General features: G+C 49.2%; 49 protein-coding genes and 1 rRNA gene (1 of these 50 cut by a window edge). 31 read left to right on the top strand and 19 right to left on the bottom strand.

Annotated features, from left to right (window positions below; translation table 11 throughout):
* Together VGN67_RS07700 and VGN67_RS07695 are read right to left on the bottom strand one after the other, a co-directional pair.
* Positions 1–91 (bottom strand): 16S ribosomal RNA (locus VGN67_RS07700); the annotation flags it as partial.
* Positions 92–995: 904 nt separating this feature from the next.
* The gene (locus VGN67_RS07695) at positions 996–2,096 is read right to left on the bottom strand and encodes a BamA/TamA family outer membrane protein (RefSeq protein ID WP_327486215.1); all 1,101 of its coding nucleotides are present in this window, start codon (positions 2,094–2,096) and stop codon (positions 996–998) included.
* 222 nt (positions 2,097–2,318) lie between these two features.
* On the opposite strand from VGN67_RS07695, the gene fumC reads away from it, so the two are divergent.
* The 11 genes from fumC (at position 2,319) to VGN67_RS07640 (ending at position 14,440) form a co-directional block, all read left to right on the top strand.
* Entirely contained in the window at positions 2,319–3,722 is a 1,404-nt protein-coding gene (gene fumC, locus VGN67_RS07690; RefSeq protein ID WP_327486214.1) for a class II fumarate hydratase, read from the top strand.
* 287 nt (positions 3,723–4,009) lie between these two features.
* Entirely contained in the window at positions 4,010–5,365 is a 1,356-nt protein-coding gene (locus VGN67_RS07685; RefSeq protein WP_327486213.1) for an amidohydrolase family protein, read from the top strand.
* A 60-nt stretch (positions 5,366–5,425) separates the two neighbouring features.
* On the top strand, positions 5,426–6,418 hold the full coding sequence (locus VGN67_RS07680) for a 2-keto-3-deoxygluconate permease (RefSeq protein ID WP_327486212.1): 993 nt from the start codon (positions 5,426–5,428) through the stop codon (positions 6,416–6,418).
* A 13-nt stretch (positions 6,419–6,431) separates the two neighbouring features.
* A complete protein-coding gene (locus VGN67_RS07675; RefSeq protein ID WP_327486211.1) occupies positions 6,432–7,727 on the top strand; it encodes a four-carbon acid sugar kinase family protein in 1,296 nt (431 codons plus the stop codon).
* Positions 7,714–8,718 carry a 4-hydroxythreonine-4-phosphate dehydrogenase PdxA gene (gene pdxA, locus VGN67_RS07670; RefSeq protein ID WP_327486210.1) on the top strand — a complete coding sequence of 335 codons (1,005 nt, stop codon included), beginning with the start codon at positions 7,714–7,716 and terminating at the stop codon, positions 8,716–8,718. Before VGN67_RS07675 ends, pdxA begins: the two co-directional genes overlap by 14 nt.
* A gap of 171 nt (positions 8,719–8,889) precedes the next feature.
* Positions 8,890–9,792 carry an NAD(P)-dependent oxidoreductase gene (locus VGN67_RS07665; protein WP_327486209.1) on the top strand — a complete coding sequence of 301 codons (903 nt, stop codon included), beginning with the start codon at positions 8,890–8,892 and terminating at the stop codon, positions 9,790–9,792.
* A gap of 377 nt (positions 9,793–10,169) precedes the next feature.
* Positions 10,170–11,189, top strand: coding sequence for an L-glyceraldehyde 3-phosphate reductase (gene mgrA, locus VGN67_RS07660; protein WP_327486208.1), 1,020 nt, complete (start codon positions 10,170–10,172; stop codon positions 11,187–11,189).
* 66 nt (positions 11,190–11,255) lie between these two features.
* Positions 11,256–12,491: a PQQ-dependent sugar dehydrogenase gene (locus tag VGN67_RS07655; RefSeq protein WP_327486207.1), complete on the top strand. Its 1,236-nt coding sequence runs from the start codon at positions 11,256–11,258 to the stop codon at positions 12,489–12,491.
* A gap of 221 nt (positions 12,492–12,712) precedes the next feature.
* Positions 12,713–13,048 carry a type II toxin-antitoxin system RelE/ParE family toxin gene (locus tag VGN67_RS07650; protein ID WP_327486206.1) on the top strand — a complete coding sequence of 112 codons (336 nt, stop codon included), beginning with the start codon at positions 12,713–12,715 and terminating at the stop codon, positions 13,046–13,048.
* Positions 13,049–13,050: 2 nt separating this feature from the next.
* A complete protein-coding gene (locus VGN67_RS07645) occupies positions 13,051–13,362 on the top strand; it encodes a helix-turn-helix transcriptional regulator (protein WP_327486205.1) in 312 nt (103 codons plus the stop codon).
* 241 nt (positions 13,363–13,603) lie between these two features.
* A complete protein-coding gene (locus tag VGN67_RS07640) occupies positions 13,604–14,440 on the top strand; it encodes an ATP/GTP-binding protein (protein WP_327486204.1) in 837 nt (278 codons plus the stop codon).
* Positions 14,441–14,501: 61 nt separating this feature from the next.
* Here VGN67_RS07640 and VGN67_RS07635 read toward each other — a convergent pair whose 3' ends face one another.
* Together VGN67_RS07635 and VGN67_RS07630 are read right to left on the bottom strand one after the other, a co-directional pair.
* Positions 14,502–15,242: a LytTR family DNA-binding domain-containing protein gene (locus VGN67_RS07635; protein ID WP_327486203.1), complete on the bottom strand. Its 741-nt coding sequence runs from the start codon at positions 15,240–15,242 to the stop codon at positions 14,502–14,504.
* Positions 15,239–16,288, bottom strand: a complete 1,050-nt coding sequence (locus tag VGN67_RS07630) for a sensor histidine kinase (protein ID WP_327486202.1) — start codon at positions 16,286–16,288, stop codon at positions 15,239–15,241. The genes VGN67_RS07635 and VGN67_RS07630 overlap by 4 nt, the downstream gene beginning before the upstream one ends.
* A 313-nt stretch (positions 16,289–16,601) precedes the next feature.
* Between VGN67_RS07630 and VGN67_RS07625 the strand changes: the two genes are divergently transcribed.
* On the top strand, positions 16,602–19,151 hold the full coding sequence (locus VGN67_RS07625) for a TonB-dependent receptor domain-containing protein (RefSeq protein ID WP_327486201.1): 2,550 nt from the start codon (positions 16,602–16,604) through the stop codon (positions 19,149–19,151).
* 69 nt (positions 19,152–19,220) lie between these two features.
* The gene (locus VGN67_RS07620) at positions 19,221–19,817 is read left to right on the top strand and encodes a YceI family protein (protein WP_327486200.1); all 597 of its coding nucleotides are present in this window, start codon (positions 19,221–19,223) and stop codon (positions 19,815–19,817) included.
* A gap of 217 nt (positions 19,818–20,034) precedes the next feature.
* On the opposite strand, the gene VGN67_RS07615 is transcribed toward VGN67_RS07620, so the two are convergent.
* Positions 20,035–21,750 carry a GMC family oxidoreductase gene (locus tag VGN67_RS07615; protein ID WP_327486199.1) on the bottom strand — a complete coding sequence of 572 codons (1,716 nt, stop codon included), beginning with the start codon at positions 21,748–21,750 and terminating at the stop codon, positions 20,035–20,037.
* Positions 21,751–21,837: 87 nt separating this feature from the next.
* Positions 21,838–22,371, bottom strand: coding sequence for a gluconate 2-dehydrogenase subunit 3 family protein (locus tag VGN67_RS07610; RefSeq protein WP_327486198.1), 534 nt, complete (start codon positions 22,369–22,371; stop codon positions 21,838–21,840).
* Between the two features lie 301 nt (positions 22,372–22,672).
* On the opposite strand from VGN67_RS07610, the gene msrA reads away from it, so the two are divergent.
* Together msrA and VGN67_RS07600 are read left to right on the top strand one after the other, a co-directional pair.
* Positions 22,673–23,341, top strand: a complete 669-nt coding sequence (gene msrA, locus VGN67_RS07605; protein ID WP_327486197.1) for a peptide-methionine (S)-S-oxide reductase MsrA — start codon at positions 22,673–22,675, stop codon at positions 23,339–23,341.
* Between the two features lie 182 nt (positions 23,342–23,523).
* Positions 23,524–24,819 (top strand): PQQ-dependent sugar dehydrogenase, encoded by a 1,296-nt coding sequence (locus tag VGN67_RS07600; RefSeq protein ID WP_327486196.1) that lies wholly within the window; start codon positions 23,524–23,526, stop codon positions 24,817–24,819.
* Between the two features lie 15 nt (positions 24,820–24,834).
* On the opposite strand, the gene VGN67_RS07595 is transcribed toward VGN67_RS07600, so the two are convergent.
* A complete protein-coding gene (locus tag VGN67_RS07595; protein ID WP_327486195.1) occupies positions 24,835–25,464 on the bottom strand; it encodes a hypothetical protein in 630 nt (209 codons plus the stop codon).
* Positions 25,465–25,602: 138 nt separating this feature from the next.
* Between VGN67_RS07595 and VGN67_RS07590 the strand changes: the two genes are divergently transcribed.
* Together VGN67_RS07590 and VGN67_RS07585 are read left to right on the top strand one after the other, a co-directional pair.
* Positions 25,603–25,800, top strand: a complete 198-nt coding sequence (locus tag VGN67_RS07590; RefSeq protein WP_327486194.1) for a DUF2188 domain-containing protein — start codon at positions 25,603–25,605, stop codon at positions 25,798–25,800.
* Between the two features lie 174 nt (positions 25,801–25,974).
* Positions 25,975–26,475 carry a DUF4494 domain-containing protein gene (locus VGN67_RS07585; RefSeq protein WP_327486193.1) on the top strand — a complete coding sequence of 167 codons (501 nt, stop codon included), beginning with the start codon at positions 25,975–25,977 and terminating at the stop codon, positions 26,473–26,475.
* A gap of 76 nt (positions 26,476–26,551) precedes the next feature.
* Here the strand turns inward: VGN67_RS07585 and VGN67_RS07580 are convergent, their stop codons facing one another.
* Both VGN67_RS07580 and VGN67_RS07575 read right to left on the bottom strand, forming a co-directional pair.
* Complete coding sequence (locus VGN67_RS07580; RefSeq protein WP_327486192.1) at positions 26,552–27,430, bottom strand: hypothetical protein; 879 nt, start codon at positions 27,428–27,430, stop codon at positions 26,552–26,554.
* Positions 27,431–27,470: 40 nt separating this feature from the next.
* Positions 27,471–30,419: a GEVED domain-containing protein gene (locus tag VGN67_RS07575; RefSeq protein WP_327486191.1), complete on the bottom strand. Its 2,949-nt coding sequence runs from the start codon at positions 30,417–30,419 to the stop codon at positions 27,471–27,473.
* Between the two features lie 161 nt (positions 30,420–30,580).
* Here VGN67_RS07575 and VGN67_RS07570 point away from each other — a divergent pair, with 161 nt between their 5' ends.
* On the top strand, positions 30,581–31,387 hold the full coding sequence (locus VGN67_RS07570) for a UDP-2,3-diacylglucosamine diphosphatase (protein WP_327486190.1): 807 nt from the start codon (positions 30,581–30,583) through the stop codon (positions 31,385–31,387).
* A 9-nt stretch (positions 31,388–31,396) separates the two neighbouring features.
* Here the strand turns inward: VGN67_RS07570 and VGN67_RS07565 are convergent, their stop codons facing one another.
* The 4 genes from VGN67_RS07565 to VGN67_RS07550 form a co-directional block, all read right to left on the bottom strand.
* Positions 31,397–32,125, bottom strand: coding sequence for a carboxypeptidase-like regulatory domain-containing protein (locus tag VGN67_RS07565; RefSeq protein WP_327486189.1), 729 nt, complete (start codon positions 32,123–32,125; stop codon positions 31,397–31,399).
* 147 nt (positions 32,126–32,272) lie between these two features.
* Positions 32,273–33,106 (bottom strand): phosphatidate cytidylyltransferase, encoded by an 834-nt coding sequence (locus tag VGN67_RS07560; protein WP_327486219.1) that lies wholly within the window; start codon positions 33,104–33,106, stop codon positions 32,273–32,275.
* A complete protein-coding gene (locus VGN67_RS07555) occupies positions 33,078–33,299 on the bottom strand; it encodes a DUF2007 domain-containing protein (RefSeq protein ID WP_327486188.1) in 222 nt (73 codons plus the stop codon). Before VGN67_RS07555 ends, VGN67_RS07560 begins: the two co-directional genes overlap by 29 nt.
* A gap of 47 nt (positions 33,300–33,346) precedes the next feature.
* The gene (locus VGN67_RS07550; protein WP_327486187.1) at positions 33,347–34,306 is read right to left on the bottom strand and encodes a type II CAAX endopeptidase family protein; all 960 of its coding nucleotides are present in this window, start codon (positions 34,304–34,306) and stop codon (positions 33,347–33,349) included.
* A 132-nt stretch (positions 34,307–34,438) separates the two neighbouring features.
* Between VGN67_RS07550 and dusB the strand changes: the two genes are divergently transcribed.
* The 7 genes from dusB to frr are packed head-to-tail and all read left to right on the top strand — an operon-like array spanning position 34,439 to position 40,145.
* Entirely contained in the window at positions 34,439–35,437 is a 999-nt protein-coding gene (gene dusB, locus VGN67_RS07545; RefSeq protein ID WP_327486186.1) for a tRNA dihydrouridine synthase DusB, read from the top strand.
* On the top strand, positions 35,434–36,438 hold the full coding sequence (locus tag VGN67_RS07540; RefSeq protein ID WP_327486185.1) for a DMT family transporter: 1,005 nt from the start codon (positions 35,434–35,436) through the stop codon (positions 36,436–36,438). The genes dusB and VGN67_RS07540 overlap by 4 nt, the downstream gene beginning before the upstream one ends.
* Positions 36,416–36,931 carry an acetyl-CoA carboxylase biotin carboxyl carrier protein subunit gene (locus tag VGN67_RS07535; protein ID WP_327486184.1) on the top strand — a complete coding sequence of 172 codons (516 nt, stop codon included), beginning with the start codon at positions 36,416–36,418 and terminating at the stop codon, positions 36,929–36,931. Before VGN67_RS07540 ends, VGN67_RS07535 begins: the two co-directional genes overlap by 23 nt.
* A gap of 60 nt (positions 36,932–36,991) precedes the next feature.
* A complete protein-coding gene (gene pyrH, locus VGN67_RS07530) occupies positions 36,992–37,717 on the top strand; it encodes a UMP kinase (protein WP_327486183.1) in 726 nt (241 codons plus the stop codon).
* A gap of 36 nt (positions 37,718–37,753) precedes the next feature.
* Entirely contained in the window at positions 37,754–39,097 is a 1,344-nt protein-coding gene (locus VGN67_RS07525; protein WP_327486182.1) for an AAA family ATPase, read from the top strand.
* Positions 39,094–39,576: a hypothetical protein gene (locus tag VGN67_RS07520; RefSeq protein WP_327486181.1), complete on the top strand. Its 483-nt coding sequence runs from the start codon at positions 39,094–39,096 to the stop codon at positions 39,574–39,576. The genes VGN67_RS07525 and VGN67_RS07520 overlap by 4 nt, the downstream gene beginning before the upstream one ends.
* An 8-nt stretch (positions 39,577–39,584) precedes the next feature.
* Positions 39,585–40,145 (top strand): ribosome recycling factor, encoded by a 561-nt coding sequence (frr, locus tag VGN67_RS07515; RefSeq protein WP_327486180.1) that lies wholly within the window; start codon positions 39,585–39,587, stop codon positions 40,143–40,145.
* A gap of 97 nt (positions 40,146–40,242) precedes the next feature.
* Here frr and VGN67_RS07510 read toward each other — a convergent pair whose 3' ends face one another.
* The 3 genes from VGN67_RS07510 to VGN67_RS07500 form a co-directional block, all read right to left on the bottom strand.
* The gene (locus tag VGN67_RS07510; protein WP_327486179.1) at positions 40,243–40,851 is read right to left on the bottom strand and encodes a DUF4136 domain-containing protein; all 609 of its coding nucleotides are present in this window, start codon (positions 40,849–40,851) and stop codon (positions 40,243–40,245) included.
* A 281-nt stretch (positions 40,852–41,132) separates the two neighbouring features.
* On the bottom strand, positions 41,133–42,122 hold the full coding sequence (locus VGN67_RS07505) for a UDP-glucuronic acid decarboxylase family protein (RefSeq protein WP_327486178.1): 990 nt from the start codon (positions 42,120–42,122) through the stop codon (positions 41,133–41,135).
* 32 nt (positions 42,123–42,154) lie between these two features.
* Positions 42,155–43,495 (bottom strand): UDP-glucose/GDP-mannose dehydrogenase family protein, encoded by a 1,341-nt coding sequence (locus VGN67_RS07500; RefSeq protein WP_327486177.1) that lies wholly within the window; start codon positions 43,493–43,495, stop codon positions 42,155–42,157.
* A gap of 300 nt (positions 43,496–43,795) precedes the next feature.
* On the opposite strand from VGN67_RS07500, the gene VGN67_RS07495 reads away from it, so the two are divergent.
* The 3 genes from VGN67_RS07495 to VGN67_RS07485 all read left to right on the top strand — a co-directional run bounded on the left by VGN67_RS07495 (position 43,796) and on the right by VGN67_RS07485 (position 46,534).
* Entirely contained in the window at positions 43,796–44,938 is a 1,143-nt protein-coding gene (locus VGN67_RS07495; protein ID WP_327486176.1) for an acyl-CoA dehydrogenase family protein, read from the top strand.
* A 180-nt stretch (positions 44,939–45,118) separates the two neighbouring features.
* A complete protein-coding gene (locus tag VGN67_RS07490; RefSeq protein ID WP_327486175.1) occupies positions 45,119–46,030 on the top strand; it encodes a stomatin-like protein in 912 nt (303 codons plus the stop codon).
* Positions 46,031–46,093: 63 nt separating this feature from the next.
* Entirely contained in the window at positions 46,094–46,534 is a 441-nt protein-coding gene (locus VGN67_RS07485; RefSeq protein ID WP_327486174.1) for an NfeD family protein, read from the top strand.
* 79 nt (positions 46,535–46,613) lie between these two features.
* On the opposite strand, the gene pafA is transcribed toward VGN67_RS07485, so the two are convergent.
* The gene (gene pafA, locus VGN67_RS07480; RefSeq protein WP_327486173.1) at positions 46,614–48,272 is read right to left on the bottom strand and encodes an alkaline phosphatase PafA; all 1,659 of its coding nucleotides are present in this window, start codon (positions 48,270–48,272) and stop codon (positions 46,614–46,616) included.
* 363 nt (positions 48,273–48,635) lie between these two features.
* On the opposite strand from pafA, the gene VGN67_RS07475 reads away from it, so the two are divergent.
* Positions 48,636–49,367: a fatty acid desaturase gene (locus tag VGN67_RS07475; RefSeq protein ID WP_327486172.1), complete on the top strand. Its 732-nt coding sequence runs from the start codon at positions 48,636–48,638 to the stop codon at positions 49,365–49,367.
* 49 nt (positions 49,368–49,416) lie between these two features.
* Here VGN67_RS07475 and VGN67_RS07470 read toward each other — a convergent pair whose 3' ends face one another.
* Entirely contained in the window at positions 49,417–50,391 is a 975-nt protein-coding gene (locus VGN67_RS07470) for a polyprenyl synthetase family protein (RefSeq protein WP_327486218.1), read from the bottom strand.
* Between the two features lie 311 nt (positions 50,392–50,702).
* On the opposite strand from VGN67_RS07470, the gene VGN67_RS07465 reads away from it, so the two are divergent.
* Positions 50,703–51,629 (top strand): patatin-like phospholipase family protein, encoded by a 927-nt coding sequence (locus VGN67_RS07465; RefSeq protein ID WP_327486171.1) that lies wholly within the window; start codon positions 50,703–50,705, stop codon positions 51,627–51,629.
* Positions 51,630–51,716: 87 nt separating this feature from the next.
* On the opposite strand, the gene VGN67_RS07460 is transcribed toward VGN67_RS07465, so the two are convergent.
* Positions 51,717–55,004 carry a TonB-dependent receptor gene (locus VGN67_RS07460; protein WP_327486170.1) on the bottom strand — a complete coding sequence of 1,096 codons (3,288 nt, stop codon included), beginning with the start codon at positions 55,002–55,004 and terminating at the stop codon, positions 51,717–51,719.
* A 363-nt stretch (positions 55,005–55,367) separates the two neighbouring features.
* Between VGN67_RS07460 and selD the strand changes: the two genes are divergently transcribed.
* Positions 55,368–56,362: the 5' portion of a selenide, water dikinase SelD gene (selD, locus tag VGN67_RS07455; RefSeq protein ID WP_327486169.1), read on the top strand. 49 nt of this gene lie beyond the right edge of the window; 995 of the gene's 1,044 nt are visible here — the first part of the coding sequence; it begins with the start codon at positions 55,368–55,370; its stop codon lies beyond the right edge, outside the window.

The following is a 56,362-nucleotide window of genomic DNA, read 5'->3' as shown; positions in this document are numbered from 1 at the left end:
TACGACGGTGACTGTTGCCAGCCCCCTCGCCTTGCATGTATTAAGCCTGCCGCTAGCGTTCATCCTGAGCCAGGATCAAACTCTCCATTGTAAATAATTATAAACAACTGCTGCAAGCTGATAAATCAGCTCCACAACAGTCAACTTTTTGTACTGTCAAACGCTGCTTGCTTTTTTTAATAAGCTCTTTTCTCACTAAGCCAAAGAACGTTGCTCGCCAAAGGGTCTCCCCTTTCTTGAACTTGTGGTCAGACCGTCTGTCTTACCCGCCTATTTTTTGTATTCTGTCTGCCCTTCTCTTGCAGGCTTTCCAGCTCTTGTTTCCGAATGGGAGTGCAAAAGTAGCCGCTGCTTTCTTTATTTCCAAACAAGCAGCCCAAAATATTTTCGGAGCTTTTTCTCTCCGCTGCCGGGGCGGTATCCTTTCTGCTGTTTGGATTTTTTCAGACGCCTCCTGCTCTCTCTTTGGGGGAAGTGGGACCTAAGAAAGGTCGCTTTACCTGATCGGGCGCTTAGTCTTAACGCCGGGGCTGCTCTTATTAGTTCCTCCCAAGGAAGAACTTTTCTGCTTCACTACCTGCTGGCGCCGGGGCCCTTGCCCGGCCGTCTGCCGGGGCTGCTTTTCCCGTGGTTGGGAAGGGCAAAGGTAGTAGATCAACTACCCTTTCTGCAAGGGTTTTGACAACTATTTTTTTAGCTTCTGGCTAAGCGGCTGAGAAGCTTCTACTTAATTTGCCAAGACCGAGCCTGAAAAACAACAGCAGGTCATCCGCCCCGGAGTGCCGGCCCCTAAAAATTTTTTAGCGGGGGCTTTTCTGTCATGGCAAAGGCCCCCGCTACTAAGAAGAAAGGGCCTTTGTTGTATACAGAAGAGTAACGTTACCAGCTCAGGATTTAGTTCGATGACCTACTGAAACTTCATGTAATATTTATCCTATATATTATAGGTACAGGAAGTGATGTATTGCATTCACAAGATGACGCTTTACATTGTTTTAGAAAGCTTCACCAATAGTGGCGTAAAAGTTGCCGGAACCATACGGCGACATACCGTAGTCTATCCTTATATTAAGGTGGTTTTTCTTCTGTGCCGTCAGGCGCAGGCCCACTCCATAGGTGTACTTAGGCTTGCCGAGCCGTACGAAGTCTTTTTCATCTCCCAGAAAGCCAACCGCCCCAAAACCTACCAGTCCTATAAACCGCCACACTTCCCAGCGGGCTTCGGCTTGTCCAATCAGGGCGTTTTTGTCGCGGAAGTAGCCTTCGTAGATTCCCCGCATTTTCTTTTGTCCTCCTAAAAACGATAACTGGCTGAAAGGGATCCGGTCACCAACGGTTGCGCTCGCTACGTAATTAGTAGCCAGAACTACCTTTTTACCGAGCGACTGATAATGGGAAAGGTCCAGGTACAGGCGGGTAAAATTCCGGTCGGCCCCAAAAATCCTGGAAGTAGGCAGTACATATACTTCTCCGAATATACCCCGGCGCGGATAGAACACCATGTCACGCGTATCCCGTAGCAGGGATACCCCCAGTCCCGAGGTACGACTAAAATCACTTCCCTCAATTTGACCGGAAGCCAGTTCGCCACCCGGTCGGGTGCCCGTTACGTTATAACCCTCGTACTGGTACCGCAGCCCCAGGTAGGTATTGCGGGCGACAAGCCGGGAAGCCAGCAGTCGGATGCGCGGGTACTGAACATCGAATATTTCTTCCGGCACCCGGTTTTCACCTATTCCAAAGTAAAAGTAGTTGTATTTATACCAGCCATTGTCCCCACTGAAATAGTACCGGTTGTTATCATAAAAGATAGTAAAGGGCAGAAAAATAAGTACCTGCTTCTTTTGCGTATACGTAACCCCGAAAGACAGTTGAGAAGGCTTGGCACCGACTGAATCCCGGGCGAAGGAAAAAGTAGAAGCTACTACGGCACCGGCCCCGAAGCCGGTTTCGGGAAGCCGGAATACAACCGGTACGGGTACTATAGTCTTATCGCGCAGGAATTTTGACCTTTCCTGTTTTAAGCTGTCCAGTTGGGCTCCCAAAACAGAAAGTGGAAGAGCCAGCATTACCAGGAGCCGGTAGAATTTAATCATTTATACAATCCATTTTTGGATACCTACGACAACTACCATCTGTTGGACCGCCGTGTTCAGATTTAAAACCATATTTAAGGATGCAAAAAAGGATGAAGTAACGGGTAGAACCAAATCTGCTTGGCTACAATAAACATTTATCCGGAAAAAATACCAAAACTCCCCCGCCTGCCCTAATTTTACCCACTCAATTTGAATTCTTCACATTTTACTTTACTACCAATGGAATACCGTATAGAAAAAGATACCATGGGTGAGGTACAGGTACCGGCTCATGTGTACTGGGGGGCCCAGACGCAGCGATCAATTCAGAACTTCCCGATTGCGCAGGATATTAATAAAATGCCGAAGGAGATTATCAAGGCATTTGCTTACCTGAAAAAGGCCGCCGCTATTACCAATTATGAAGCAGGTACGCTACCCAAGGAAAAGTCGGATCTGATTGGGCGGGTGTGTGACGAAATACTGGAAGGTAAACTCGACGACCAGTTTCCGCTGGTAGTATGGCAAACGGGCTCGGGTACCCAGTCAAATATGAATACCAATGAGGTAATTGCCTACCGGGGCCACGTACTTCAGGGCGGCGAACTGGGTGACAAGCAGAAGTTTCTGCACCCCAACGACGACGTAAACAAGTCGCAGTCGTCCAATGACACCTACCCGACGGCCATGCACATTGCGGCTTATAAAATACTGATGGAAGTAACTATTCCGGGTATTACCAAACTGCGCGATACCCTGAAAGCCAAAGCTCAGGAATTTAAAAATGTGGTAAAGATTGGCCGTACCCACTTTATGGACGCCACGCCACTTACCCTGGGACAGGAGTTTTCGGGCTACGTGTCGCAACTCGACCACGGCCTACGTGCTATTAATAACACGCTGGCGCACCTGTCGGAACTGGCGCTGGGTGGTACCGCGGTAGGTACAGGTATCAATACGCCCGAAGGGTACTCAGAAAACGTAGCCCGCCACATTGCAGACCTGACGGGGCTGCCTTTTGTAACGGCGGAGAATAAGTTTGAGGCCCTGGCCGCTCACGACGCTATTGTGGAAGCCCACGGGGCCTTGAAAACCGTAGCCGTAAGCCTGATGAAGATTGGTAATGATATCCGGATGCTGTCGTCGGGACCACGCTCGGGAATCGGAGAAATCTACATTCCCGACAATGAGCCCGGAAGTTCTATTATGCCCGGAAAAGTAAACCCCACCCAGAGTGAAGCCATGACCATGGTAGCGGCTCAGGTACTGGGTAACGATGTTGCCATTAATATCGGGGGTGCCAACGGCCACTTTGAACTGAATGTATTCAAGCCCCTGATGGCCTACAACTTCCTGCACTCGGCCCGCCTGATTGGGGATGTGTGCGTGTCGTTCAATGACCGCTGCGCTGTAGGTATTGAGCCTCTGCAGGACAATATCCGCAAGCACGTAAATAACTCGCTGATGCTGGTTACCGCCCTGAACACCAAAATAGGGTACTACAAAGCGGCCGAAATAGCCCAGACCGCCCACAAAAACGGCTCCACCCTGAAAGAAACCGCCGTGGCGCTGGGGTACCTGACACCCGAAGAGTTTGATGAGTGGGTAAAGCCGGAAGAAATGGTAGGGAGGATAGATATATAAAGCAGGAATGGAGGAAAGGGGTATTTCGACATTCTGAAATTGAAAACCGAAAAGTAAAGCCCCGAATCAACTGTTCACCTTTTGACAATGAATGGCCTCGCCTTTGGGCGGGGCTTTTTTGCTTTCCTGAATTTGAGTACCTTAGTTACGATTATTACCACTCTATTTTAACCACAGAGCCAATGAGTACTGCACAGAGTACCACGGAGCATTATAAAAACTCTTATTTCCTATGTGCCAAAACTCCTCCTGACTCTTTGGTAAAACTAAAATTTCTGTACGCCGCTATGAAAAAACTACTCTGCCTCTTACTACTCATCGTTACGCTCCCTTTACGGGCACAAACTGATCTGAAAGACCGGGAGCTGGTATTCCGGGAGGTTAACGTAGTACCCATGGACCAGGAACGGGTACTTGTTAATCAGAATGTGGTAGTTAAAAATGGAAAAATAACCGCCATTACACCCGCTGCTCAAACTACCTACAGCAAAGATGCCCTGGTAGTAGAAGCCAAAGGCAAGTACCTCATGCCCGGCCTGGCCGAAATGCACGCCCACGTACCCCCGGTCGATGACATGGACCCCATCAGAGAGGTACTTACACTTTTTATTTCCAATGGCGTGACCACCATCCGCGGTATGCTGGGGCACCCCCTCCACCTTGATGTCCGTGAAAAACTCAGGAAAGGCGAACTCCTCGGTCCCCGCCTTTATAGTACGGGGCCTTCCTTCAACGGCTACTCCGTAAAGATTCCTTCGCAGGGAGCCGACATGGTGCGGACCCAGAAGCAGGCGGGCTACGACTACCTGAAGCTACACCCCGGCCTGACCCGCGAAAACTTCGCCTCTGTCGCCAAAACCGCCAAGGAGGTAGGGATTCCTTTTGTGGGGCACGTGTCGTTTGACGTGGGAGTATGGCGGGCCATTGATGCCGGCTACTCCTCCATTGACCACCTCGACGGTTTCATAGAAGGTATGGTACCCGGTATCGAATCCATGGATGAGAAGCAGATAGGCCTTTTTGGGATGTACGTAGCCGATAAAGCCGATCGTAGCCAGATCCCAAAGCTGATGCAGGCGCTTAAAGAGAAGAAGGTATGGGTAGTACCTACGCAAGCCCTGGCCGAACGCTGGCTGTCGCCCATTGCACCAGAGGTACTTAACAACGCTCCCGAAATGGTATACATGAACCCCAAGACCCGTAGTAGCTGGGTCAAAACCAAGCAGGACCTACAGGCCAATCCGGCTTATAACAAGGATAAAATAAACAACTACCTCAAGCTCCGCCGCGACCTGATCAAGGCCTGCCAGCAGAACGGTGTGGGCCTGCTGCTCGGCTCCGACGGTCCGCAGGTGTTTAACGTACCCGGCTTCTCGGTACACCACGAACTACAGTACCTGGTCGACTCCGGCCTCACTCCTTACCAGGCCCTCCGGACGGGTACCGTCAATGTAGCCGAGTACCTGGGCCGCTCCAACGACATGGGTACCATCACGGTGGGTAAGGAAGCTGACCTGGTCCTATTGGAAGGAAACCCCTTACTGGATATCGGCCAGACCCGTCGCATAGAGGGGGTACTACTAAACAACCGCTGGCTGCCAAAGAGCTTCATTCAGGGTGAGTTGAAGAAGCAGGAGAAGTAGATGTTTCATAAGTGATATTTAAATGCGTTTTCTAAAAATAAAGAAAAGACGGAACGAATAATGAAGATTAAAGCAACCCTCGATCGCATTCCGGGCGGACTGATGGTCGTTCCATTGCTTTTAGCAGCTACAATAAATACTCTTGCTCCAAATCTGCTTCGCATTGGCGGATTTACAGAAGCACTTTTCGTCAATAGCGCAAGCGCTCTTATCGCATTATTCTTATTGTGTACCGGTGCGCAAATTAATGTAAAAATGTTTGGTGTATCCCTTGCCAAGGGAGCAACCTTACTTACGACAAAATGGGTGGTCGGTGCAGCGGTTGGACTTATTGCTTACATGTTTGTCAGTGATAGTGGCCTATGGCTTGGCATTGCGCCCATTGCGGTTATTGCTGCTATGACCAACAGCAACGGTGGGTTATATATGGCGCTGGTGGGCCAATATGGTAGTGAGGAAGACCGCGCGGCTTATTCTCTATTAGCTTTGAACGATGGACCGTTTTTGACAATGGTTGCTTTGGTCTTTTTCGGATCTATGGGATTTGTTGAAGGTTTGTTCTCTCCGATTGCTTTTATTGCCGTTCTGTTGCCAATTCTAGTCGGAATGATACTTGGAAACCTGGACGAAGACATGCGCTTATTCCTGGATAAGGGAAGTATGCTACTAATTCCGTTTTTTGCCTTTGCTCTTGGGATGAGTATTGACTTTAACGCGATCATTCAAGGTGGGCTGGGCGGAATTCTTTTAGGCTTAATGACCGTATTCATTACGGGAACGGCAGGGTACTTTATCTTTAAAGCCTTGAAATGGAATCCGATTGTTGGAGTTGCAGAAGGCTCAACGGCCGGCAATGCAGTAGCGACGCCAGCGGCAATTGCTGCAGCCAATGTAACCTTCGCCCCCATGGTGGATATTGCAACGGTGCAGGTGGCGGCTTCAACCGTAACGACGGCTATTTTACTGCCGTTATATATTGCGTTTTTAGTCAAACGCCTGGAACGACGAGGTTTTATGTTTGTTAACGGCAGCCTCTTGAAAAAAGAGGTTTAGAGGAGGTAAGAGCATGGCAATCAGGGTCGGCATTATTGCTGATGATTTTACCGGTGCAAACGATAGCGGGGTTCGGCTGGCGCAAAAAGGCCTTAAATCACGAGTGCTTCTAGCGGATCCCGCTGATCATGCTATTGCCGTGGATCCGGATATTGACGTGTGGATTGTAGATACCGATAGTCGGGCTATGGAGGCAAGAGATGCTTATCAGGTAGTGCATCAGGCCATTGAAAGGTTGAAAAAATTGGGTGTCACGTCCTTCTATAAAAAAATCGATTCCACGCTTCGCGGAAATGTAGCTACTGAATTGAAAGCCATGCAGGATGCGGCAGCGGTTGAAGTACTATTTATCACGCCTGCATTTCCAGATATGGGGCGGACTGTAGAGGGAGGAAAGTTATACGTCAACGGCATTCCGGTGACGGAAACCGAATTTGCAGAAGACCCAAAAACACCCGTCCTCCACAGCTATATCCCAGATTTACTCGCTTCTGAAAGCACCCAAACGGCTGTTTTAAGTCGTAACATTTTGCATGCAGCCAATCCGGAATGTTGGGTACTTGAACAAGTAAAGTCGGGCGTAAATTGGATTATTTGCGACGTAGTGAAAGTCGAAGATTTCGCAATGCTCGCACAAATTGGGACAAACTTAACTCTTTCCGTCGGATGGGCAGGTTCGGCGGGAATGATCAACTATTTGTATTCTGGTTTGGTCCGTGCCGAGCAAGCAGATTTCTGCTTGCAACCCATTGGCAAAATATTAGTGGTTTCCGGCAGTTTATCGGGTAAAACGCAAGAACAATTAGAAGTATTGCAAGCCAGACCGGCAACAAGAATGTTCCAAATAGATCCGGTAGAGTTGTTAAAAGATCCGGTACAGGCCGGGCGGGAAGTAGCAACTTTGGCCGATTCCGGCCAATGGGACAGCGCAGTTATTTATGTTAGTGGTTCACAAATAAACCGGGATAAAGTGAGTAATTGGGCCAGGGAAAACAACTCGCCGGTCCTTCAAACTGGCAAAAGAATTTCACAAGGCCTGGGACAGCTGGTGGCATCTGCTTTAAAGTTAGCAGCATTCGACGCCCTCCTCATGACGGGCGGCGACACTGCCAAGGCTATTTGCAACGTGCTGGGCATTTGGGACATGGAGCTCTGCTTTGAAGTGGAATCCGGGGTACCTTTGGGAATAGTACATTATAATAATAGAGATTTAGTAGCGATTACAAAAGCAGGGGGATTTGGAAACAAAAATTCTCTGGCCAATGCCGTCGATTATTTAATAGGAGCAGGATTGCATGGGAGCATATAAACCAGTTATTGGAATTACAATGGGAGACGCTGCCGGTGTCGGCCCTGAAATTATTTTAAAAAGCTTTGAACACGACCTTGTTCATGAAACGAGCCGGTCATTCGTCATTGGCGACGCGCTGATTTTGGAACGCGCGAAGGGATTTACCGGCAGTACGAAAGAGATTCGCCGCATCACAAATCCTGCTGAAGCAAATTTTGAAAAAGAAGCAATTGATTGCCTAAATTTAGATTTACTGTCGGCTGATCTTCCAATCGGCCAGGTATCAGCCGAAGCCGGCAATGCCGCATTCCAATACCTGGCGAAAGCTATCAGCCTGGCGAACGCAAAAGAAATAGACGCTATTTGCACAGCCCCCTTAAACAAAGAAGCGTTGCAAAAGGGCGGGCATATGTATCCGGGGCATACTGAAATTCTGGCAGAATTAACCGGCACGAAAGATTACTCGATGATGCTATCTGCGCCAGACTTGAAAGTTATTCATGTTACCACTCATGTCGGCATAATCGATGCAGTTAATATGATTAATCCGGAACGTGTTTTCCACGTTATCCAATTGGCGCATGATACGTTATCGAAAGCCGGCATTACAAATCCAAAGATAGCGGTCTGCGGTATTAATCCGCATGCTGGCGAAAACGGCCTGTTCGGCTACGGGGAGGAAGAAGAAAAGGTCATCCCTGCCGTAAAAAAAGCGGTGGCTCAAGGCATCGATGTTCAGGGGCCGCTTCCAGCTGATACATTGTTCTTCCGGGCCAGACGAGGTGATTTTGATATTGTTGTGGCGATGTACCATGACCAGGGACATGCCCCAATTAAGGTTCTGGGGTTGGAGTCAGGCGTTAATATTACCGTTGGCTTGCCAATCATCCGTACGAGCGTGGACCATGGTACAGCATTTGATATTGCCGGCACAGGCAAGGCAGACGAAATGAGTTTGGTTGAAGCATTGCGCCAGGCCGTTGAACTTGCCCCGAAGCATTCATTATAATCTTGAGAACCGTTTAGGACAAAGCTTCCTAAACGGTTTTTTTGTTAAGGAATATAGGATGCCATTATTCCTGCCTTTGTGACCATTAATTGTGTAAAGGACTGACATGGAATTGACAGCAAACAGTTTCTTTGCTGATAAAAATAAAATCTTTATCAAAAAGGACAATACATGACTAAAATGCGAATACTATTTACGGGGGGATCGGGAAAAGCAGGAAAGCACGTGATACCTTACCTGCTCGACCAGGGACATAGAGTGATGAATGTAGATCAGGTACCTTTGGACTACCCGGGGGTGGATAATCTGATCGCTGATATTACGGATTCCGGACAAATGTTTAACGCCATGAGTTCGTATGCCGGATTAGATGAGTTGGAACCGGGTAATGGCGTACCCCGATTTGATGCTGTAGTACATTTTGCGGCTGAGCCCCGGATCCTGATCAAACCGGATAATGAAACGTTTCGGGTCAACACTATAGGTACCTACAATGTGATTGAAGCGGCGGTTAAGCTTGGCATTAAAAAGATTATTATTGCGTCGTCGGAGACTACCTACGGTATCTGTTTTTCAGACGGCAAAACCGACCCTAAGGCGCTGCCTTTGGAGGAGGATTATGATGTTGATCCCATGGATAGCTATGGATTATCGAAGGTGGTGAATGAGCAAACGGCGCGCAGCTTCCAGCGACGGTCAGGCTTTGATATGTATGCCCTTCGTATCGGAAATGTGATTGAGCCGCACGAATACGCCGAGCTGTTTCCGCATTATTTCAAAAACCCCGAAGTGCGCCGCCGAAATGCGTTCTGCTATATTGATGCGCGTGACCTGGGACAGATTGTGGATCTGTGTCTGAAAAAAGATGGCCTTGGCTTTCAGATCTTCAATGCCGGAAACGATCACAACGGTGCCATTATCCCCAGCAAGGAATTGGCTGAACAGTTTTTCCCGGGTGTACCTATTACCCGTGACCTGGAAGAACACGAAGCCTTATTTTCAAATCGTAAAATCCGTGAAGTTCTGGGATTCCAAGAACAACATAACTGGCGGAAGTACCTGAAAATAGACTAATTACTGGTTTGGCAGGCCTGATAAATTGTAGACTTAACTTCTCCCGATGAACCTGACACGTTAGCTGCAAGTAAGCTGTAAAATAGTACCTAGTCTCCCCTACTCCCCTTCCTTACTCACCGGCTACTTACGGAGCTTACTCTCGGGGGTGATGCCCAGACAGGAGGCAAAGTAGAAATGAATATTCTGAAACATCCTGCTGCCAATGGGGGTTCAGCTACTTACGTGTAGAAACAACTTCCGAATATAGGGAACAGCCATTTCTTGTCCTGGTTCAATGCGTGGTGATCTCCCCTTTTCGGACCTTTGTGCAGCAGTGCCCTATGGAGTACCGGACGACGCTGCTTTTTTACACCCTACCAAACCCATAGTTACTCATGACGTACTTACCTTCTCCGCAACGCTACCAGGATATGACCTACCGGCGCTGCGGAAACAGTGGCTTGATGCTACCGGCCCTGTCGCTGGGTCTCTGGCATAACTTTGGCCATATAGACAGCCTTGAGAACGCCCGCGCCATGCTGCGGCTGGCCTTTGACAAGGGTATCACCCACTTTGACCTGGCCAACAACTACGGTCCACCGCCGGGCTCCGCCGAGGAAGTCTTCGGCCGGATTTACAAAGACGATTTCCAGAGGTACCGCGATGAGCTGGTGATTTCTACCAAGGCGGGCTGGCCCATGTGGGAAGGCCCCTATGGCAATTGGGGGTCGCGCAAGTACCTGGTGGCTAGTCTGGATCAGAGCCTGAAGCGGATGGGACTGGATTACGTGGATATCTACTACCACCACCGCCCCGACCCGCACACGCCGCTGGAAGAAACCATGACCGCTCTGGACCATATCGTACGCCAGGGCAAGGCCTTGTATGTAGGTATCAGCAGCTACCAGCCCGCTGAAACGGCTAAGGCCGTGGACCTGCTGAAGCAGTTAGGTACCCCCTGCCTCATTCACCAGCCCCGGTACTCGATGTTTGACCGCTGGGTAGAAGATGGACTACTGGATGTACTGGAACAGAAAGGTGTAGGCTGCATTCCGTTTTCTTCCCTCGAGCAGGGCCTGCTGACCAACAAGTACCTGAAGGGCATACCGACCGACTCCCGCGCGGCTACCCACCGGGGCAATGGAGCCATTGAAGAAGGGCAGATTACAGAAGAAAAAGTAGACAAGGCCATCAGACTTAACGAAGTAGCCGCCCGGCGCGGACAAAACCTGGCGCAGATGGCCCTGTCGTGGGTGCTGAAAGACCCGCGGATTACCTCTGTCATACTCGGCGTAAGCAAGCCGCAGCAGATCACCGATTCGCTGCAGTGCCTGCAGAACCTGCAGTTTACGGAGCAGGAACTGACCGAAATTAGGGCCATCCTGTCTGGGAAGAGGTCGGTTGAGGGGGTATAGTAGACAATCGCCGCCTAAGTACTTATATTTACAACTTTATTAGGAAGCCTGATAACCCCAGAAACCATGACAAAATCTATTTCACTGTACACTACAGCCGCCGCGCTGGCTTTGAGTGCCTGTACTTTTACTTTCGCTCAGAATGGCTCCGCCTCCGCTAAGGCTGGCAACCAGCCCCCCGTTGAAACCAAGGAGGCCAACTCGCCTAATAACACGCCCGCCTTTAAAGGCCAGACTCGGGTAGCCGGTATAAAAACCACTACTCCCTACGAAGGGAAGGTACTGACCGAGGAACTCAAATTTCCCTGGGCTATTACGAGTATGCCGGACGGTCGCCTCATCCTGACCGAAAAGGCAGGTAACCTGCGCATTGTAACACAGGATGGCAAGCTGAGCGAACCCATCACGGGCCTGCCCGAAGTACACCACAAAGGCCAGGGCGGACTACTCGGTATTACGGTCGATCCTAACTTCAGCAGCAACCGCATGGTATACTGGACTTTCTCCGAGCCTACGGAAGAGGGCAACCTTACGGCCGTAGCCAAAGGAAAACTTTCGGCTGATGATCAAAAGATTGAAAACGCTACGGTAATCTACCGCGCTACACCCTACTACAAGGGTAACCTCCACTACGGCGGACGTATCCTTTTTGACAAACAGGGCAACCTGATTGTAAGTACCGGTGAGCGCTCTGACCTGGCTACCCGCCCTCAGGCGCAGTCGCTGGAGTCGGGCCTGGGTAAGGTAATTCGGATTACTACCGACGGCAAGCCCGTAGCCGGTAACCCCTTTATGAAAAAGGATGACGCCCGTCCTGAGTTGTACTCGTATGGCCACCGTAACGTGCAGGGACTGGCTTTCCACCCCGTTACCGGCGACCTGTGGGAGAATGAATTTGGTCCGCGCGGCGGAGATGAGCTAAACCGGATCGAGGCCGGCAAAAACTACGGCTGGCCCACCATTACCTATGGTATCGAATATAGCGGTAAAAAAGTAGGTGAAAACACCCAGCAGAAGCCAGGCCTCGAGCAGCCCGTGTACTATTGGGACCCATCGGTGTCGCCCAGCGGTATGACCTTCTACACCGGCAACCAGATACCCGAGTGGAAAAACAACCTTTTCATTGGTTCCCTGAGCGGTATGCATATTGCACGACTGGTACTTGACAACAACCGCGTGATAGGCGAAGAGCGGCTGCTGGCTGATCAGATGCAACGCTTCCGCGACGTAACCCAGGGAAAAGACGGTGCCCTATACGCCGTAACCGACCAGGGAAGACTGTACAAGATCTCTAAGAAATAAGGGCAGATACCTACCTACTCAGCGTACGGAGCTTCCTAAGGGGGCTCCGTATTTGTTTCAGGCTGCTACCCTAGGAGGCCAGAAAGTATTCAATTGTAAATACCCTCTATCTATAAAACACGGCTTCACCTTCAGACAGATGCTCTCATAGCTATAAGCGAAATAAGTTTACATATAAAGAAACTTTTCTTATCTTTGGAAGTATAGATGGCAAGGATCTGATGCAACAAAAATTTGAGGTTGAGTTGTTGGAGGAGGCTTTCAAGTATCTTGAATTACTTGAATTGAAACACCGTGAGAAAATACTATTGAACATTAGGAGAGCACAGTTCCAAAACGACCCGAAATTGTTCAAAAAGCTGACGAGCGAAATCTGGGAGTTCAGGACGCTTTATGCAGGGCTGCAGTATAGATTTCTTGCTTTCTGGGACAAAACCGATCACAAAAAAACGCTTGTACTCGCCACGCATGGTTTTGTCAAGAAAACCAGCAAGGTTGACAAAAAGGAAATTGAAAAAGCCGAACGTATTCGGGAGATTTATTTTAAAGAGAAATAGGTATGAAACGATATTCCCTAAGTGAAGCTGAGGATAAACTTATTGGTACCAAAGGAACACCGCAGCGTGACAAGTACGAGTTTGAGCTCAAGTTGGAGTTGATTGGAGACATGATTAAGGCAGCGCGTAAAGAAAGAAATCTCACCCAGGAGCAGTTGGGGGAACTGGTAGGGGTAAAAAAGGCCCAAATTTCCCGTCTCGAGAATAACACTACCAACGTAACGATTGATACTATTCTGAAAGTCTTCCATGCGCTTGATGCAAAGGTAAACTTTAAGGTAGAGCTACTGAACAACCGCATGAAGATTGCCTGAATTTGAAAACTGGTACCTGTACATATAACCACCACAAACATATACGGAGCCTCCACAGGGGGCTCCGTATATGTTTGTGGCCTTTCTGTCTAATCCTCTGTCCCCAAGTCTGTAAAGTCTGACTATCAGGGGCGAGAGGGTTAAGATAATTCTTTACAACTACCTTTTTCAGTAAAACGGCAAGGTCTCTGTACTTTTGTACTACAGAATTACTAATTAACAGCCACTAATAGCATTCACTATGAAAACAAAAAAACTAATAGGTACCATGCTGGCCGCTATGTTGTGTGCCACCCTGGCTCAGGCTCAACAACCATCAGTTACTAAACTCTGGACCAGCGAAGCCAACCTGCCCATACCCGAATCGGTACTATACAGCCCCGATGATAAAGTACTGTACGTATCGCTGATTGACGGCAAACCCTGGGATAAGGACGGTCAGGGGGGAATAGCCAAAGTAGGTCTGGATGGAAAAATAATCAGCAATACCTGGGTGACCGGCCTGCATGCTCCCAAGGGTATGGGTATAGTAGGCAACCGGCTTTATGCCGCCGACGTAGACGAGGTGGTAGTTATAGACCGGAAGTCGGGCAAAATAGAACAAAAAATTGCCATTGAAGGGGCCAAGCACCTGAACGATGTCTCGGCCAATAAAAAAGGTGAGGTATACGTGACGGACATGGAAACCGGCAAAATTCACCTTATCAAAGGAGGCGAAGCTAGTACCTACTACGAAACCTCAGCCAATCCAAATGGCGTACTGGCCGTAAATGATGGTCTGCTCATGGCGATTGGTGGAAAGCTGGTCAAGCTGGACGCGAAGAAGAATGTTACCACCCTGGCCGAAGGCATGGATGCCAGTACCGATGGAATAGAGGAGATAAAGCCGGGTGAGTATATTGTATCCTGCTGGTCGGGAATCGTGTACCACGTAAAAGCCGACGGTTCCAAAGAAACGCTGCTGGATACCCGTGGCGACAAAATCAACTCGGCGGACATTGGGTATGATCCCGCCAAAAAGATTATTTATGTACCTACTTTCATGAAGAATAACGTGACGGCTTATCAGCTTCGCTAAGGTACTTATGGTACTAAGTATACGACGGGCGCGGGAAAATTATCCCGCGCTTTTTTTGTGTCTACTCCCCTATCTGATTTCGTTCAATAAATTCCCGGAATGACTTACGGTAGGTATCGCTGATGGGCAGGTACACCAGGCCAATCTGTACCTTTTCCCGGTCAATGGTTTCTATGGCTTCAAAGGCTACTATATAGGAATTATGGATCCGGATAAACCGGTTGACGGGCAGCTGCGTTTCCAGCGATTTCATGGTTTGCAGCGTTACTATCTTTTTATGGCGGGTATGAAGGGCCACGTAGTCTTTTAAACCTTCGATGTAGGTAATCTCATCCAGACGTACCTTCACCAGCCGGGTACCGTCTTTCACAAAAATAAAACTCTGGGTGGCCTCAGGTACTTTTGCTCCACCCGGCTTTTCCGCCGGGTCAGTGGGTTGCGAACTGGCAAGTCGCTGGGATACTTTCTCGACCGACTTCAGAAAACGCTCAAACGAAATAGGTTTCAGCAGGTAGTCGGCAACATCCAGTTCGTAGCCTTCCAGGGCGTACTCCGAGTAGGCGGTGGTGAGAATAACCAGCGGTTTTTTTTGTAATATTTTCAGCAGGGTAATACCCGTTATTTCGGGCATTTGAATATCCGAAAAAAGAATATCCACCGCCTGATTCCGAAGGAATTCGAGCGCAGCCATCGGATTTGAAAAAGAATTGACCAAATGCAGATAAGGTACCTTGGCCACGTACTGTTCCAGCAGGCTGCGGGCCAGCGGTTCGTCTTCTACGATTACACAGGTATAGGTCATAGCAGGCTGAGCTGTAATTGAACAAAATAACGATCTGCCTCGTCTTTGGTTTCCAGTTTATAAGCCCCCGGGTAGCTTAGCTCCAGCCGCCGCATTACATTCTGCAAGCCTATGCCCGACTTCTCGCCGGGCTCCATTTCACGCTCGGGCAACTTGCTGTTTTCGACGGTATAAGTACATTCCTTTCCCTGCACGGCTATGCTCACGCTTACCCAGGCGCCTTCAAAGTTGTTACTAACCCCGTGCTTAAAGGCATTTTCCAGAAAGGTAACAAATATAAAAGGTACTATCAGAAACTGGTCTGTATTACCAACTACCTCAAACTTGATCGGAATCTTATTATTAAGCCGCAGTTCTTCCAGACTTATGTAATTTTTCATGTACTCAATCTCTTTGTTCAAAGGTACTTTGGCGTGGTTGGAGTCATAGATCATGTACCGCATCATCTGCGACAGCTTCTCGATGACCGTAGTGGTATTGGGCGAATTGGTAAAGGCCAGGAAGTACAGGTTATTGAGCGTATTGAACAGGAAGTGGGGGTTAATCTGAGCCTTCAGAAACCGGAGTTCGGCGTTGAGACGCTCATTTTCAGTTTCTTTTTTCCGGGCTTCCAGCTCAAACCAGTCTTCGGCGAACTTGAGCATTCCCACAAAAATCACAATAAATAAGGTGGTAAGTACATGCTGAATGATAAAGCGTTCGCTGTACAGGAAGCCCATCCTGGAATTGCTGATCATTTCTGCATAGATGGTACGCTTGAGCCAGATGTGGGCCACGACAATCAGCCCAAAAGGGACCAGAAATTCCAGCAGGTACCTTCCTAAATTCTTATGTACCAGAAACCGGGGCAGGAAGAAAAAGTAATTGAGGTAAGCAATGAGCGCCATGAGTACTACATGCGTGCTGGCATCCCAGAATGCCAGCCCCATATTGGTTTCTCCGCCGTGCCGCCCACCGGTGATTTGATAGAAGAAAAAGGAGAAATACAAACACCAGAATGAAAGGTGCAGGAAGAAGATTCGCTTTCGCTGGATAATATTTTGCATAGCAGGAAAATCAAAGTCAGGAGTGTTCCCTTACGCCCTCCGGGTCCGGATAGAGTAGGAAAACTACGAACATTTAGTGCCATTGTGGTCCTTTCACCCGCTTTTTTCGACGCTTCGCCTTTTTTAACCTACAACCCGGCCTTTTCGGGCCCATACCCAAAAAAGGACATAAATAAGGGGGACTGTCGAGAAAAACGGGCAAATGGTCTATTTCCTAAATCTATGTCAGATTAATGCTTTTGCTTTGTGGTACTATTTTAAGAATCGGTTAGCCATCTATTACTGTCACTTATTTCCCAGAGCAATTAGTACCATGAAAAATTCCTTACACCTTACCTTCTTTTTCCTCCTGGCCGGTACCGTGGCCATGGCGCAGTTCCCGGGTGGCGGTCCTGGTGGTCGTCCCTCAGGAGACGGCAATGGCCGCAGCCGCCCCGGCGGAGACGCTCCTACTTTCAGCCTTGAGTCTAATGCCCCGCGTGGTAACTCCAAAATAACCGGTTTTGTAGTTGACTCAGCCGTAACCAAAGCGGTCGAATACGCTACCATTGCGCTCATTGATAAAACCACCAAAAAACCCATTGATGGTACCGTAGCGGATGAGAAAGGTAAATTCTCCATGAACCGGATCGCCGAAGGAGAGTACCGCATCCTGATTACCTTTATTGGGTACAACGAAAAGCTTATTGACAATATCAAAATTGAGAAAGGCAAGGACCTGGACCTGGGCGTTATCAAGCTGTCGGAAAACACCGTACTGCTGGATGCCGTCAACGTAACCGGGGAGAAATCGCTGATCGAAGAAAAAGTAGACCGCCTGGTGTATAACGCGGAGAAGGACCTGACTTCGCAGGGAGGTGACGCCTCTGACATTCTGCGGAAGGTACCTATGCTGTCGGTTGACCTGGATGGTAACGTGAGCCTACGGGGTAGTGCCAATATCCGGGTGCTGATCAACAACAAGCCTTCTACCATTGTAGCCAGCAGCATTGCCGACGCCTTAAAGATGATTCCGGCTGAACTGATTAAATCCGTGGAAGTAATTACCTCCCCCTCGGCCAAGTACGACGCCGAAGGTTCGGGCGGTATTATCAATATTATTACCAAGAAATCAACGCTGCAGGGGCTGACGCTGAACGTTGATACAGGAATTGGTCTGCGGGGTTCTAACCTGGGCCTTAACGGTAGCTTCCGTCAGGGCAAGCTGGGCGTAACGCTGGGTGGCTTCGGACGCGCTTTTTATAACAAGGCACGCATTGAACTGGACCAGAGTACCATCCAGAATGGTAGTACCATCCTGACCCGCCAGAGCGCCGATGCCTTCGACAACGGCCTCTTCGGACGCTATAACCTGGGCTTTGATTATGACCTGGCCAAGAACCAGTCGCTGACCGCCGGTGTAAACTTTGGTACCCGCAACTTCGTCCGCAGCCAGGATTACACCACCAATTTATTCCGCGATAACCTGCTCAGCTCCACTCTCTACCGTAACGTCGATACCCGTGACTTGTCCAATACCGTCGATATCAACATGGATTACATCCGAACCTTTAAGCCGGGCCAGGAGTGGTCGGTGTCTACGCTGTACAGCACCAGTACCCTGACCAACAACTTCGACGCCGATATTCTGAGTGAGTCCGGCAGCCTGACCAGCCGTCAGAAAAACCTCAACAACAATACCAACAGCGAGCTTACTGTACAAACTGACTACGTAAACCCCATCGGTAAAAACCAGCAGATTGAGTTTGGCGTGAAAGGTATTCTCCGGGAAGTTAACAGCGACTTCAGGTACCAGGTAGCGGGCCCAACCGGCTTGTTTGCTTCGGATGTCAGAAGTCCGGCGGGCTTGCTGAATTACAATCAGAATATTGCGGCAGGGTACCTGTCTTACATGTTTACTACGTCAAATAAATATACGTTTAAGCTGGGCTCACGCTACGAATATACCTCCATTGACGCTTACGACCAGAACAGTACCATTACCATTCCGGCCTACTCTAACCTGGTACCCAGTGTGAATATTTCGAAAGCGTTAAGCAAGAGCTCTACCCTGAAGCTGGCTTACAACCGCCGCATCCAGCGTCCGGGCCTACAGCAGCTGAACCCTAACTTTAACGCGGCTAACCCCCAGAATATCAACATAGGAAATCCGTACCTGCGGCCCGAACTCACCGACAATGTTGAACTAAGCCTAAGTACCAGTTTCAAGAAAACCTACCTGAACATATCGCTGTTCAGCCGCTCTACCAACAATGGTATCACCCGCCTGGCTATGCCATCGGATACCCTGCCCGGTGCAATTATTACCACCTGGGAAAACATAGGACGGGAGCAGGCTACGGGTGCCAACGTATTTGGAAACGTGTACCTTACTCCCAAGTGGACCCTTAATGGAGGTGTGGACCTGTACTACAACTACCTGGAAGGAATGCAGCAGAATCTGCGTGGTATTTCTGAAACGGTAAGTAACTCCGGTTTTGTGATTGGCGGACGCGTGCAGTCGCAGTTACAACTGCCACACGGCTGGGGACTTCAGGCTTTTGGTGGCTACCGCGGTAACCGCGTACAGCTGCAGGGCTACCAGAGAGGCATGGGTATGTACTCGCTGGGCTTCCGCAAAGACTTCCCCAACAAGAAAGGAAGCCTGGGACTTGCCGCGGAAAACTTCTTTGGCGGTATGCGTATAGTAAGCTCGCTGAATTCACCCCTGTTTAACCAGCAAAGCACCAACTATATTTACAACCAGAACGTAAAGCTGACCTTCAGCTACAAGATTGGCAAAATGAGCTTCGTTGAGAAAAAGAAAACCAAAGGAGTGCGTAACGATGACGTTAAGTCGGGCGGTGGCGAAGGAATGAATTAATTGCCAGCTACTTAGTACCTGTATTGTAAATTTTAACCTTTATATAACCCAAATCAATCCATTGTTCCAATGAAAAAGACAAACTTCTTACTTGCCCTGCTATTCGTCGCCAGTCTTACGGCCGCCATAGCCAAACCAACTCCGGTGAAAGTCAACACCAAAGCAAGTACCTTCAACTGGCTTGCCAAAAAAGTAACGGGTGAGCACTTTGGTACTATTGGTATCCAGGACGGTACCCTGACCGTAGACAAGGGTAAACTGACCGGTGGTGATTTTGTAATTGAAATGAATACCCTGACTAATACCGATGGTACCAACGCCCCCAACCAGCGCCTGGTAACCCACCTGAAATCAGCTGATTTTTTTGACGTAGAGAAATTCCCTACTTCTAACTTCAAAATTACCAAAGCAGTACCCAAAGGAGGCGAAAACTACGACCTGACCGGCGACCTGACCATCAAAGGTGTGAAGCAGAGCGTGACCTTCCCGGCTAAAGTTAAAATAGACGCTAAGGGTAATGTAAGTGCGGAGGCAAAGTTTGATGTGGACCGTACTAAGTTTGGTCTGCAGTACCGCTCAGGTTCATTTTTTGAAAACCTGGGAGACAAGCTGATCGAGGACAAATTTACCGTAGACGTAAAAATCGTAACCGGCACAACTGCTTAGTAGTTAACCGTATAGTCAATTACTAATATATAATTCAAAGACATCTAAGACTTCTTCTTTCAAAGAAGATTGATTGGTTAAGTCAGAAAAGCTTATTGAACTTCGATAAGCTTTTTTTTCAGGCAATGCATAAAAACGGGAGTTCTGACTAACCAGACCATAACAAAAAAGGCTGCTTCGCGACGAAGCAGCCTTTTTTATTGACAATCAGATAAATCTAAATATTCTTTTTGTTCAACTCCTTTACGGCAAAGTCGGCCGCGCGGGCAGTCAGGGCCATGTAGGTCAACGAAGGATTAACGCAGGAAGCGGAGGTCATACAGGCGCCGTCGGTCACGAATACGTTTTTGGCGGCGTGTACCTGGTTGTTGCCGTTCAGCACCGAGGTTTTAGGGTCGCGTCCCATGCGGGCGGTACCCATCTCGTGAATAGCCATACCCAGGTAGGAGCCTCGGTCGTAGGCCTTCACGTTTTTCAGTCCTGACTTTTCCAGCATTTCGGCGGCGTCGTTCTTCATGTCCTCCCTCATTTTTATTTCGTTCTCCCGTAGCTCGGCGTCAAACACCACCAGCGGCACGCCCCACTTGTCTTTTTCGCTTTTGTCGAGGGACATTTTATTCTCGTAATAAGGCAGGGTTTCACCAAATCCGCCGATACCCATCTGCCAGTTGCCGGGAGTAGTCATTTCCTCTTTGAAGTCGGCACCAAAGCTCAATTCAGCGATGCCGCGTTGCCAGTTTTCGCGGGCACCACGGCCCTGGTACCCAAAGCCCCGGAGGTAGTCGCGCTTATCGTTGCCGATATTGCGGTAGCGGGGAATGTATATACCGTTGGCCCGGCGGCCGTAGTAGTACTTGTCCAGGTCACCTTCCCATTCGCCACTCGCCCCGATACGGAAGTGGTGGTCCATCAGGTTATGCCCCAGCTGCCCCGAGTCGTTACCGAAGCCATTGGGAAAGCGCTCTGAGGTAGAGTTGAGCAGCAGCGCCGTAGAGCCCAGCGCACTGGCGCACACAAAGATAATTTTGGCCTGATACTCGCGCACATCCATAGTGACGGCATCTACCACCCGTACACCCGTAGCTTTCTGGGTTTCTTTGTTGCAAATCAGATTAGTCACTACCGAGTCAGGACGGAGCGTCAGGCGGCCGGTTTTGGCGGCCGGTGGCAGTGTACACGACTGCGTACTGAAATAGGCACCGTAGGGGCAGCCCAGCGCACACTGGTTGCGGTACTGACAAGACGACCGCCCGATGCCCATCTGAGCCTTACCGGCCGCCGACAGGTTAGCTACCCGCCCGATGGTCATGACCCGACCGGGGAAGTTCTTCTCAATCCGCTTGCGTACTTCTTTCTCCACGCAGAACATCTCCATGGGCGGCAGAAACTCGCTGTCGGGCAACTGGGGTAGTCCCAGTTTTTCCCCCGAAATACCCACGTGTTTTTCGACGTAGGAGTACCAGGGCGCAATATCCTTGTAGCGAATGGGCCAGTCAACGGCGATGCCCTCCTTGGCGTTGGCCTCAAAATCAATGTCACTTAACCGGTACGACTGGCGTCCCCACATGATTGACTTCCCTCCCACGATATTGGGCCGGAACCAGTCAAAGCGTTTGGTTTCTTTATAGAGAGAGTCGGCGTCTTTCATCCAGTACTTCTCGGTCATTTCGTTATAAGGGTAATCGCGCGAGAGCTTAGGGTGGGTTTCCTTTTGCTCCTCAGTAATTTTCCCGTTGTATTTCAGTTCCCAGGGCGCTTTCAGGGCATTTTCATAGCCCGTTACGTGTTCGAGCTGCCGACCTCTCTCGAGCATCAGTACTTTCAGACCTTTCTCGGTCAGCTCTTTGGCGGCCCAGCCCCCCGACACCCCCGACCCGACGACGATAGCGTCGTAGGTCATATCTTTTACAGCATCTATATTCAGATTAGCCATTTTCCAGGTAAAAAAATTAAAGTTTCACGAATAGAAGGTGAGCAGTAGCACGGTTTGAAACCGTGCTACTGCTAGATAGAAATATTTTTAACCGAGCGCCCAGGCTTTCTGTCCGGGTTTCAGGGGAATGCAGGGCTCAAACCGGCCCGGAATGGGCAGGTACTCCAGGGCCTGGGTAGCACCAATTTCAGAAGTAAAGTAGCCCGTAACGGTTAGCTCCTTCATGCGACGGAAAAAGGCCGTGTCGCTGGTGGTGGTTTGCTTCACCATCTCATTTTTCTGGGCAAGGGTCAGTTCCTCAAAGCTTTTCCCGAATTTAGTTTTGCTGTCAGAGTTTAACCTGGTCAGGCCACTATAAAATGTTTCCTGGTCTTTCAGCGGATAGCAGTCCCGCATAACCCGCACGATAAATTTCTCCGCGCCGGCTGCTTTGGCCCCGGGGGTTTTGGTAGTGGGAATAATAATATCGGCTACTTCGGCCAGCAGGGCTTCCTGCTCGGCCGAAACCGCCAGGCTGGGCCCGTGGTTGAGCTTTTCGCCCATGACACCCGCCATAACCGGAGCCGAAAGCGCTCCACCCATCAGCAGCGCAATTCTCTGAACAGCTTCTCTTCTATTCATTGTGTAGTAAAAAATATGGAAAGTTGATTGATTCGGGATTGTGTACCCATGGGAAGGGGATCGCTTCCAGCTGACTTGGGCATACGCAGAGAAACAGAGTAGACTGGTGTCACAGAAAGGGGTGCTTCTTTTAAGTAGGGACAATTACAACAAAAAAGACGATTTTTACCACAACTTACCCTGCTCTTTTACTTTTAATTCCTAAAAGTAAGTCTGAATCGCAGCTCTTCAACGTAAATAATTGGAAACGAACATAAAAACCTCACCCGCTGTTGAATACTAAAACCAGAAAGAGATTTCCATGAAAAATAAAGTTATTCCTTTTTGCCTGCTTACTTTGGCAGTACTTTTTTCCGCCTGCAATACGTCCAGAAATACCAACGGGCCCAGTGATACCAGCGCGGTGCGTCAGGTACAACTCACCGCTCCCGAGAATAAAGCCGTCGCGGCCTTTGCTTCGGGTTGTTTTTGGTGTACTGAAGAGATATTTGAAGTCGTCGTCGGCGTTGATTCCGTAATTTCGGGCTACGCCGGAGGTACCGCGCCTAATCCTACTTACGACCTGGTCAATACCGAAACTACCGGCCACGCCGAAACCGTACTGGTGTACTACAATCCGGAAGCGGTTAGCTACGAAGAACTGACAAAGATTTTCTACCTCTCCCACGACCCTACTACACCCAACCGTCAGGGACCTGACCGGGGGTCATCGTACCGCTCTATTCTATTTTACGGTACTCCCGAAGAAAAACAAACAGCCGAGCGCGTTACAGCCACCATGAACCAGGAGCGCTTTAATGGAAAAATTGTAACCGAACTAAAACCTCTGAATACCTTTTATCGGGCCGAGGGCTACCACCAGGACTACATTGAGCACAACCCAAATAACCCGTACGTGCAGCAGGTGTCCGTACCCCGGTTCAATAAATTCAAGGAAACCTACACCGGGAAATTAAAAGGGAACCATTAATTATTTTGCCAGTACTACCCAAAAGCCAGCGAATAGGATTCGCTGGCTTTTTTTATTGGGCATGAAGTAAAAAGCGACCGTTTTAGTATCTTTCCACCTGAACACTCTACCTAACCCACACTATTATCTTGAAGCACTTTTCCCACACCTTTTTACTGATTATTTTATTGGGCAGCCCGGTTATGGCACAACCAGCGGTTGTGCAGGTACAAGAGTACGCCAGTGGCCTGACCCGACCAACCGATATTGCCTCGACCCATGACGGCAGACTATACGTAGGAGAGGTCGGAGGAAAAATCAGAATTATTTCTCCCGCCGGAGCTCTTCTCCCCTTGCCCCTGCTGGACATAAGCCACAAAGTAAGGGACACTTCCTGGGATGGACTATTTGGGTTGGCTTTTCATCCTGACTATGCATCCAATGGCTACTTTTTTGTCAAATACATTCAGAAGGACGGCAATTTTGTAGTTTCCCGCTTTCAAAGGGATGCCGAAAATCCGGACTTTTCTAATCCGGCCAGTGAGCAGATCATAATTACGGTACCCTACCAGGGTGGGCATCGGGCTGGGAATATTGCGTTCGGAGCTGATGGGTACTTGTATATTCCTACGGGCGACGGAGAAGCCGGTGGACGTGGCGACGTTGGAGACCCCGAAGGTGTAGCCCAGAACCTTCAATCCCTGAAAGGCAAAATACTTCGACTTGATATTGACCAGGGTACTCCTTATTCCATACCGCCCACCAATCCCTATATCAGTGATGGAAATAACATTCCGGACGAAATATGGGCTTTGGGTCTGCGGAACCCCTGGCGGATTAGCTTTGATAAACAAACGGGAGATTTGTGGCTCGGAGATAACGGTCAGGATGGATGGGAGGAAATTGACTTTACGCCAGCCGGAGCTGCGGGGGGAATTAACTATGGCTGGAGTTGCTACGAGGGTACTCATCCCTACAACAATTGTCCAACGGATATTAGCTTCACGGAGCCGATGTTTGAGTACCCGGGTTTTAACAATAACGGAAATCAACCAGCTTCGGTAATAGGTGGATCTGTTTACCGGGGGCAAAGGTACCCCTCACTTTACGGCTGGTACCTGTTTACAGACCATGCTTCCGGGAAAATAAGCAGTATTTACCGAAACCCGGACCAGACAATTACTACAATTGACCACGGTGTACAATTTTCAAATCCGGTTGCTTTTGGGGAAGATCAGGCGGGAGAACTTTACGTAGCCACTTTTTTTGAAGGTAAAATATACCGGATAAAAACCAATGAAACCGAAAGTGTGCAGTCAGGCAACTGGAGTACTTCCTCTACCTGGTCCTGCCACTGCCTTCCTTCCGGTACCGAAAAAGTACTTGTCAGTCCCGGCCATACCGTTACTATTCAGGACCAAAGCCCGCAGGTAAGAGGGCTACATGTAGTCGGCCAGGTAGAATTCCTCAACGAAGGTATACTCCACCTGACCGACTGAAAACTTCCGGTACGGTTAGTACCCCAGAAAAGTCTTACTTGTTACTTCCTGTTTGATGGTAATGTACCCCGGGTAATCGACCTGCTTGTCTCCTACCGACAGCGTGGGCCTTACCTGAATGGTAAGTACGGTCGGTTTGGCGTCGGCTTTACCCGAAAGCGCTTCCAGCATTGCCATAAAATCCGCCCGGGTCTGGGGGTTTGAAATTAGTTCGTAGGCATTGGTATTCAGGCTGACGGGTACTATTGTTCTACCGGAGTCGGGGGCTACCTCAATCCGGCGATTCAGTAAACCGTTGAATAATTCCGTATCGGCCAGCAGTATTTTATATTCTAACTGGTTAACGGCCGCTACCCGGTTGGTAGGGTTCATTATGCTGAGATTGAGCCGTAGGTTCAGGGGTACATCTCTCCGCAGCAGCGCTACCCCCAGGCGGGGAAAACGGGCCAGATCCACATCACTCGGGTTGCGAATAGCCCTAAACTCCCGCACGTCAATTCCGGCCAGATAAATACTGTCGGCGGACGTAATGTTATATTTACAATCGGCCAGGGCTTTGGCTTCCTTGATCTGTCTGCTTACACTGCACTGGCTGAACACCAACGCCACCAGAAGTGCTACAATTCCAAAGGTTATTTTCTTCATGTCAGGTTTTAATATTTAAATAGTCTGCCGGTTAGATGCAGCATCGCTGTTCAGGTTTAAAGTCAGGTTACCATCCGGTACAGCTGGCACAGTTATTTATTTGGTTAACCAACAAACATACATTAAAATTCTATACCTATGCCGTGGTCAAAAGATAACTATCCGCCATCCATGAAGAACCTGATGGCCCCCGTGCGAAATAAAGCCATTGAAATTGCCAATGCGCTGCTTGATGATGGCTACGAAGAAGGCCGGGCCATAGCCATTGCTACGGCCAAAGCCGAAGAATGGGGCGAAAACCGAGGTAAGAAAGTTAAAAAGTCAAAAGCTTCTTAGTCGGCCGCAGCCCAGTGGGGTGAGTGTCAGAGTACTATCATTCAGTAATGCATCGTTCCTGGGAACGATGCATTTTTTATACCCACAAGTTAGGGAAGTACCGTTGCAAGCCGTCGTTCGGGACGTTACCTTTGCCAGCCCGTTCAAAAAGTTCAACGTTTAAAACCATACACCATGGCAAGCTGGTACTTAGGAAAAATCAGATACCAAAAGGAAGAAGAGAGTGGAAAATTAAAAACAACCAACGAGACTTATCTGGTTGATGCCCTTTCGTACACCGAAGCCGAAGCCCGGCTTTACAAACAAATCGTAACCGGGGCTTCGGACTTTACCGTCAGCAGCATTACCCGCATGCGTCTGGCCGATTTGTTTACCTACGAAGAAGGCGAAAAGTGGTTTAAGGCCAAAGTCGTATACTACTCGGTAGACGAAAAAAGCGGCAAGGAAAAGAAGGTAGTCAACTACATGCTCGTCAATGCCGAGGACATTACTCAGGCCCTGGAACGCATTACCGACAGCCTGCGTACCATGCTTATCCCCTACGAAACCACCGACCTGAACCTGACTACCATCCTGGATGTGTTCCCCTACGGCGGCGATTCGACGGAGGAGGAAATACCAGCCAACCTGCGGCCCCTGTCGGAGGTACTGGCCGAGCGGGCCGTTGCGGAGTAGGTACTTTCTTCAGGGTTAAAATAAAACCTCCGGCCCAACGGCCGGAGGTTTTATTTTACAGTATTGAGAAGAATCTTTAATTACGGACAATTTTATAACTGATAGGTACGCACAAAACCTTGCATTCCGGCTCGGGCTCCTTAACCCAAACGGTAGCACTCCCGCTGGACGTTCCGACCGCACAAATGTCTTTTATGCTCGAAATAGTATAGGAAGTAGAACCAGTAGGATACACTTCAATCATTTGTAAATTGCTACTACTTGTATAGGTCAATCCATTCGATAGGGTTACACTGTAAGGCGCGCTTCCCGTAAATTCAAGCTTCAGAAGTGCCGGTTCCTTTTCCAAAATGTTTTGAGTACCGCTAATGGTAGCCGTAGGCTTTGGAAAGGCACAGCCTGTACTGGAGGTCATAGTTCCCTGCGTTACCAGCTCCTCCCCATTCGGGTCGCCGGTCAGCTGGTATACTTCCAGGCCTGGAAAGGCCGTAGACTGCCAGGTAAGGGTATAACAGCCCGTGGAAGCTTCGGGTACCTCAAAAGTTACGTGCGACACCGAACGCCAGGTAGTGTCAACATTGATGGTATCGGGATGCGCAATCGGGCCAATGTAGTTAATGTTCAGGGTAACGATACCATCCTGATTCACCAGTTGCTGAAGACCGTAGTTTCCACTTGCGTAGTTATCCTGGGTGGTAAGTTCAGGATTGGTAAGTACCGCCGCCGGATACGAAAAACGAAGATTGGCAGAAGCAATGGTAAAGGTACTGTCGGGGTGGGAAGCCCTGATTTCCAGCGCAAAAGTTACCGTACGGTCAGCACAGTCGGCAGAAGTCTGCCGCAGGCGCAAATCAAAGCGCCCGTTCTGAGCCAGGGCCGCTGACGTCAGCAGCATAAACAGCACCAGGAGTCCCGCTTTATTGATTTTAAATACATAAGAAATTGGATATGTCATACTACGTAGGGTGGTTGTATATCCTGGTTGCTTCAGAAAGTTACTGTCTGCCAATCATGGAAAATTTGCCGTTATTCCGGTTCCAGAGTACTTTATCCGCTACCGACACCTGAGCGTCCAGGTTAAAGTCGGTAGGCAGGTACCTGTCAAACAGCCCGTTGGCACCTTTCCAGAGACTAAAATCGCTTACGTTAATATCGTAGTGCTGGTTTGGTGTTTTCTGGTTACCATCGCAGGAGAGCATTGCAAATAGGGTGCCAATTTTCTTCTGCCCGACCGAGCGGGGCGTGGTCGCCGTGAAAGAATCCTGCTGGCTAAAATCATAGGAAAGCTGCCCCTTCTCCACTTTTATGGCCCGCTCTGACAGCACACCCAGATGATTGCGGTGCTCCACTACCAGATAATACTCCTCTTGCTCAAACAGCTCCGGTGCCGAACCCGGGAAGCTCAGGGTACCATTCGCGTGCAGCAGGGCAGCCCCCCGGTATACCACCTCCGTAACCGAGCGGGACGGTGACCGCAGTGATACCAGTACCCAGTCTACCACATCGGCGGGGTAAACTGATACGGCCTCGGTACCTGGGTAGTTCCAGGGACTGGTATAGTAGGGCTGTCCGGCCGGCGTGGGAGGTGCCGAGCTGTTAAGCGGTACCTGCCCCGGTAGCAGCCCCCGCTGGTTCAGGGCCGTTGTCATAGTTTGGGTTGTAGACCGGTAGGGCCCCTCCAGAAATACTTTTACCTGAACATCCACTTTTACGGGCTGTACTACGGTAACTGTGGCGGTACCGCTCCCCTCACCTACTCCACAGGTCTTGTCCTGCACCTGGGTCAGGTGGTAGGTAGTAGTGACCGTAGGCTTTAAAAAAACAGTAAAGATTGAATCCGGTAGATTTTCATAGACAGAGCCGTCGGAGAGGGTAAAGCCCCAGGGAAAAGTACCGGACTGGCGGCTGATAGTGAGCAAAGTACTATCCCCCCGGCGAACAGTAGCATCAGTCCCCAGGGTAGCTTTTATTTTGGGAAGAACGGTAATTATCAGGGAGTCAGAGGCAGGCCCGGTACAGCCATCCTGGGTACAGGTAGCGGTATAGCTGGTTGTGACAGTCGGACTCACTTCTACCGAAGTACCCGTAGCCCCGTGCGACCAGGTTAGGGTACCCGCGCAGCTGGTGGCGGTCAGGACTGCTTTTTCTCCTTCGCACAGAGTGGTGGAAGTAGCCGTAAGCAACGGCGCCGGAAGGGGAAACTTGTCATTGGTAATATTCAAGGTGTAGTCTTCGGCTTCTCCGAAAGCCAGTTGAGCGCAGGGGTCGGTTACGGGACCGTAGGTATGGTACTGCGACCGGACCCGCATGCGGGTTTCACCGGGGAAGGCATCCATTGGAATAGACATCGTACCAGCAACCGTGGGCGTCATCTGAGCCGTTTCGGTGGATTGATAAGCCATTTCGCCGGAGTCAAAAGTACCGTTCTGGTTAAAATCAACCCAGATAGTCAGATGCTGCTGGTAGTAGCTTCCGGCACCTCCCGCTACGGCCCGGGCCGTAAAAGCGTAGTTTTCTCCGGCCTTTACCTCCGCCTTCAAACCAGTATGATCGCTGTAGCTACTGCTGCCACAGTCGGTATTGACATTGTTGATAAGTGTACCGCTGCCATCACTCAGGATAAAGTCGGCAATAAGGACGGGCGAGCAAGCCGTTGCATACGAGGGCCGGCAGTACTGCCGACCCACCTCTACCGAACTAAGGGTACTGTACCGGCTGCTGTTCGAAGCCCTTACCCGGTAGTAGTAGGTGGTATTGGACCGGAGGTCGGCATCTAAAAACGTAGTAACATCCGGGGCCAGGCCGGTAAGGGAGACGTAGGGACCAGCGGGAGCAGTGGCCCGTTCAATTATATAACCACTTTCATTTGAACTGGTATCCGAAAACGTGAGCAGTACCCCGTTATCGGTGAGGCTGGCCAGCAAGTTGGCGGGAGCCTCCTCCGCCGAAGCTGCGTAGTCCAGCGTGTATTGATTGGTGGGGTTCGTTCGCAGCAACAGGCCATCACCCATTCGGGTGTATTGGCCCGCCGTAAATTCATTCCCGCAGGCATAGTAGTACGACATCAAATTAGAAAGCGACGGTGCAAAAAGCTGCCCGTTGGCATCGGTAGCGGTACCCGTGTAGGTACAACCGGTGGTAGTAGTATTGGGCAGCTCAAACGGATCGGCCGGCGTGTCGCACAGCAGGTCACCCGTTCCGGCGCAGTTGGCCCCTTCTCCCCGCGTCACCAGCTCACGAACCGATAGTATCGCATTTGAATTATTATAAAAAGTATGCAGCAGATTGAAGTAGTGTCCCATTTCGTGGGCAACGGTTTTATTATCAAGCAGTCGGTCTTTACGGACAAAAAGACGGTTGCTGGTGGCATTGGTCGAGGGATAGTACCCGTAGCCGGTCAGGGAGCTGCCGCCGTTGGTGATGATACCGGGTACATACAGGTTTATGGCATTGGGTAAATCGTGTTGCGAACAGAGGGCCGCTTCTTCTGAATAATCAAACTCGAAGTAGGTATCATTGTCAATAAAATCGGGGATACTACCGGCCATATAAAACTGGATGCCGCTGGTTGCAAAGGAAGAGTTCAGGGTGGAAAGTACCTTGTTAAGGTCGCTCGTGGTAGCGCCGTCGGTACCGTTACTCCTTCTTAAAACGTGAAACCGGATGGGAAGAAAAACCGGATTCGCAGCCGTCGGGTACTCGGCCGACCGGGAGTCTTTCAGCGAATGGAGCGTGGTCTCCCGGCCCAGCGTTTCTTTTCCCGAAGGGTCCGGCGTACCGCATACCAGGACCTGACCCGAGGAGAACGTTGATTGAAAAAACAGAAAAACAAAGAGAGCCACCCTTATTTCACTCCCTATATGGCTGCCTTTTTTGGTAATCATCCTGATAAAATAACCCTGAAAGTCTGCAATGCGCTTAGCCTCGAACAAAGAACATGCCATCTGTGACCAGGCGGCCGGAATCAGGAAAGAACTTCGCTTAGGGCAGGAGGATTGACTACCTGAGCAGGTACTTCACGCGGTATTCAGCTATTTGCAGCTTTACCCTTGCCACAGTTCAGCCGAACGTTGTAACTTGCGCCTCTTTTGGAGCTTAAATTAGCATGGAACTACCCTCCCTACCCACTCAGTCGGTCCGGTTGCAAGCCGGGAAACGCCTGTATTTTTCGTCGGATTTTCATTTGGGAGTACCCGACGCGCAGTCCAGCCGCCAGCGGGAGAAAAAGATTGTAAGCTGGCTGGAGTCCATCCGGCACGACGCGCAGACTATATTTCTGGTGGGAGATATTTTTGACTTTTGGTTTGAATACAAACACGCTGTACCCAAAGGCTTCGTCCGGCTCCTGGGCAAACTGGCCGAACTGTCGGATGAGGGAATAAAGCTGGTGATTTTTACCGGCAACCACGATATGTGGATGTCGGATTACCTCACCGTGGAACTTCAGGCCGAAGTTTACCGTCACCCCATTCGGTACGAGATTGAGGATTCCCGGGGGGAGAAGCAGTCCATGCTGGTCGGGCACGGCGACGGCCTTGGTCCCGGCGACCACGTATATAAGCAGTTGAAAAGAATTTTTGAAAATCCGCTGGCCCGCTGGTCTTTCCGGCAGCTCCACCCCGACATTGGTATCCGGCTGGCGACGGGCTGGTCGAAAAGAAGCCGGATTTCTAACCATAAAAAAGGGGAAGAAGTATTTTTGGGCGAAGAACGGGAGTGGCTGTTTCAGTACTGTCAGGCCATGGAGAAAATCCAGCACCACAACTACTATATTTTCGGGCACCGGCACCTTTCTCTGGACCTGCGCGTCAACGCCCGGAGCCGTTATATTAACCTGGGTGAATGGGTAACCCAGCAAACCTACGCGGTATTTGACGGCACTACGGTGGAACTACTACACTACAGAGAGTAAGCTTTACTTTTACTTCTTTCGCATGAAATCCTGCCGCGTCATGTTTTCGGCGGGGGTCTGGTTTAATTCCTTGCGCCAGTCTTTCTGTTTCAGATCGCCATTTTGTACCGACTTGATAAAATTAGCCCAGGCGAAGGGATTCAGGAAAGGGAAAGTCGTAGCAAAGCCTTTGTTAGCGGCCGACTCCCGCCCGAATATCTGCTGGTCCATGGTGTGGCGGAAGTTCGTCTGGGCGTTGTTGGGTACCTGCGCCGCCATGCGGTTTATATAGTCAGGGTCGGTGTTACGGGCCAGCGCGTCGCGCTCGGCCTGGTCGGGTAGCCTCATTTCCAGAAAAGCCTTCTTGAAATCTTCTTCGGTCGCATACGGATACACCCGTACCTCAGCCAGCATCTGGACATCTTCGCGCATGGCAATGATGGCCGAGTAGGTTTCAGCGTTGTAGTTTCGGGGAATTATATGGTACTGTGTCTTGAAACCCACGTAGCTAAAGACGATACTATCACCGGGAAAAACCGGAATTGAAAAGGCACCTGCATCGTATCCTCCATTTCTGGTAAGAGTACCTTTGCCCGCCTTGGGAATAAAAATATACGCCCCCGGCAATCGTTCGGTAGTTGAACCCGCTACTACCACCCCCGTAAATATGATAGCCTTTTGCTGGCCCTGCGCAGCAGCTTCGCCGCACCCCAGCCAGCCAAGTAGTACTACAAAGAACAGGATTGCTGTATGTTTCATGCCGAAATCTCTTTTAAGTGGGTTCTTAGGTAGGCCGTTGGTTAGTAAGAGCCATCCCATTGGTAAAACGTTGTACTACCCCTCTAACTCTAACGCCCGACTTTATTTCTCATTGTTAGCAAAACAAGATAAAAAAGGGTGCCACGCTCAGGAAAATATCTTAATAAAGGTGACAATAAAAGGTGCCGAAAGCAGTAAACCATCAAACCGATCCAGAAAGCCTCCGTGCCCCGGAATACTGCTGCCCGAGTCTTTGATGGCGATACTTCGCTTGAAAAGCGACTCCACCAAATCACCGTAAGTACCTGTTACCACAATAATGGCCCCGATGCAGTACCATTTCCAGGGTTCGTAGGTATGAAAATATAAACCAAGCCCAAAGGCGACAAAAGCCGCGAATATGGCCCCACCGACGGCCCCTTCCCACGATTTCTTGGGTGATACCCGCTCAAAAAGCTTGCGCCGGCCAAACTTGGTACCCGCAAAGTAAGCTCCGATGTCGGTGGCCCATAACAGCAGCAGGCTACCCAGTATTATCTCGTGGTTGTAAATTCCCCCGCGCATGGCTACTGCAATAATCAGCGAAAAGGGCAACGCTACGTAGATAAGCCCCAGAAAAGTAAAACCAATGTTGGTAAAAGGCTTCAGGTCATTTCTTTTGTAGAGCTTAATGAAAAAAATCATGGCCAGCAGCGGGCTGATCAGGAAGTAGTTTTCAAAGGCGACTATTCCTTTTTCAATAATATAGGTAAGGATAATCAGCACTACGCCACAAAGGGTACCATAGTGGGTCAGAGGCTGATTGCCATCCAGTCCCAGTAGTTTGTAAAATTCAAGCTGGGTAAGTGCACTCAGCGTACAGAACAGCAGCATGAATGTCAGATCGTTGTAAAGGATTGACATCAGGATAATCGCTACCCCCACCATTGCCGCCACCACCCGTTGTTGTAAATTATTCAGATTCTTTAAGTGAGGACTCATCATTCAGAAGGTTTTTGGCACTAGTGGCGTCTTCGGCAGGTACATATACTTCGCAAAGTCCAAATAGAGGATAGCTACTACTCTGCTTATTAAGTACCACGGCGTTTATACCATTCTGTTCGAGTACTGACCGGGCTATTTCGGCCCTCACTACCTGATTGGTCGCAAATATCTTTTCCCAATTATCTTCCATACAAAGTTTTTAGTACCAGGTGCAGTCCTCCTGACGTAAGCCAGGTTTCAGACCATTCTATTATCCCTAAAGTGTCCGGTCCACCTCCACATACTGTACAGCAAGGCCGCCGTTGCGGCAAAAGAAAACACCGCTGTACCAAAAGGTACCGAACGGGTGTCTTCGATGTTGATTTCGACGGACCGGACGTGGTACAGGTACACCATCAGTACCGTGAAGCCATTGTTGACAAAGTGGGCAAATATCGCCAGCGACAACCTGCCCGACCAATAGTACAGGTAGCCAAACAACGCCCCCAGCAGCAGGCGCGGCAAAAAGCCGTAAAACTGAATGTGAATAGCGCTGAACAAAGCAGCCGATACCCAAATGGCCAGGTGTACGCTGGACCAGTGTTCAGCCAGCTTTCGTTGCAGTACCCCCCGGAAAAGTACCTCCTCGCCAATGGCCGGAATAAGCGCAATTACCAGTACGGCAATGAGTAACTGAGGTATGGTTTCAAACTGGGTAAGGAACTTAGTCAGTTCACCCAGTTGGTCTTCTTTGTTGCGCATCCAGTTTTCAAGGCCCTGCAGGGCGTGGGGCAGCTTCATTTCGGCATTCCACTCAATAATCAGGCTATTGAACGGCATAAAAACGATTACCAGGATCAACACCAGCAGCCAGATGCGGCCCGAAGCCTCCTCCCGAAAATTAAAATCGTCGGTTTTGCGCCGTTCAATATAGTACCAGTACAGCAAAGAAGGTACCAGAAACGTAAAAAGATGGGCCGTACTCTGCAGGATCATCAGGGCGTACCAGCCATTTGGTACCTGTTCGGGGTTCTGGAGCAGGGTTGTGATTACATCCATCGAAAAATCGCCCTGCGTGGCCAGGTAAGCCAGCAGCAGCATAGCGGCCAGGATATTTCCCACCGACATACCAATCAGGATAAATCCAATCAGTACCAGGAGGCTTCGCCAGGTATTGGGCACGCGCGAGCGAACCGGGGGGTGGTTAGTTTCTGCCATATTTGGTGTAAATTTACGGCTAATTTCATATCAGAGAACAAGTTTCTTTGAGAAGGTGTTAGAATTACTACTTTTCCGGAACTTGCCCCTGTGGCGAATAAGGTAATAAAATTTTCATAAAGTACTATAATAATGGTAAAGATCGGGCCTATTGAGCTGGGTGAGTTTCCGCTGCTGCTGGCACCCATGGAAGACGTAAGTGATCCGCCTTTTCGGGCGGTGTGTAAGGAAAACGGAGCCGACCTGATGTATACCGAATTCATTTCGTCGGAGGGATTGATCAGGGATGCCGCCAAAAGTGTACAGAAGCTGGATATATTTGAGTATGAACGCCCTATCGGGATTCAGCTGTTTGGCAGTGATATAGAAACCATGCGTTCCTGCGCGCAAATAGCCACCAAAGCCGGACCGGATCTTATTGATATCAACTACGGTTGTCCGGTCAAGAATGTGGCCTGCCGGGGAGCCGGTGCCGCCCTGTTACAGGACATTCCCAAGATGGTAAAGATGACCGAGGCCGTCGTAAAAGCTACCCACCTGCCCGTGACGGTCAAGACCCGACTGGGCTGGGATGACAGTACTAAAAATATTCTGGATGTAGCCGAGCGCCTGCAGGATATTGGTATTCAGGCCCTGACGGTACACGGCCGCACCCGCGTACAGATGTACAAAGGCGCTGCCGACTGGACCCTCATTGCCAAAGTCAAAGAAAACCCGCGTATCCGGATTCCTATTTTTGGGAATGGCGATATTGACAGCCCCCAAAAGGCGCTTGAATATAAAAACCGCTACGGCGTGGATGGTATCATGGTGGGACGCGCTTCCATTGGGTACCCCTGGATTTTCAACGAGATCAAACACTACCTCCGCACGGGCGAACTGCTGGCCCCGCCCACCCTGCCCGAGCGGGTGGAAGCCTGCCGCAAGCACCTGGAGTTTTCGGTTCGCTGGAAAGGAGAAATTACGGGGATATTCGAAATGCGCCGCCATTATACCAACTACTTCCGGGGTTTTAATCACTTCAAGCCGTATCGCATGCGGCTCGTAGAAAGCATGTCTTTTCAGGAGTTAAATAGCGTGCTGGACGAGATTGCAGAGGTATTCAGCCAGACCGAAGCCATTACCGCATGAGTCAAACTACTCCCCTACCTTCTGCCCGGACTGACGCACCCCTGTTAACCTGGGGACTGCTGCTGCTGCTGGCACTGGTATGGGGCAGTTCCTTTATACTGATTAAGAAAAGTCTTCAGGTATACAGTGTAGCGGAGGTGGCGGCGGGCCGGGTTTTCCTGGCGTTTTTTTTCTTTATTCCTGTGCTACTGCGTACCTATAAAGAGGTACCACGTCCCCTGCTCAGGTACTTGTTCTTATCGGGGTTGCTGGGCTATTTATTGCCCGCTTTTCTCTTTGCCGAAGCCGCCAGGCACGTCAGCAGTGCCATGGCAGGTACCCTCAATGCCCTCAGTCCCATGTTTACCATGCTCATCGGGGCGTTATTTTTTGGGCAGCGCTCGCGGGGGATGCAGGTAGCGGGGCTGTTAATTGCCCTGGCCGGTGCCCTCATGCTGATTCTGACCCGGACCGGCACTTCTCTGTCCGTAACTAATCCCTACGCCCTCTGTGCGGTAGCCGCTACTATTTTTTATGGTACCAATATCAACATTATTTCCAGGTACCTGAGCCGCCTGCCCGCCCTGGTATCTACGGCCTGGATATTTGCGGGAATAGGGCCGCTGGCCTTCGGAATCCTGCTCTTTACCGGATTTTTTGGAAAGATGTCCAACCCGGACAACCTGCTGCCGTCGTCGTTTCTGATGAGTCTGGGTATTCTGGCTTCAGGCCTTATGTCTATTCTTTTCAACCGGCTTATTCAACTGTCCAGCGCGGTGTTTGCGGCTTCGGTAACCTACCTGATGCCCATCGTGGCGCTTTCCTGGGGAATACTGGACCATGAAAGTATAGGGGTGCAGCAATGGCTGGGGACGGGGGTAATTCTGGTGGGCGTTTACCTTATTAACCGGAAACGAAAAACTACAATAATAAAAAGCCAAAATACCCAGGTACCCGCTACCAGTCCATTTATCACCAAACCAACCAAACCCACAGCTCATGCTCAAGATCAAGGTGAATGAATCCGATACCTACGAAGTACGTCAGGAGAAAAACCAGTGGTGGCTGGGCGAAACCGCATTTGATGGCGACATAGTACCTCTGAATGGTACCACCAGGGGAGGTGGCTGGTACCATGTTATCTGGAAAGGCCGCTCCTTCAACCTGGAAGTAGTGGAGTTGGACCGCGCTGCCAAAACTCTCACCTTCCGTATCAACGGTCAGTTGTATACCACTACCGCCCAGGACCGCTTTGACCTCCTGCTTGAAAGTATGGGCATGAGCAATGCGGCCAGTACCAAAGTAAACGAAGTAAAAGCGCCAATGCCCGGCCTGATACAATCGGTGAGCGTACAGCCAGGTATCGAGGTACACAAAGGAGATATCCTACTGGTACTGGTGGCAATGAAAATGGAAAATGCCATAAAAGCACCCGGCGAAGGCAAGGTAAAAGCCGTCCGGATTAAGCCGGGCGATAGCGTCGAAAAGAACCAGGTATTGGTAGAGTTTGAGTAAAAACTTGTAATTCTGCCCCCCCTACCCTTATTTTTACAAATCCATTCCAACATCTACAACATGCCGGAACCTAAATACAAACGCATTCTTCTAAAACTCAGCGGCGAAGCCCTCAATGGCGGCGACAAAACCCAGGTAATTGATTTTAACATTCTTGACCGGTACGCCCAGGAAATCAAGCGGGTAGCTGATGCCGGTGTGCAGATTGCCATTGTGATTGGCGGGGGAAACATTTTCCGGGGAGCTTCCGTAGAGAAATCAGGCATTGACCGGGTACAGGGTGACCACATGGGTATGCTGGCCACGGTTATTAACGGAATGGCCATTCAAAGTACGCTCGAAAAACATGGCATGCATACCCGCCTGATGTCGGCCATCAAGATGGAGCAGGTAAGTGAGCCTCTGATCCGGCGCCGGGCCAACCGGCATCTGGAGAAAGGACGGGTTGTGATATTCGGGGCCGGTACCGGTAATCCCTATTTTACGACGGATACTACCGCCAGCCTGCGGGCCATTGAGTCAGAAGCCGACGTAGTACTGAAAGGTACCCGGGTAGATGGCGTATATACCGCTGATCCTGAGAAAGATCCTACCGCCACCAAGTACGATTGTCTGTCCTTTGATGAGGCCCTGAGTAAAAATCTGAAAATAATGGATTTGACAGCTTTTACGCTTTGCAAGGAGAACAACCTGCCTATCATTGTGTTTGATATGAATAAGAACGGTAATTTGTTTGATTTGGTCATGGGGAAAACAGTAGGTACCCTGGTGACCAATGAGTGTTAGTTTTTAGATTTGGGATGTTGAAAAAATAGTCTTTTTATGCAGCGTATTGAAATAGAAGACTTCGGCCCACTACAGAAGGTAAGCTTGGAAATCAAGGATTACATGGTTTTTATTGGGCCACAGGCTTCTGGTAAAAGTACGTTAGCTAAATTAATATATTTTTTTTCAGAAATTAACAAAACTTACAGGCAAACTACTATTCCTACTTTTGCCTTGAATTATTTCTTGTTTGATGGCGATTCAAATTTAGTAGATTTATTAAAAAATGATATACGAAAATTGTTTACTTCTATTTTTCCAACATTTAGAAATGGGAAAATTAGTTTTATGTATGGAGTAGAATATAGAATAGATATTAATGTATTAAATCTTATTGAGCAATTTCAGGATGATATAACTATTAGCAATGGTTTTAAGGAGGATGTAGAATACATTGAAGAAACTTTAAACACTTTTTATAAAAATAAAAAAAATTCAAGTAAAGATAGAAATTTATCGATCGAGGTGATAGCTAAGCTAATTGATAATTTAATATTAGAGCAGGCCAGAAGAAATTTTATAAAGAATGATTTAAAACTAGTTAATACATTTATTCCGGCTGGAAGATCCATTTTACCTTTACTTTCTAATTCTGTTTCATTAGTTGAAAGTAATAGTTTAGATTATTTCAATACAGAATTTATTAAATTAACTAATACAATAAGAAGAAATTTCTTAGCATCTCCAAACTACTCTAAGTTGTTTGGAATGACTGCAAAGATAAATTCATCTACTAATGATTCAGACGTTTTTTTGTTATCTAATAAAGTTTCTCGCCAAATAATGCGGGGAGACTTTCAGGTTGGAAATGGAGGGGATGAAATAGTACATTACAGTAATGGCTTTGGATACGCAATTCCATTAAAATATACCTCTTCCGGCCAACAGGAAGCAAGCTGGCTTATAAATACTCTAAATTACTTATTAACAGAATCACGAAGTAGCGAAGGCAGTAGTTACAATACCATTATTGAGGAACCGGAAGCCCACCTTTTTCCAGAAGCACAACGTGATATTACCTATTTAATTACCATATTGGCAAATTCAAAGCACAGTCAAACTATAATAACTACCCACAGCCCGTATGTACTTGCAGCTTTAAATAATCTTTTAAAAGCTCACGATGTGGGTCAAATTTATAGGGAAAGAGTAAGTAATATAGTTGATTCATTGCTCTGGGTTAACTCAAAACGTTTGTTTGTAGGCTATTTGGATGAAGGGAAAATTATAGAGATATTAGATCAGGAAACAAATTTAATTAGTCATGATTTACTTGATCAAGTTTCAAATGATATTATGAATAGTTTTGATGATTTACTCGAAATACAATATGACGAATGAGTAAATACTATAATCCATTTGGTCATATTGAATGCACAGAGTACTGTGACAATAAAGCTAAATTTATTGTTTTTAAAGATAAAAGGTCAAAATCTGAATATAGAATAGAAAACGTATCTCATCACTATCTAATTAGAATAAAAGTTGATGATTGTTTAATAAAAGAACAGGATAAAATAAAAAAATGCGATTATCTTCTTTTAGATTGTAGTTATAAGAAGGCGTTTTTTATCGAGTTAAAGGGACAAAATCTAAAAGATGCGATAATTCAAATAAAGTCAACAATTTTAGAGTTAAATTCAAAATTATTGACTTTCTCATTTTGCTGCCGAATAGTTCAGTCTAAAGTTATAAAAGCAACGCAGCAGCAAGAGAAAGAGGAATTAATACGATTTCTGCGTGGAAAGTATCCTCTCAACATAAAAGCTGTGAAAGATTTAGTGCTTATTGGGAGTCAGAAGTTAATTGAACAAATTTAACCAAACTCATGGAAGAAATAGAATTGTACCTGGAAGACGCCAGGGACACGATGGAAGGAGCAATAAAGCACCTGAACATTGAACTTTCAAAGATTCGCGCCGGAAAGGCCACTCCCCAAATGCTGGATGGTATTCAGGTAGAGTACTATGGTACTATGTCTCCACTACATACGGTTGCCACCGTCAACACCCCCGATGCCCGTACCATTGCCATAAAGCCTTTTGAGAAGCACATGATTGGAGAAATTAACAAGGCAATCCGGAACAGCAATCTGGGTTTTTCTCCCTCCAACGATGGTGAGCTAATCCGTATAAATATTCCTCCCCTGACCGAGGAGCGCCGTCTGGCCCTGGTAAAGCGGGCCAAGCAGGAAGTAGAAACCGCCAAGATTAATATCCGGAATATCCGGCAGGATGCCAATAACTCTATTCGTAAACTAACCAAAGAAGGCGTATCGGAAGATGAGGTAAAAGTTGGTGAAGAACGGGTGCAAAAAATTACCGACAGCTATATTACCAAAGTTGACCAGGTATTTGTGGCCAAAGAAAAAGATATTATGGAGGTATAGGTAGCTGCCACATTTTACAATATACATAAAGAAGACTCTCCCGTTGGGAAGAGCCTTCTTTATTTTCATAGCTATATTGTTCTTATAGTCAAGACTTTTACTTTTCGTTCAATACTAAATCTAGTTCTTCAAAAACCAGATTAATAGCTTTGGCAACATGCTCCGTATTTTTATCAAATACGTTACCGTCTGTCAATCCGCTGGCATATCCTTGCCATACTACTACTCCTTTTTTAGCGTCTACTAACTGTACTAAAATAGTACCTTTGTCAAAATAATATTCAGTTCCCCGATCATTTGTACCGGTAGTACTTGCTCGTGGTATTAGACCTAAATTGTTATTCCGGACTTCGTCAGTACCCCAGTATTCAGCATCACGGAAATATCCTTCGTAACCAGTCATTTCTACAGGCTTATCAAATACGCGGAAATTAACCAGTATATCAGGATTTTGCTGTTTCATTTTAAATTCACGGGCAGCCATTTCATGAGCAACGGCATCCCGGATAGCTGTCTTAAGTATTGCATCATTTACTGCATACGCCAGACTTTTAGCTGAATTAATACTCTTGGCCCATGCGTAAGTTTTATATTTGTCAAAAGGGGCTGACAAATCTTTATCAGATGTAACGGTATAGTTCTGCGCTAATAGCGGCGTCGTTATAAAGGCTAGTACTACAATAAACACTTTCTTTAACTCTTTCATAATTTTTCATGTTTTAGTTCGACATTAATAAAGAGCTTTGAAATTCAACATTTATATTAATACGTTCATTATCACCAATCAAAGCTCGCTATAAAGAAGCACAAAAGTCGTTCCTACTCGTCAATTTTCGCTTAATTAGCCTGTATACTCTACTAGTGTCCCTTGTTATCCACACTGTTAGTGCGAAAAGTATTCTACGCCTGAAGATGCCATTCCAAAATTTTCAAACCAAAAAAGTCTCCTTGTAGGGAGACTTTTTTGGTTTAAAACATGAGGTAATATTAGTCTTTTTTGAACTCTTCAAAAACCCGGTGCCCCGATTCTTCGTAGAGCCGTTCTTCCGGCAGATTTTTGAAATAGTCCAGGGTAATACGCAGTCCTTCCTCGCGAAGTACCTTAGGTTCCCATTCCAGTATCTCCCTGGCTTTTGTAATGTCCGGCTGGCGCTGCTTGGGGTCGTCCTGGGGCAGGGGCTTGTAAATCACCTTCTGACTGGTACCCGTTATTTTAATAATTTCCTCGGCAAACTCTCCAATGGTAATTTCAGCCGGATTACCAATGTTGACCGGATACGGGTAATCGCTCAGGAGCAACCGGTGAATACCTTCCACCAGGTCGTCGACGTAGCAAAACGAACGGGTCTGGGAGCCATCACCGAATACCGTCAGGTCTTCACCCCGCAGGGCCTGCCCAATGAAAGCCGGCAGAACCCGGCCGTCGTTCAGGCGCATGCGCGGACCGTACGTATTGAATATCCGGACTATGCGGGTTTCCAGACCGTGGTAGCGGTGGTAAGCCATGGTAATGGCTTCCTGGTAGCGCTTGGCTTCGTCGTAGCAGCCACGCGGCCCAATGGGGTTTACGTGGCCCCAGTAGTCTTCGGTCTGCGGATGCACCAGCGGGTCGCCGTATACTTCCGAGGTGGAGGCAATGATAAATCTGGCACCCTTGGCCCGGGCCAGCCCCAGCAGGTTATGGGTACCCATAGCGCCTACTTTCAAGGTCTGGATCGGAATCTTAAGGTAGTCGATCGGGCTGGCTGGTGAGGCAAAATGCAGGATATAGTGCAGGTCGCCGGGTACGTGTACAAACTTGGTAACATCGTGGTGATAAAACTCGAAGTGCGGATTCGGCATCAGGTGCTCAATGTTGCGCATGTCCCCGGTTATGAGGTTATCCATGCCGATCACGTGGTGACCTTCCCTGATGAAGCGATCACACAGGTGTGATCCCAGAAATCCTGCCGCTCCGGTTATAAGTACGCGTTTCATGTATAAAGGTATAGGTAGTAAAAAAGGTACAATTATTCTAAGCTAGGCTCCACCTGGCTCACGGTATGGTTCACAGCTTCTCTCCCTATAGAATAATAGGTATAGCCCTGCTCGCGCATGATGTCCAGCTCGTAGAGGTTGCGGCCGTCAAAGACCACCTTGTTCTTCAGCAGGCGCGTCATCTTCTCGAAGTCCGGCGTGCGAAACTGCGGCCACTCGGTAAAAATCATCAGCGCGTCGGCGTCGTCCAGGGCCGCGTAGGGCGTGTGGCAGTAGGTAACTTCCGGCAGCTGACGCTTTACGTTCTCCATGGCTTCGGGATCGTAGGCCGTTACGTTGGCTCCGGCCGCCAGCAGCGCCTTGATGTTTTCCAGCGCCGGTGCTTCCCGAATATCATCCGTGTAAGGCTTGAAAGCCAGTCCCCACACCGCAATAGTCTTGCCCCGCAGTTCCCCGCCAAAGTACTCCTTCACCAGCGGCAGCAGCTTTTTCTTCTGGTCCTCATTGACATCCATCACCGATTTCAGGATGCGGAAGTCATAGTCATAGTCCCGGGAGGTTTTGGCCAGGGCCTGTACATCCTTGGGAAAGCAGCTACCGCCGTAGCCGATGCCGGCAAAGAGGAAGCGCTTGCCAATGCGGCTGTCGGTACCGATGCCGCGGCGGATGTCGTCAACGTTGGCGCCTACTTTCTCGCACAGGTTGGCAATCTCGTTCATGAAGGTAATCTTCATGGCCAGGAAGGAGTTGGCGGCGTACTTGCTCATTTCGGCCGAGCGCTCGTCCATAAAAATAACCGGGTTGCCCTGCCGTACCAGCGGCGCGTAGAGCTTCTCCATAACCTTCTGGGCCTTTTCGGAAGTGGTACCTACCACCACGCGGTCGGGCTTCATGAAGTCTTCCACGGCTACGCCCTCCCGCAGGAACTCCGGATTGGACACGACGTCAAAGTCCACTTTGGCGTTTTGGGCAATGGCCGCACGTACTTTTTCGGCGGTACCCACGGGTACGGTACTTTTATCGACAATAACAGCGTATTGGTCCAGGATGGGCCCCAGGTCGTGGGCTACCTGCAGGATGTACTTCAGGTCGGCCGAGCCATCTTCGCCCGGAGGGGTAGGCAGCGCCAGGAAGATAACCTGGGCGTCCTTGATACCTTCGGCCAGGTTGGTGGTGAACTTCAGGCGGCCCTCGACTACGTTGCGGTCAAAGAGTACGTCGAGTCCCGGCTCGTAGATGGGTATTTTGCCCCCATTGAGGCGGGCGACTTTGTTTTCGTCAATGTCGACGCAACATACCTGGTTTCCCGTCTCGGCGAAACAGGTACCCGTCACCAGGCCCACGTAGCCCGTACCTACTACTGCTATTTTCATATCGTAATGATTAGTTTGTTATGTGTGAGATATAAGTTTAGATGGATTCTTCTTAAACTAAATTCAGGCAATTGTTTCTTTAAATCCGCTCAAAAATAGTTTATTTCTTATAATAACAAGCCTCCTGCACCCAATACTTAGGAAACGGTACCGCCCCCGCAGCCCTGTAACTGGTCCCGGGGCTCCGCTTACGTACTATTGTATACCGCTTACTAACAATAGGTTCTTATAATCGTTATATTGTCAGGATTCAATTAGTAATTTCCAACTACTCATCAACATTCTAAAGTAGCGCATTCTATGACAACTGACATTGCCGAAAACCAAACGCTTATTGAGCAAACGGTTCGGGACTTTTCCGAAAGGTACATCCGCCCTCACATCCGCGAATGGGATGACAGCCAGTACTTTCCGGCAGAAATATTTCATAAACTGGGCGAACTGGGCCTGATGGGCGTACTGGTACCTACCGAGTACGGCGGAGCCGGCCTGGGGTACCGCGAGTACGTAGCAGCCATTATTGAGATTTCCAAAGTAGACCCCTCCATTGGTCTTTCCATGGCGGCCCATAATTCTCTTTGCACCAACCATATCCTTATGTTTGGCAATGAAGACCAGAAGAGTAAGTACCTGCCCAGGCTGGCATCGGGCGAATGGATTGGGGCCTGGGGCCTTACCGAGCCCAATACGGGGTCTGACGCCGGTAATATGCGTACCGTAGCGGTGCGTGATGGGGACCATTGGGTACTTAACGGCTCCAAGAACTTCATTACCCACGGTAAAAGTGGCCACGTGGCCGTAGTCATAACCCGCACGGGTGAGCCCGGTGACAAACACGGTGCCACCGCTTTTATCATAGAAAGAGGTACCCCGGGCTTTTCGGCCGGGAAGAAGGAAGATAAACTGGGTATGCGGGCCTGCGAAACCGCGGAGCTTATTTTTCAGGATTGCCGCATCCCCGACAGCCAGCGGCTGGGTGAAGTAGGTGATGGATTTATTCAGTCGCTCAAAGTCCTGGACGGGGGGCGCATTTCCATCGCGGCCCTGGGAGTAGGTACTGCCCAGGGCGCTTACGAAGCGGCGCTGGCCTATTCCAAAGAGCGTAACCAGTTCGGGCATCCTATTTCACACTTTCAGGGTATTGCCTTCAAACTGGCCGATATGTATACCGATATACAGGCCTCGACCATGCTAACCTTTGATGCCGCCGACCGCAAAGACCGGGGTGAAAAAGTAAGTCTGGCCAGTTCAGTGGCCAAGTACCATTCTTCCGAAACCGCCGTACGGGTAGCCAATGAGGCCGTTCAGATTTTTGGAGGCTACGGCTTTATTAAAGATTATCCGGCCGAGAAATTCTACCGCGACAGCAAGCTATGTACCATCGGGGAAGGTACCAGTGAGATTCAGAAACTGGTTATTTCCCGGGAGATACTGAAAGATTAAACTACCAACCGCAGCCGCTCCTGATCAGAAGCGGCTGCGGTCTTTTACCGCTTACCATTTATCCCCAAAGCGTACCGACGACACTATGCCAGGGACGCTTATCCGACATTAGTTGTATTCGAGCTTTCACCTCGCTATTTTCGTACAACTTTCGTCCCTTATCTAAAACCCTCTTCCTGTATGATTGCCTTGTATATACTTCTTGGGCTGGTAATTCTGGCCGTCCTGATGACGGTTAAAGTAGTACCCCAGCAGACGGCCTACGTCGTCGAACGTCTGGGAAAATTCTATGCAGTACTTCAGCCGGGTATCAATTTTATTATTCCTTTCTTTGACCGGGTAGCCTATAAGTACACCCTCAAGGAAGCGGCCATTGACATTCCTGAACAAATTTGTATTACCAATGACAACGTTCAGGTCAGGATGGATGGCGTTATTTTTATCCAGGTCATTGACCCCAAAAAAGCCGCCTACGGTATTTCTGACTATACCTTCGCGGTAACCCAGCTAGCCCAGACTACCATGCGGAGTGAAATTGGAAAACTGGCACTGGACAAAACATTTGAAGAGCGTATGACCATAAACCGGGCCGTGGTGGAATCCATTGATGAAGCCGCTACCGGATGGGGAGTAAAAGTACTGCGCTACGAAATTAAGAATATTACGCCCCCGCAGAGTGTACTGATGGCCATGGAAAAGCAGATGCAGGCCGAGCGCGAGCGCCGGGCGGTTATTCTGCAGTCGGACGGGGAAAAGCAGGCGGCTATTAACGTGGCCGAGGGCCAAAAGCAAAAAGTAGTACTTGAGTCGGAGGGGTTACGGGCCCGGGCCATCAACGAAGCACAGGGGGAAGCCTCGGCTATTTTGTCGGTTGCCGAGGCAACGGCCGAAAGTATCCGGCTGGTAGCCGATGCCATCCAAAGAGATGGCGGTATGGAAGCCGTACAGCTAAGAGTAGCCGAAAACCTGGTTGACCAGTTTGGCAAGTTGGCCAAAACCAACAATACCCTTATTCTTCCCGCTAACTTTGCCGATATGGGCTCCATAATTGCGGCGGCCATGAGTGTGGTAAAGTCGGAAGGACCTAAATAATTAGCCCTACTCTCAGCCATTCCAGGTGTACTCCCTCAGGTACTGATTTTAAACCGAATAATTATGGATTTATCCCTTCCGCATATATGGCTCATCATCGGACTATTGATGTTAGCCGCGGAGCTGGTCAGTGTAGTGCTTGTATTTGCTTTTTTTGCAATTGGAGCCTTACTTACCGCCTTGCTGGCAGCCTTAGGCATAGCCCCTGACCTGGACTCCCAGTTGCTGGCATTTTCGTTGACCTCGGTGTTATCGCTGGTATTCTTTCGTAAAAAAGCCAAGGGAATACTCGCTAACCGCCACCATACTCAGGAATATAACGAATACGCGGGCGAAACTGCCATGGTCATTAAGGATATACCGGCTACGGGTGAAGGAAGAATTTTTTATCGGGGTGCCGAATGGATCGCCCTTTCCGCGACCCAGGCTCCAATCATAGCCGGGAGTAAGGTGGTCATCCGCCGGACCGATGGCATAAAGCTGATTGTAGAAGAATCCTGTTGAAGGGAAGAAAGGTTTAAAAGGAGAAAAGCAGGAAGGGGACTACAGGTTTGATCCCCTTCCTGCTTTTCTGTTGAGGCTACTACTTTTTCAGGGCTTCCTCTACCGGCAGACCAACTGAGCCATCGGGAGGTAGCAGGCGCAGCAGTGCTGAAATAGTAGGCGCTATATCGGCAATGGTCGTGCGGCGCAGGGTTTCTCCTTTATTTATTCCCCAACCGTACAGCAGAAACGGAACGTGGGTATCGTAGTTGTAGGGAGAGCCGTGGGTAGTACCGGTAGTACCTCCCGAAAACCAACCCGGTTGCGGTATGATCTGCAGGTCGCCGCTCCGTTTTACGTTGTAGGCATTTTTGTACAATTCGAGCTGGTACGGGTTCAGGTGCGATTGGCCCAGTTCTTTCAGATTAATAACGTCGGCAATACCCGGCATGGGTAGCATGGTTTCCCGTACTACTTCGTATATGTCCCCAACTTTAAGCTTTTTATCCCTAAGTACTTTGTGGTCAAGGTACAGCTGGTAGTTGTCGGAAGCTTTGATGTAGTTAGCTTCCCCAAAGCGGTCATTCAGGGCTTTCTTAACTGCGTTGTTGATAGTACCCATACCCAGCAAACCTGCCGGCAGGCGGTGCTGCTGCCAGAAACCCGGTATATCCATGACCCCATGGTCCGCCGAAAGAAACACCGTGTAGTTACCTTTGCCTACCCAGCCATCCAAAAACGTAAACATTTCGGCAAAGTCCCGGTCCAGCCGCAGAAATATATCCTGCTCCTCAATGGAATTGGGGCCGTACGCATGGCCCACGTAGTCGGGGGTAGAAAAGCTTACCGCCAGGAAGTCAGTCTCCTTGCCTTTACCCATGTTTTCTCCTTTTACGGCGGCAATCGCCATATCTTTAGTTATTGAATTACCCCAGGGAGTAGAGGCAATAATACCAAAAGCATCACCGGCAACACCCGCCAGGTCATAGGGGAATACAGGCTTGGCGGCCCCTGTCAATTTTCGCTCGTAGGGTTGGTCATCGGAAGTACTTTCGAGGTATTCTTCAATGGGCAATAAGGTTTGCCAGCCCCGCTTCAGGTACTCCGACGGTAGTTTTTTAGCGTTAAAATCCTTCACCCATTGGGGTAGCTCATTTCCATAAAAAGTACTGGTAATCCAATTGCCGGTTTTTGAGTCAAACCAGTAGGCCCCCGTAGCCGCGTGCCCGGCCGGCAGTACAGCTCCGCGGTCCTTAATAGCAATTCCCACGGTCTTGGACCGAAAATTAGTACCAATCTGCAGCTGGTCGGTTACGGTGCTGGTCAGCAGGTTGCGGGGCGACATTTTACCGGCCCGGGCGTTGTCGCTACCTACGGTAGTTACGGTACTGTCTTCCACGCAATAAACGTCTTTGCCCACCAGGGGGTCGTGCCATTCGTTCCCGATAATACCGTTGATAGCAGGAATTGACCCGGTATATATGGCCGCGTGGCCCGCCGCCGTCACCGTCGAAGCATAGTGGTAGTGGTTATTGCGGCAGTTAAAGCCTTCGTTCATCAGGCGTTTTAGTCCGCCCTGGCCGTACTTGTCGTAGAAGCGGTACAGGTAGTCGTAGCGCATCTGGTCCACTACTATCCCTACTACCAGTTTGGGACGGGCCAGCAGTTTTGAATTAGCAGGAGCGGCAGTTTTTGGCGATTGGGCAGTGGCTGAAATTGCCAGCAGTAAACCACATACCCAAAACGATAATTTTCTCACAAGATTTAGAAAGTTTATTTAGATGGGAAAAATACAAAAACCTGTTTGAAAAGCCGGACTCGGAGCCGCTTTAATTTCTGCTGGTTATTTTTTTAAAGCCTCCCCGACGGCAATACCTACGTTGCCATTGGGCGGAAGAATGTGCAGCAGCGCTGATATGGTAAGTGCAATGTCGACAATGCTGGTACGCCGGAGGGCTGGTCGGTGACGGTACTGGTGAGGAGGTTCGGGGGTGACATTTTACCAACCTGCGCGTTATTGTTGCCTACGGTAGTATCTTCGGCACAGTACATAGTCCTACCAGCGCGAAACCAAACGCCTCTACGTTGCGTTCTGCTTAAAAACCCAACCACCAAACCTTTCATGCAGTCAATCCCCCGCATAGCTCCCGTACCCATCGGCAACAAAGGCATTTGGATAGCCTGTACGGTACTTGTGTTGTGGCTGGTGTCTTTGGGGTACCTGCTGCACTACCCCATCAGCTTTACCGACCCACTGGTTTATTTATTTGTGCTGATACAAATGCACCTCTACACGGGGGTATTCATTACGGCTCACGACGCCATTCATGGGGTAGTAGCCCCTTCGCATCCGCGCCTTAACCGGGCCATTGGCTGGCTATCGGCCACTCTCTTTGCTTTTAACAATTACAAGCAGCTTTCCAGCAAGCACCACCTCCACCACCGGCACTCGGGCACCGACCACGACCCCGACTTCCACGAAGGCAACGCGTCTTTTCTGGCCTGGTACTACAGCTTTCTGAAAGAGTACATATCCTGGAAGCAGATATTGTTGATGGCGGTAACCTATAACCTGTTCAAGCAGGTACTTCCGTGGGAAAATCTGGTGGTGTTCTGGATGGCACCAGCTGTACTTAGTACCTTTCAGTTATTCTTTTTTGGTACGTACCTGCCGCACCGGGGCGAACACCATAACCCGCCACTCAATGCCCGCAGTCAGTCTTTGAACCATACCTGGGCTTTCCTGACCTGCTACTTCTTTGGCTACCACCTGGAGCACCATGCCTATCCCTACCTGCCCTGGTGGAAACTACCCCGGGCACGGGAACTAACCTACTCGGCGGGTAACGAATAGTACCTTCAATTGATTTCTAAATTTCCGGAAGGGAAATAAAAGGGAAAGATTACTTACTGCGCTCAATGGTGTACTGAACCAGTTGTTCCAGGGAAGTACGGTAGGAAGAATCCTCAAACTCGTGCAAAAGTAGGCGGGCTTCCTCTACGTACCGCTGCATCACCCCCTGGGCATACTCGATTCCGCCCGAATCCTTTACAAAGGCTATTACTTCGGCTACTTTTTTAGGCTTGTGGCTTTGGTTCCGGATGATATTAATCATTTGTCGCTTCTGCATCCAGCCCGCCTGGTTCAGGGCGTAGATCAGCGGTAGCGTCATTTTCTTTTCCTTGATATCAATCCCCAGTGGCTTCCCGACCTCCGCCTCGCCGTAGTCAAACAGGTCATCCTTAATCTGAAATGCAATGCCTACCTTTTCACCAAACTGGTGCATGCGCTGGACTACCTCTTCGCTGGCTCCTACCGAACAGGCTCCGGTAGCGCAGCAGGATGCAATCAGGGAAGCGGTTTTCTGACGAATAATATTATAATATACCTCTTCGGTAATGTCGAGCCGGCGGGCCTTTTCCATTTGTAAAAGCTCCCCTTCACTAATTTCACGTACGGCCGTAGATACAATTTTAAGTAGTCCAAAGTCTTTATTGTCCACCGACAGCAGCAGGCCGCGCGCCAGCAGGTAGTCACCTACCAGCACGGCTATTTTATTTTTCCAGAGCGCATTGACCGAAAAGAACCCCCGGCGGTAGTTAGAGTCATCCACAACGTCGTCGTGCACCAGGGTAGCTGTATGGAGTAACTCAATAAGCGCGGCACCTCTATACGTCGATTCATCAATGGGCCCGCAAACCCCCGCCGAAAGGAACACGAACATGGGCCGGAGCTGCTTTCCCTTCCGCCGAACTATGTAGTTCATGATCTGGTCGAGAAGCATTACCTCACTTTTCATAAATTGACGAAACTTCTGCTCGAAGACTTTCATTTCGTCGGCAATGGGCGCTTGTATCTCGCGTATCGAAAGGGTCATATTCATAGTATTGGCCGCTGTGCGGCATGGGCTGGTACCCGTAGCGACAGGAAATGAGTCCGTATCAGCTAAATTCCGTGTTGAAGGTAATGGTTCTTCAAATTTGTTACAAAATCTTGTGTTTATACCTATTCTCATTCCAAAATGTTTACCGGGGCCGTCCGGGCAATTTAAACATTTGGAACAAAGAGCAGTTGTTTTTTTACCCTAGACTTGCTTTATTACCCGCATATTTACTGCATCGAACTCCCCGGGTCCGGTGCACATAACACTTTGGTACTTCGTACCCTGACCAGGAAAGTAAATACTTTATGAAAGCACTCGTACTCGGTGGAGGATCAATCAAAGGCGCCTTTCAGGTAGGCGCCATTCAGGCAGTACTGGAAAGCGGTTTTAAGCCAGATATGGTGTACGGTATATCCGTTGGGGCCTTAAACTCAACTTTCCTGGTCAATGAAGCAGGAAGGCAGGCCATTGAAGAAAAAGAGATAAACTGGCCCTCGGCAGGTCGTTACCTGCTTGAATTCTGGATAAAAAGCATAGCCCAGCCGCAGGATATTGCCCTGCTGCGGTCGCGCATGGCGCTGGGCGTGTACACCCTCATGAGCCGGTACGATGGCCTGCTCGACCCCAGCCCGCTGCACAACCTCATCCGGCAGAACGTAGAAGGTTTTATTTTACGCAACAGTCCCATAAAGCTCAAGGTAGGAGCGGTGAATATTACCAGCGGCGAGCTGATATATGCTTCACCCCAGGACGAATTCTTTATGGACTATGTGATGGCCAGCGCCTCCCTGCCTATGCTGATGCCCGCCGTTCCCATTGGAAGTGTAAAGGATATTTATATGGATGGCGGCCTGCGCGAGGTAGCGCCCGTTCGGCAGGCCATTGAAGATGGGGCCACCGATGTAGTAATTGTTGCCTGTCACTCCAAGAAAATATACCACCCGGAAGGTTTCCGACACCGTAACCTGGTCAGCCTGTTTGAAAGGGTACGTGATATTACAATAAACCAAATTGCCAATAATGATATTAACTGGGCCGAAAACTACGCCGAGCGCTCGGTGCTGCGTGGCAAAAACATGAAACTAACGGTGGTCCGGCCAAGTGAGCCTCTAGTATTGAATTTACAGCACTTTACCGAAAAGGATATTTCCCGACTGATTGTGGAAGGGTACAAACAAGGACTGGAAACCATGAAGCGGGTCGAAGAAGTAAAAAGTAAGGCCGCCGAATAGGTCTGAATCAGGTTTTAATATAAAAAGGGATGGCCCGCTGCAAAGCGGGCCATCCCTTTTTATAGATAATGATAGTATGGGTACTTACTAGTTGAAGATATAGCGTATGCCCAATTGCATTTGCCATACGTCACCCAAACCAGCACTCTTTACAAATGAATCCTGCAACAATACGGTCTGACCGGCTTTTTGCTGCGTAGCAATCCGGTAAACAGGTACGCCATCCGGATCAACCCGTACAAAAGCCAGAGGGCGGCTGTTAACCAGGTTATTACCTATGCCCCAGTTGTTGTTGATGGCATTGCCCGCCCGAAGGATATCAGCCCGGAGCTGGAAGGTATTACGCTTTCCACCTAGATTCAGGTATACCTCCTGCACAATGCTCAGGTCAGTGGTGAATCGCCAGGGAGCTATACCACCGTTACGCTCTGAGTACTGTCCACGTATGCTGCTCAGGTAAGGATCCTGATTGATGAATGCATCGAAGGCCGTTGCCTGCTGCTCAGGTGAGAAGGTTTGTCCACCGGCAGTAAGGTTGGTAAAACGCAGATCCCTGGCGTTGTTAGGAACGTACAGCAGGTCATTATTGAATATACCGTCACCGTTCATGTCACCCGCGTAAGTAAAGTTGTAGCGCCCCTGGTTACGACCTTCCATGAACAGACCGATCTGGGTGGATCCACCAAACTTACCACCGTAGTTGATACGGTAAGAAAGCGAAGCGATTGCACGGTGACGCTGATCGCTACCCGCGTAAGAAAGTGGAGCAAAATTACCACCACGTACGGTTGGGTTAGTTTCAAATGAACCAGAGGCAATAGAACCTGCACTGGTAATATCACGGGTGTTACCATACGTATAGGCTGCCATGGCGTAGAAACCTCTGGAATAAGGCTTTTCCAGCTTAGCGGTAATTAAAGTTGAACCTCCCTGACTGGTATTGGTCAGGTAAATGTTACGGGTAACGTTGCTGTTGAGGCGGTTGGCCGCGGCAGTACCGGCGTAACGGGGACGCTGATCAGGACCGGCAAAGGTAGTCGTACCAATATCCTTCTGGTTGATGTTATAGTAAATAGTAGAATTAACGTTTTTGTCAACAATCAATTCAACAGTACCTATCAAACCCAAAGGCAGGCGCTGATCCAAGGCTATGTTGGTACGCCAGATCTGCGGGAACTTATAGCTTTGGTCGGTAGTAGCGAGGTCAAACGTGGCCTTGGTAAGGTCGGTATTCGTAGGAGCATAGGAAGAAGGATCCAGTGTAAACGGATAAGCCTTAGTATTCTGCACATCTACAAATCCACTCAATACTCCCGTATTACCCACCTGGTTAGAAATCCATACAAATGGAGGACGACCGGTAAAGATACCGGTTCCACCACGTACCTGAGTGGTCTTCTCACCAGTTACGTCCCAGTTAAATCCAAAACGAGGCGACCATAGCGGACGAGCATCGGGAAGGTTAGCGGTGTTGGTCTTTATAGTAGAACCATCGGGAGTACGGAAGTTCAATCCAGATACAATCGTGTTCTCTAATGAAGTATTACCGAAAATTGGCACATCCACACGCAGACCAGCTGTTAGCTTCAGGTTGGGCGTAGCCTGGAATTCATCCTGAATATAAACGCCAGGATACAAGACTTTCAGCTGCTGCAATGGCGGCACATCGCCTCCTTGCAGAGAGTAACGGTACTGAAAGCGATTCAGCGTTACCGGCGATGGGCTCTGTCCGATAGCATTGGCAGCCGAGTAGAAGTCTTCCAATGAATTAAATACATATACTCCGTTAGAGGCCGAGTAGAAAGAGTTATTGGAAGTAAATCTTTCGATGCTGATACCGGCGGTCAATGTATGCTTACCAGCAAAGTACGACAGGTTATCTATAAACTGGAACGTCTTATAATTTAGTAGGTTGTTTGGAGTAAAGGGGTCCATACCTACCGAAATATAGGTACTGTTGTCTTTCAGAATATCAATAGTCGGGAACAAACCAGGCGTCAGGTAAGAACGGTCTTCGTTGTTGCTGGTCAAGCCTACGATCAGGCTGTTTGACAGTTTGTTACCAAATGTCGAGTTCAATTCACCAATGACCGAAACAATGTCCTCATTCAAGATATAACCCGAGTTCTTAAAGGACATGGAGTTGGCGTTGTTACGGCGGTTACCGGCACCGGCCGATGAACTGTTGGAAATCAGGTTCTCTGCTCCACCATCCAGGTACGAGAAACGCACGTTGAATTTGTGGTTACGGTTGATGTTCCAGTCCAGACGAGCCAATAATTTGTTACCGGTCGTGTTGAGGCTAAGGTTTTCGTAACCTCCTGTTTCGAATCCGAATTTATCTTTCATGAAGGCGCTCAGCGCATCGAGGTCGCTGGCAAGTACCCGCGTTACGTTATCGCCGCTTTGTCCCCGGTTAGCTACCCAGTTATTAAGGTCAGCCGGGTCGGTTCTTTTTTCCCATTCGCCGTTCAGGAACAGGAACAATTTATTCTTGATAATCGGAGCACCTACCCGGAAACCGGTGATTTGCTTATTGAACTGAGCTACGGCTACATCCTGTCCGGCCGCTTTTGTACCAGCCAGATTATTGTTGGCCCACAGGTGGAATACTGAACCGGTTACTTCGTTAGTACCTGAGCGGGTTACGGCGTTGATACCGGCACCGGTAAAGCCCGACTGACGTACGTCGAAAGGAGCCACGTTTACCTGAATTTCTTCAATGGCATCCAGTGAAATAGGCGCTACACTTGTACGGGCGCCTGGCTGGTCACCCAGTCCAAAACCGTTGTTAAATACGGCCCCGTCAATGGTAATGTTATTAAGACGGCTGTCCTGACCACCGAATGAACGACCGTTACCCTGGGGAGTAAGACGGGTAAAATCACTGATAGTACGACCTACGGTTGGCAGGCTGTTCAGTACTTCCTGGGTAACGGTAGTAGCTGCACCCGTACGGTCTGAGCTAAAAATGTCGCTCCGTGAACCCGCTACTGTTACTTCACCCAGTTGGGTACCTTCATCCGCCAGTTGAATGTCAACGTTGGCCGCGGTTCCCAGACTTGCGTTAATGTTTTCTCTGGATAATTCATTGTACCCTACGTAGGTCACCGTTAATCGGTAAGGACCACCCACACGCACCGCCGGAAACACATAGCGTCCCGCTTCATTCGTAATTGTACCATACTGGGTACCTGATGGCAAGTGCACCGCCACTACCGTTGCACCCGGCAAGGCTTCACCCTTTGCGTCAGTTACCTGTCCGGTTATGGACGACGAGGTTACCTGCGCGTAGAGTTGCCCGCTCAAAAACGACAACACGAACGCAAATAGCGCTGTGCCCACTACCTTGAAAAGTAAACTTTTCCTGTTCATTGGATTTTGGGATTTGGTTTGAGATTGTTGGAGGCTCATTCAACTTTGGCTGTTGACTTTCGACCGCAAAATAAGAGGTTTTTTAATTAGCAAACAACGGCCCTCTTCCTAATAAAATACTAAATTCTTATTCGTAACCCGTTGATTTATTGGAATAGTGCAGAATAGTGGCTTAATACTTCAATATATGCGTATATTAACTTTTTGTTAACAAAATGCCTACCCCTCAGCCTGCTCATTTTGAACCTTGACGCTAAAAAAAGGTTTATAATTTCGTCCTATTTTTCATTTATAAAGTAGTACTTTGCCCGCTCCTTTTACAGCGCTTTACCAATCTGCTTCAATTGGAAAAATATAACTTTTATGAACACTGAAATATCGTCCTACGCCCTGACCCAGTACAGCCACGGGGCCGGGTGCGGGTGTAAAATTGCCCCCTCGGTGCTGGAAAAAATACTGCACAGTACTACTCCTTCACAACCTTTCTCCGCCCTGCTGGTAGGGAACGACAGCCGGGATGACGCGGCTGTTTTTGATATGGGCAACGGGGAGTCCATCATAAGTACCACCGATTTTTTTATGCCTATTGTTGATGATCCTTTTGACTTTGGCCGTATTGCCTCCGCCAACGCCATTAGTGACGTGTACGCCATGGGCGGCACTCCCCTGATGGCCATTGCCATCCTGGGCTGGCCGGTTGACAAACTCCCCGCCGAGGTGGCTCAGCAGGTACTGGAGGGAAGCCGGGCTATTTGTGCCGAAGCGGGTATACCCCTGGCCGGTGGCCATAGCATCGACAGCCCCGAGCCTATATTCGGCCTGGCCGTAACGGGCAAAGTCCAGACCCGGTACCTCAAGCAGAACAACACCGCGACCGAAGGCTGCCAGCTGTACCTGACCAAAAAACTCGGGGTGGGTATCCTGACTACCGCCCAGAAAAAAGGGCTTCTGCGGGAAGAACACGCCCGGCTGGCCCCCGACCAGATGCGACAGCTCAACAAGGTAGGTGCCGCCCTGGGTACGTTACCCGGTGTAAAAGCCCTGACCGATGTAACGGGATTTGGCCTGCTGGGCCACCTGATCGAAATGGCCGGGGGCAGTGGGCTGAGCGCGGAAATCCACTTCGACAAAGTACCTATCTTACCTTATATAGAAGAGTACTTGGCTCAGAAATCGTTTCCGGGAGGTACTACCCGCAACTGGAACAGCTACGGACACAAGGTTAGTGACCTGACCGAAACCCAGCGCTACATCCTGGCCGACCCCCAAACCAGCGGCGGTCTTTTGGTTGCCGTGGCGCCCGATAGTACCCAGGAGGTAGAAAAAGTATTTGCCGAATTTGGGATTGACGCCCGGCC

The organism is Telluribacter sp. (assembly GCF_035998675.1).
Taxonomy (GTDB): Bacteria; Bacteroidota; Bacteroidia; order Cytophagales; family Spirosomataceae; genus Telluribacter.
Note: the sequence above shows the minus strand (reverse complement) of the source record. Positions and strands in the feature narration are given on the sequence as shown.

Coding starts and splice junctions, on each gene's coding strand:
- VGN67_RS07695 (WP_327486215.1), bottom strand. CDS start 2,096: ATGATTAAATTCTACCGGCTCCTGGTAATGCTGGCTCTTCCACTTTCT.
- fumC (WP_327486214.1), top strand. CDS start 2,319: ATGGAATACCGTATAGAAAAAGATACCATGGGTGAGGTACAGGTACCG.
- VGN67_RS07685 (WP_327486213.1), top strand. CDS start 4,010: ATGAAAAAACTACTCTGCCTCTTACTACTCATCGTTACGCTCCCTTTA.
- VGN67_RS07680 (WP_327486212.1), top strand. CDS start 5,426: ATGAAGATTAAAGCAACCCTCGATCGCATTCCGGGCGGACTGATGGTC.
- VGN67_RS07675 (WP_327486211.1), top strand. CDS start 6,432: ATGGCAATCAGGGTCGGCATTATTGCTGATGATTTTACCGGTGCAAAC.
- pdxA (WP_327486210.1), top strand. CDS start 7,714: ATGGGAGCATATAAACCAGTTATTGGAATTACAATGGGAGACGCTGCC.
- VGN67_RS07665 (WP_327486209.1), top strand. CDS start 8,890: ATGACTAAAATGCGAATACTATTTACGGGGGGATCGGGAAAAGCAGGA.
- mgrA (WP_327486208.1), top strand. CDS start 10,170: ATGACGTACTTACCTTCTCCGCAACGCTACCAGGATATGACCTACCGG.
- VGN67_RS07655 (WP_327486207.1), top strand. CDS start 11,256: ATGACAAAATCTATTTCACTGTACACTACAGCCGCCGCGCTGGCTTTG.
- VGN67_RS07650 (WP_327486206.1), top strand. CDS start 12,713: ATGCAACAAAAATTTGAGGTTGAGTTGTTGGAGGAGGCTTTCAAGTAT.
- VGN67_RS07645 (WP_327486205.1), top strand. CDS start 13,051: ATGAAACGATATTCCCTAAGTGAAGCTGAGGATAAACTTATTGGTACC.
- VGN67_RS07640 (WP_327486204.1), top strand. CDS start 13,604: ATGAAAACAAAAAAACTAATAGGTACCATGCTGGCCGCTATGTTGTGT.
- VGN67_RS07635 (WP_327486203.1), bottom strand. CDS start 15,242: ATGACCTATACCTGTGTAATCGTAGAAGACGAACCGCTGGCCCGCAGC.
- VGN67_RS07630 (WP_327486202.1), bottom strand. CDS start 16,288: ATGCAAAATATTATCCAGCGAAAGCGAATCTTCTTCCTGCACCTTTCA.
- VGN67_RS07625 (WP_327486201.1), top strand. CDS start 16,602: ATGAAAAATTCCTTACACCTTACCTTCTTTTTCCTCCTGGCCGGTACC.
- VGN67_RS07620 (WP_327486200.1), top strand. CDS start 19,221: ATGAAAAAGACAAACTTCTTACTTGCCCTGCTATTCGTCGCCAGTCTT.
- VGN67_RS07615 (WP_327486199.1), bottom strand. CDS start 21,750: ATGGCTAATCTGAATATAGATGCTGTAAAAGATATGACCTACGACGCT.
- VGN67_RS07610 (WP_327486198.1), bottom strand. CDS start 22,371: ATGAATAGAAGAGAAGCTGTTCAGAGAATTGCGCTGCTGATGGGTGGA.
- msrA (WP_327486197.1), top strand. CDS start 22,673: ATGAAAAATAAAGTTATTCCTTTTTGCCTGCTTACTTTGGCAGTACTT.
- VGN67_RS07600 (WP_327486196.1), top strand. CDS start 23,524: ATGGCACAACCAGCGGTTGTGCAGGTACAAGAGTACGCCAGTGGCCTG.
- VGN67_RS07595 (WP_327486195.1), bottom strand. CDS start 25,464: ATGAAGAAAATAACCTTTGGAATTGTAGCACTTCTGGTGGCGTTGGTG.
- VGN67_RS07590 (WP_327486194.1), top strand. CDS start 25,603: ATGCCGTGGTCAAAAGATAACTATCCGCCATCCATGAAGAACCTGATG.
- VGN67_RS07585 (WP_327486193.1), top strand. CDS start 25,975: ATGGCAAGCTGGTACTTAGGAAAAATCAGATACCAAAAGGAAGAAGAG.
- VGN67_RS07580 (WP_327486192.1), bottom strand. CDS start 27,430: ATGACATATCCAATTTCTTATGTATTTAAAATCAATAAAGCGGGACTC.
- VGN67_RS07575 (WP_327486191.1), bottom strand. CDS start 30,419: ATGGCATGTTCTTTGTTCGAGGCTAAGCGCATTGCAGACTTTCAGGGT.
- VGN67_RS07570 (WP_327486190.1), top strand. CDS start 30,581: ATGGAACTACCCTCCCTACCCACTCAGTCGGTCCGGTTGCAAGCCGGG.
- VGN67_RS07565 (WP_327486189.1), bottom strand. CDS start 32,125: ATGAAACATACAGCAATCCTGTTCTTTGTAGTACTACTTGGCTGGCTG.
- VGN67_RS07560 (WP_327486219.1), bottom strand. CDS start 33,106: ATGAGTCCTCACTTAAAGAATCTGAATAATTTACAACAACGGGTGGTG.
- VGN67_RS07555 (WP_327486188.1), bottom strand. CDS start 33,299: ATGGAAGATAATTGGGAAAAGATATTTGCGACCAATCAGGTAGTGAGG.
- VGN67_RS07550 (WP_327486187.1), bottom strand. CDS start 34,306: ATGGCAGAAACTAACCACCCCCCGGTTCGCTCGCGCGTGCCCAATACC.
- dusB (WP_327486186.1), top strand. CDS start 34,439: ATGGTAAAGATCGGGCCTATTGAGCTGGGTGAGTTTCCGCTGCTGCTG.
- VGN67_RS07540 (WP_327486185.1), top strand. CDS start 35,434: ATGAGTCAAACTACTCCCCTACCTTCTGCCCGGACTGACGCACCCCTG.
- VGN67_RS07535 (WP_327486184.1), top strand. CDS start 36,416: ATGCTCAAGATCAAGGTGAATGAATCCGATACCTACGAAGTACGTCAG.
- pyrH (WP_327486183.1), top strand. CDS start 36,992: ATGCCGGAACCTAAATACAAACGCATTCTTCTAAAACTCAGCGGCGAA.
- VGN67_RS07525 (WP_327486182.1), top strand. CDS start 37,754: ATGCAGCGTATTGAAATAGAAGACTTCGGCCCACTACAGAAGGTAAGC.
- VGN67_RS07520 (WP_327486181.1), top strand. CDS start 39,094: ATGAGTAAATACTATAATCCATTTGGTCATATTGAATGCACAGAGTAC.
- frr (WP_327486180.1), top strand. CDS start 39,585: ATGGAAGAAATAGAATTGTACCTGGAAGACGCCAGGGACACGATGGAA.
- VGN67_RS07510 (WP_327486179.1), bottom strand. CDS start 40,851: ATGAAAGAGTTAAAGAAAGTGTTTATTGTAGTACTAGCCTTTATAACG.
- VGN67_RS07505 (WP_327486178.1), bottom strand. CDS start 42,122: ATGAAACGCGTACTTATAACCGGAGCGGCAGGATTTCTGGGATCACAC.
- VGN67_RS07500 (WP_327486177.1), bottom strand. CDS start 43,495: ATGAAAATAGCAGTAGTAGGTACGGGCTACGTGGGCCTGGTGACGGGT.
- VGN67_RS07495 (WP_327486176.1), top strand. CDS start 43,796: ATGACAACTGACATTGCCGAAAACCAAACGCTTATTGAGCAAACGGTT.
- VGN67_RS07490 (WP_327486175.1), top strand. CDS start 45,119: ATGATTGCCTTGTATATACTTCTTGGGCTGGTAATTCTGGCCGTCCTG.
- VGN67_RS07485 (WP_327486174.1), top strand. CDS start 46,094: ATGGATTTATCCCTTCCGCATATATGGCTCATCATCGGACTATTGATG.
- VGN67_RS07475 (WP_327486172.1), top strand. CDS start 48,636: ATGCAGTCAATCCCCCGCATAGCTCCCGTACCCATCGGCAACAAAGGC.
- VGN67_RS07470 (WP_327486218.1), bottom strand. CDS start 50,391: ATGACCCTTTCGATACGCGAGATACAAGCGCCCATTGCCGACGAAATG.
- VGN67_RS07465 (WP_327486171.1), top strand. CDS start 50,703: ATGAAAGCACTCGTACTCGGTGGAGGATCAATCAAAGGCGCCTTTCAG.
- VGN67_RS07460 (WP_327486170.1), bottom strand. CDS start 55,004: ATGAACAGGAAAAGTTTACTTTTCAAGGTAGTGGGCACAGCGCTATTT.